Origin of the sequence: Mycobacterium sp. pW045 (assembly GCF_041287085.1) — a bacterium.
Lineage (GTDB): Bacteria > Actinomycetota > Actinomycetes > Mycobacteriales > Mycobacteriaceae > Mycobacterium > Mycobacterium algericum_A.
Window position 1 is genome coordinate 453441 of record NZ_JBGGKU010000002.1, and the last position, 57435, is coordinate 510875.

Below are 57435 nucleotides of genomic sequence, written 5' to 3' on the forward strand. Positions count from 1 at the left end.
CAGCTGTCCAGCAGCAGTCCCGCCCCGTAGCCGTTCGGGGTTCGCGGTTCGGCACCGGGGGTGGCGATCACCAACGCGGGCCCGTCATCGGTGCGCTCAACGATGGTGTCCCCGGCGGAGGTGATGACCGGGGTGCCCGGGAAGGCGCGGCCGAGTTCTTCGGCAGTACGCCGCGCGCCGATCACCACCGCGCGTACCGAATCCGAGCCGCAGCGCCCACACCGCAGCGCCGGATCGACCCGGCCGCACCACCGGCACAGTGCCGCACCGCCGCGCTGCGGCAGCGACAACGGCCCGGTGCAGTGCCGGCACCGCGCGATGGTTCGACAGCGTCCGCACGCCAGCGACGGCACATACCCGCGCCGGGGCACCTGCACCAGCACCGGTGTGCCCGCGGCCAGTGCGGTGCGCGCGCTTTGCAGGGCGACCGCGGGCAGTCGGGCGGTGCGCGCCGCGGCGTCACGCTCGTCCGCATACCCGCTGTCGTCGAGGGCCACCACTCGCGGTGCCGCAGCCCGCACCACCGCCCGCGACGCCACCACATCGTGCGCCCATCCGGCAGTCACCAGGGCGTGCGCCTCGGCGGTGCGCGCATAGCCGCCGATCAGTGCGGCACAGCCCGACAGATGCGCCCGCAGCATCGCCACCTCACGGGCGTGCGGGTAAGGCGCCCGTGGCTCGGCCAGGTTGTCATCGCCGTCGTCCCAGACCATGACCAGCCCCAGCTCGGTGAGCGGGGCGAAGACCGCACTGCGGGTGCCGATCACCAGCCGGGCGCCGCCGCGCAGCACCGACAACCAGCGCCGGTACCGGGTGGCCGGCCCCAGCCCCGCCGACAGGGCGGCGACCGCCGACGCACCGATCCGGGCGGTCGCGGCGTTCGACAGTGCGTCGATGTCACGCTGATCGGGCACGATGGCCACGGCCGTGCGCCCGGCACGGATGGCGGCGACGGCAGCCTCGGCGTACCGATCGGCCCATGAGTCGCCCGGCAGCACCTGCCAGACCGCACGTGCGGCCCGCCCCTCCTCCAGCGCAGCCAGATACGCGCCACCGGCTGAATAGCGCTGCCAGCCAGCGGGATTCACCGGTTCGAGCACCGGAGCCTCCGGTAGCTCCACCGCTTCGCGTTCCACCCGGGCGTGACGCGGCGGTATCGCCAGGCGCAGCACGTCGGCCCGGCTGCCGGCGTAGCGGGCGGCCACCGCTTCCACCAGCCGGCGAACCTCCGCGGTGAGCACCGGTTCAGCCGAGATCACCCGCTCCAGCCGGCCCAGTCTGCCGGTGTGGTCGGTATCGGCGCGGCGTTCCCAGACGAAGGCATCGACCAACCGACCGTGGAAGCGCACCCGCACGCGGGTGCCGGGCAACGCGTGTTCGGCCTGCTCCGGTGTGACGAGATAGTCGAACTCGCGGTCCAGATGCGGCACCGTCAGCATCGGCAGCACCCGGGCGATGGGGTCGCCGGGATCGCCGGGTTCGCTCTCGAGGCGCTCGACGCTCACCACGCAGGTCTAGCAGACGCCGCCGACCCCGGCATCCGCCGGCTCACAGCGCCGCCCGGCCTGTGGATCGGCGGGGGCGGCGTTGCTCGCGCCGAATTACCTTGCTGCGGTATGGCCGAACAGCGCGGCGCCCACGCGGAGACGGCGCAGGCCCGCGAGGGCTCACTCGTCATCCGGCAGCAGACCGCAGCCCGCACCGACGCCGTGCTGTCCACCGCGCTGCGCGGCGCGGTCGATCACGCCCGGGAGGGTCGTCGGCGTCTGGATACCATCGGCGCCGAGATCCGCGATGCGCTGGGCGATCAGCGGGCGCCGGCCTGGGACACCCCGGCCGGTGTCCGCCAGTTCCAGCTCTTCTTGGCCGCCAAGGCCCGAGATATCGGCCGGGTGGTCGCCGACGTCGCCGCCGACAACCGGGCGGGTGCGGCGCTGCTGCGATCGCTGGGGTCGGACTATGGGATCCCGGCCCGAGTGCGCGACCGGTTGAACCGGCAGGCCCTCGCCGATGACATCAGCCGGGTGGAGCACGCCACCGAGGCGATCAGCGCCGCGGACATGATCCGCTACGACAATGCGCTGCGGGTCCGTGACGGGCTGCGGTTCAATGCCGACGCGGGCACCGGGGCGGTGCTGTTGCTCAGTTATGACCCGGCGGCGTTCGCCGGCCGGGGCCGGGCCGCCATCGCCATCGGCAATCCCGACACCGCCGACAACACCACCGTGCTGGTGCCCGGGGCGCACAGCAGCGTCCGTGATGGCTACCTGTCGAATCCCGACGGCGTGAACGTCTACCGCGAGGCCGCCCGCGCCGATCCGGCCCGATCGAATTCGGTCATTCTGTGGATGGGGTATCGCGCCCCGGACAGCCTCTTGGATCCACGAGTGGCGCAACCGGATTCGGCGCGGTCCGGCGGCAGCATGCTGGCCGCCGATGTCAACGCCCTGCGGGCGACGCACCGCGGCACCGGCCATATCACCGTGGTCGGGCATTCGTACGGCTCGACCGCGGTGGCCGACGCCGCGGCCGGCTTCGGGATGCGGGCCGATGATGTGGTGCTCGTCGGCTCCCCGGGGACCGACCTGGCGCGCAGCGCCAAGGACTTTCATCTGCCGCGGGACGGACACGTGTATGTGGGCGCGGCATCGTCGGATCCGATCACCGGATTCGCCGGCGAACCACAACTGCCGGTGCCCGCGACCACGGCAACGGTCGGGCTGGGCCCCGACCCGGCCGACGACGGCTACGGCTCGACCCGGTTCAAAGCCGAGCCCCCGTGGCCGTCCGCACCGATGGCCGGTCACAGCTCCTATTTCAGACCGGGCAGCGAGTCGCTGTTCAGCATCGGCGACATCGCGTCCGGCCACGGCGACGCGCTGGCGCATGACCACATGACCGCCCCGCACCGCCACCGGCTTCCCACTTTCGACCCGGAACTGCTGCGTCCCGGCACCGGTGGCCACCGGCATTGACCGCCGGCGGGCCTCAGTCCGTGACCTGCCGCCCGCCACCGGAGCGGCCGAAGAAGAAGCCGGCCGTGATGAGCAGCTGCGCCGCCGCATAGGCCCACCAGATCGGCACCGCCAGCATCTCGTTGCCCAGCACGAACTTGCCGGCCCCGATCATGGCGTCCGACACCGCGAAGAACACCGCACCCACTGCCGTCCAACGGGTGGGCAGCTTCGCCAGCAGGGCCGCGCACACCATGGCGCCGAGCACCAGCACGTAGACCGTCACCGGGACGGTCATCCCCTCGCGAGACAGGCCGGGCCAGAACCACACCAGCAGGGCCAGGCAACTGACGCCGACCAGACCCGCGCCGATCAGCCCGCCGCGAGAGACCACCGCCAGCTGAAGCAGTGCCCCCAGAAAACACAAGTGCGCCAACAGGAACGCAGTCAGGCCGGCAACGAATGACGGCTCCCACCACGGGATCGCCAGCAGCCAGTCACCGGCGGCCGACAGGATCAGCGCAGGGATCAGCCAGCGCGCCTCGCGCAGGATCGGGTGCGCCGCCGCGGCCACCGCCAGCAAGACCGCCATGGCCGACTTGAACGCCGGCTGGCCGACCCAGTGCCCGGTCAGCGCATCGCCCGGCGGCGATCGCAGCGCCAGCACGGTCAGAAAGATCCCGTACCCGACAGCGACCCAACCGGCCGCGGCCCAAGCGGTGGGGACCAGTCGTGTTGCGTACGGTGTTCCCATGCCGCTCGTCGACGATGACTCCGCTATCGACCCCATAGTGCTGAAGGTACTGGACGCCGTCCCCTACCGGCTGACTCTGGCCGACGGCGTCGAAGCGGCGCGCCGCAGGATGCGCGACCTGCCGCGCCGGCCGGTGTACCCCGAGTTGCCCGCGGAGGACCGGGTCATCGAGGGCCCGGGCGGTGACCTGCCGGTGCGGATTTATCGCCCGCCGAGCGCCGGCCCCGCTCCGGTGGTGGTGTTCTTCCACGGCGGCGGGTTCGTCGCCGGCGACCTCGACACCCACGACGGCACCGCCCGCCAGCATGCGGTCCACGCCGACGCGGTGGTGGTGTCAGTCGATTACCGGTTGGCTCCCGAGCACCCGTTCCCGGCCGCCGTGGAGGATGCGATGGCGGCCACCGAATGGGTGGCGGCACATGCCGAGGAGCTGGGCGCAGATCCGGCCCGGCTGGCGGTGGCCGGCGATTCGGCCGGCGGAAACCTGGCGGCGGTGGTGTCGCAGCTGGCCCGCGACGCCGGCGGGCCCGAGATCGCCTTTCAGCTGCTGTGGTATCCGGCGACCACCTATGACACCACGCTGCCATCGTTCACCGAGAACGCCTCGGCGCCGATCATCGACCGCGAGGCGCTGGCGGAGGTCACCTTCGCCTACGCGGCCGGCGTCGACCTGAGTGACCCGCCGCCGATGCTGGCGCCGGCGCGGGCCCCGGATCTGGCGGGTCTGCCGCCCGCCTATATCGCAGTCGCCGGCCACGATCCGCTGCGCGACGACGGCATCCGCTACGGCGAACTGCTGTCGGCCGCCGGGGTCCCGGTGCAGGTGCACAACGCGACGACCCAGATTCACGGCTACCTGGGCTACGCCGGGATCATCCCGTCGGCCACCGAGGCCACCGACCTGGGGCTGGCGGCCCTGAAAGCGGCCCTGCACACCACGCGTTCTTGATCCGATGCGGCTGAACCAGATCACCCTCGGCTCCACCGATCTGGACCGCTCCGAGCGGTTCTACCGGCTCCTTGGCCTGCGGCTGATCGTCAAGACGGACGACTACCTGCGCTTCGAATGCCCGACCGGGGACAGCACCGTTTCAGTGGAACGCTCCGGGGTGGCCCCGATCCGCGAGCAGGTGACGACCTACTTCGAAACCGACGACCTCGACGGCGAGTACCAGCGCCTGCGCGAGCTGGTGGAGTTCAGCCAGCCGCCGACTGATATGCCCTGGCTATGGCGCGAGGCAAGGCTGCGCGACCCCGATGGCCACCAGCTGTGCCTGTTTCACGCCGGGGAGGCCCGACGGAATCCGCCATGGCGCCTCGAACCGCCGGATGAGCACTGACGGGCGACCGCCCGGCGCGCTACGGTCGAGCAATATCAGCGACGAGGAGCCACCGTGACCGACAAACCCGACCATGAAGTCCTGATCATCGGCGCCGGCTTCTCCGGCATCGGCGCGGCGATCGGTCTCGATCGAGCCGGCGTGCCCGACTATCGGATCATCGAGGCCGGCGACGGGGTCGGCGGCACCTGGCATTGGAGCACCTATCCCGGTATCGCCGTGGATATTCCGTCGTTCTCGTATCAGTTCTCCTTCGAGCAGAGCACCCAGTGGTCGCGTACCTACGCACCCGGCCGGGAGCTGAAGAACTATGCCGAGCACTGCGTCGACAAGTACGGGCTGCGTTCCCGGATCCAGTTCGGGACCAAGGTGGTGTCGGCGGAGTTCGACGAAGAACGCGACGTATGGCGGGTGCAGCTGCAACCGCCGCACGGCCCCGGCGGCCCGGTCACCGCGCGGTTCCTCATCAACGCCAGCGGCGCGCTGACCACACCGAAGCTGCCCGACATCGACGGCGTCGACACGTTCGCCGGGGTGACGATGCACACCGCGCGCTGGGATCACTCGCAGGACCTGACCGGCAAGCGCGTGGCGGTGATCGGCACCGGCGCTTCAGCGGTGCAGGTGATCCCGGAGATCGCGCCGAAAGTCGCCTCGCTCACGGTTTTTCAGCGGACCCCGATCTGGTGCTTCCCGAAGGCGGATCTGCCGCTACCGGCCCCGATCCGCTGGGCGATGCGGGTTCCCGGCGGCATGGCGCTACAGCGGCTGGCCAGCCAGGCCTACGTCGAGGCGACCTTCCCGATCGCAGCGCAGTACTTCACGGTGTTCCCGCTGGCCAAGCAGATGGAGTCCGCCGGGCGGGCGTACCTGCGCCGCCAGGTGCACGATCCGGTGGTGCGTGATCAGCTCACGCCGCGCTACGCCGTCGGCTGCAAGCGGCCCGGTTTCCACAACACCTACCTGTCGACGTTCAACCGTGACAACGTCCGCCTGGTCGTCGACCCGATCGAACGGATCTCCCCCACCGGGGTTGTGACCGCCGACGGGACCTCCCATGAGGTCGACGTGCTGATCCTGGCAACCGGGTTCAAAGTGATGGACAGTGACAGTATCCCGACATTCGCCGTGACCGGGGCCGGCGGCCAGTCGCTGAGCCGGTTCTGGGACGAGTACCGGCTACAGGCCTACGAGGGGGTCAGCATCCCCGGATTCCCCAACCTGTTCAGCGTCTTCGGTCCGTACGGCTACGTCGGGTCATCGTATTTCGCGCTGATCGAGGCGCAGACGCACCACATCGTGCGGTGCCTGACACGCGCCCGGCGGCGCGGCGCCACCCGGGTGGAGATCTCCGAGGCCGCCAACGCCCGCTACTTCGCCGAGATGATGAGCAAACGCCACCGCCAGGTGTTCTGGCAGGACAGCTGCCAACTGGCCAACAGCTACTACTTCGACAAGAACGGCGACGTCCCGCTGCGGCCCACCACCACCGTGGAGGCCTACTGGCGCAGCCGGCGCTTCGACCTCGACGACTACCGGTTCACCGCCTGATTTTTCAGGCGCGACAAGACGCGAAAGCCCCTAAATCCGGCCGGAAATGGGGGCTTTGGCGTCTGCTCGCGCAGCGAGACCGCAATTAAATGGCGCGCTTGAGGTCGTCGACCTTGTCGAGTTGCTCCCACGGCAGTTCGATGTCGGTGCGGCCGAAGTGGCCGTACGCGGCGGTCGGCGCGTAGATCGGGCGCAGCAGGTCCAGGTCGCGCACGATGGCGCCCGGGCGCAGGTCGAAGACCTCGGGCACGATCTTCTCGATCTTGACCGGGTCGACGGTGGCGGTGCCGAAGGTCTCGATGAACAGCCCGACCGGGGCGGCCTTGCCGATGGCGTAGGCCACCTGGACCTCGACGCGCTGCGCCAGGCCGGCGGCGACGATGTTCTTGGCCACCCAGCGCATCGCGTAGGCGGCCGAACGGTCGACCTTGGACGGGTCCTTGCCGGAGAAGGCGCCGCCGCCGTGGCGGGCCCAGCCGCCGTAGGTGTCGACGATGATCTTGCGCCCGGTCAGGCCGGCGTCACCCATCGGCCCGCCGACGACGAACTTGCCGGTCGGGTTGATCAGCACCCGGGTCGACGACGAGTCCAGCGTCTCGTGGGCGAGCTCGGCGAGCACGGTGGTGATCACGTGCTCCCGCAGATCGGGGTCCAGAGTCTTCACCAGGTCGATGCCGTCGGCGTGCTGGGTGGAGATCACCACGGTGTCCAGCCGGGTCGGGACGTCGTCCTCGTATTCGATGGTGACCTGGGTCTTGCCGTCCGGGCGCAGGTAGTCCAGCGTGCCGTTCTTGCGGACCTCGGTCAGCCGCCGCGACAGCCGGTGGGCGAGCGCGATCGGCAGCGGCATCAGCTCGGGGGTGTCGGCGATCGCATAGCCGAACATCAGGCCCTGGTCGCCGGCGCCCTGAGAGTCCAGCGGGTCGGCCGCCCCCTCGACGCGGGCTTCGTGGGCGGTGTCGACACCCTGCGCGATGTCGGGTGACTGCGCGCCGATGCCGATGTTGACCCCGCAGGTCTCCCCGTCGAAGCCCTTGTCCGACGAGTCGTAGCCGATGTCGAGGATCCGCTCGCGCACGGTGTTGGTGATGTTGGCGAACGCCTCCCGGGCGTTGGTCGTGACCTCGCCGACCACGTGCACCTGACCGGTGGTGACCAGGGTCTCCACCGCAACCCGGGAGCGGGGGTCATCGGCGAGCAGTGCGTCGAGCACCGAGTCGCTGATGGCGTCACAGATCTTGTCGGGATGTCCCTCGGTCACCGACTCACTGGTGAACAGCCGACCCTTTTCGCTCACAATGTCACCCTCCGGTATCGATCCAAAAGTTAGCTCGGGCAAATATAGCTATGCGCTCCTGGTGGCGGCCTGACAGTCCGGTGGGGCGCCCCCAGGTCGCGGGCCGGGTAGTGCCTGTGCTCCCCCGCGACCGGGAGATGCTCGACGACACGCCCCACGACGAGGCACTTGTACGACTCGGCCCTGTGGCTGCCTACCTTACCGTCCTGGCGGCGTGCGGCGGCAGGCCGGGTGGCCGCGGTCACGGTGTCGGCGGCGTCGCCGTCTCGAGCCGGACCGCCCAGCCGACCAGCGACCGCAGATAGCGCAGCAGCAACTCATCCGGATACGCGTCGGGGTCGGTGAGGTGCAGCAGCGCCAGTTCCTCCAGTGCGGACAACAGCAGTCGCGCCGTCGCGCCGTCGGCGTCGACCGGGTGGCCGGTGAGCGCGGACAACCTGTCTGCCGCGATACGGCGGGCATAGCGGCGGCCCAGCTCGGTGCGGGCTTGCAGTTGCGGTGGCGCTGCGGCGGGCGGGCTCAAGATGATGCGCCAGCTTGTCGGCGCCGCGTGCAGGTAGGCCAGGATGCCCCGGCCGACCGCGTCCGGGTCGTCGTCGGGCGGGGCGTCCACGCTGCGCATGCCGGCGAAGGCGATCTCCGATTCGCGGTCGAGCAGCGCCGACATCAATCCGGCCAGGTCGCCGAAGTTCTGGTACACCACCGTGCGGGTGACCCCGGCGGCGTGGGCCACCCGTTCGATGGTCACCGCGGCGAAACCCTCGGTGGCGACGATGTCGCGGGCACGGTCGAGCAGCTGGGCCCGGCGGGCCTGTCCCGACATCCGCCGCCGCGGCGACGCCGGTTGCGCGCTCATCTGTGTTCCGGCAATGCGAGCAGCAGCTTGACCGCGCGGGCCGCACTCTGCGCGGCGCTTTCCATCGTCGCCGACCAATCGGTGCGGGTCCAGTCGCCGGCGAGCACCAGGCTCGGCACCGAGGTGCGCTGGTCCGGGCGCAGCCCGTCGGTGCCGACGACCTGCGAGAAGGTCGCCTTCGGCATCTTGACCACCTGGGCGGCCACCACGTTCGCCTCGGCGGCGGCCGGATAGTAGCGGCGCAGCAGCTCCAGCTGCTCGGCCACGATCTGGTCGCTGGACCGGTGGATCTGTTCGTAGGCGCCGCTGGTGGTCAGGCAGTACAGCCATGCGCCGTCCGGGTCGCGGCCCTGCATCCGCTGCCGGTCGAACACCTCGTCGATGATGCCGGTGCCGCCGATCACCGCCTCCATCGCTGCTTCGGTGCCCAGCGGCCGGTCCAGGTAGAGGTTGGTGCTCACGATCGGCGTGTGATGCAACTTGTCTGCCGCGGCGTAGATTTCGGCGTGCTCGGGCAGGTCGTCGAGCAGCCCGCCGATATGGGAGTTGGGCACCGCGCACACCACCGCGTCTGCCGGTAGCTCGGTACCATCGGCCAGTTCCACCGCCCGGACGGCGTTGTCCTGCACCATGATTCGCCTGGCCACCGTGCGATAGCGCACGTCGACGCCGAGTCGGTCGAACAGCGCGAGCGCACCCGTGATGTAGAGCGTGTCGAGGTCGGTGGTCGGGTAGCCGATCGTCACCGCGGTGCGATGCCGCAGGCCCAGCCGGATTCCGGTGGCGAGCACGTCGGCGAAGACCTTGGCCGAGCCACGCTCCACCGGCTCGGCGGCGATACCGAGGGCAAGCCAGTCCCATACCGCCTGGCGCGCCGACGACGGCATGCCCACCCGCCGAAACCACTGGTCGGTGGAGAGATCGCAAAGGTCGGCGGGTTGGCGCAGTGCCTGGTGTGTCAACCGTGCCGTCGCCACGGCCGTGCGCACGCGGTCGAGCAGGCTTGCCTCCGGGTGCACGCCGAACAGCGTCCGCACCGCACCCAGCCCGCGGGTCGCCATGGTGGTCGTGGCGCCTCCCGGCCAGCGCAGCGTGCCGCCGGTCGGGAACTCGACCATCGACCGGGTGCCGACGCTGGTCAGGTAGCGGAACAGGTGTTCATAGCCGCTTGCGATGACGTGCTGGCCGTTATCCGGAAGGTCGGCTATCCCGTCCACTTTCATCGCGTGGGTGCGCCCGCCGAGCCGGCCACGCCGCTCCAGCAGGGTGACCTTCTTGCCCGCCTCGGCCAGCCAGACCGCCGAGGCCAGGCCCGCCAGGCCGCCCCCGATCACCACATACCGCCGGTCGTCCATGTCGGGCCCCTTCCAGTAACTTACTAATCGTAAGTTACTGCGGCGGTGATTGCGCGGCCAACGGCACCCCGGCCGGCGCCGGCGCTAATCGCGGCCGCCCAGGAAGGCCGCCACCGCGTCCACGATCCGGCTGGCCATCAGGGTCTTCGAACCGGGCTCCAGGGCGGACTCGGTTCCGTCGGCGGCCAGCAACCAGCCGTCATTGTGGTCCACCTCGAAGGCCCTGCCTTCCCCGACGGCGTTGACCACCAGCAGGTCGCATCCTTTGCGCTGCAGTTTCGCCCGGGCGTGGAACAGCACGTCGCCGTTCTCATCTCCGGTCTCGGCGGCGAAACCGACGATGGCCCGCATGTTGGGCAACTGTCCGTCGGCGCGTGCCCGAACCGCGCCGGCCAGCACATCGTCGTTGCGGACCAGTTCGATGGTCGGGTCCCCCTGGTTGTCCGGCCCCTTCTTGATCTTCGCCTGCGCCGTCCGGGCGGGGCGGAAGTCGGCCACCGCGGCGGCCATCACCAGAACCTGCGCCTCGGGGGCGTGCTTGGTCACCGCGTCCTGCAGCTGCTGGGCGGAACTGACACGCACCACGTGGACCCCGGCCGGGTCGATCAGCCCGGCGGCGTGCGCCGCGATCAGGGTGACCTCAGCGCCACGCTGGGCGGCCACCCGGGCCACCGCGTAACCCTGCTTGCCCGAACTGCGGTTGCCGATGAACCGCACCGGGTCGATCGGCTCACGGGTACCGCCGGCGGTCACCAGCACTTTGCGCCCCGCCAGGTCGTAGGGCAACGCGTCGGACCGCTCCAGCAGCAGCGAGACGATTGTGTTGATCTCCTCGGCCTCGGGCAGCCGCCCGGGCCCGGTGTCGGCGCCGGTCAGCCGGCCCGACGCGGGTTCGAGAACCACCGCGCCGCGTTCGCGCAGCGTCGCCACATTGGCGACGGTGGCCGGATGCTGCCACATCTCGGTGTGCATCGCCGGGGCGAACAGCACCGGACAGCGGGCGGTGAGCAAGGTGGCGGTCAGCAGGTCGTCGGCGCGGCCGGCGACCGCGCGGGCCAGCAGGTCGGCGGTGGCGGGCGCCACCACCACCAGATCGGCATGTTGGCCGATGGCGACGTGCGGAACCTGTGGGACGTCATCGAAGACGCCGGTGTGCACCGGCAGCCCGGAGAGTGCCTCGAAGGTCGCGGCCCCGACGAACCGCAGCGCGGACTCGGTCGGTACGACCTGGACCGAGTGACCGGCCTCGGTCAGCTGCCGGACCACCGTGCAAGCCTTGTATGCGGCGATCCCACCGGAGACACCGACGACGATCCGCTTGTGCTCCACGGCTACCGACCCGTCCCGTCTCGGCCTCTGTTACTCGCCTTCGGTGTATTCGAGCAGGTCGCCGTGGATCTCGCGCAGCGCGATCGACAGCGGCTTCTCCTGCAGACCGGGCTCGACCAGCGGCCCGACGTACTCGAGGATGCCTTCGCCGAGTTGGTTGTAGTAGTCGTTGATCTGCCGCGCACGTTTGGCCGCGTAGATCACCAGGGCGTACTTGCTCGACGCCCGCTGCAGCAGTTCGTCGATGGGCGGGTTGGTGATGCCCAGCGGCGTGTCGTAGCCACCGATCATCGCCGGGTCGAATTCGGCGTCGGTGGCCGGCGAGATGGTGGCCGCGTCGGCCTGCGAGGTACTCACGTAAGACAATCTCCTGGCGATTTAGGGGCTTGGGGTGAAGCTGTTGGTGCTTCCGGGCCGATCACACCGCGCCCGGTGCGGTATCCACCAGCAAGGATACCAATTCTGAGCAGGCGGTTTCCAATCGAGCGTTGATCACGACCGCGTCGAAGTCGCCTTGTGCGGCCAACTCGGTGCGCGCGGTGGCCAGCCGACGTTCCATGACCTCCGCCGATTCGGTGCCGCGCCCGACCAGTCTGGCCTGCAGCGTGTCCCAATCCGGCGGCGCCAGAAACACCGTCACGGCCTCCGGCAGGGCCTTCTTGATGGCCCGGGCCCCGGCGAGGTCCACTTCGATCAGCACCGGCCGGCCGGCCCGGGTCGCCTCGGCCACCGGGGCCGCCGGGGTTCCGGATCGCTGCAGTCCACCGTGGATGTCGGCCCACTCCAGCAGGGCGTCGGTCTCGATCAGCCGGTCGAATTCCCCCGGCGTCACGAACCGGTAGTCGACGCCGTCGACCTCCCCGGGACGCGGCGCCCGGGTGGTCGCCGACACACTGAAATACAGGTCCGGCACCCGTTCCCGCAGGCACCGGACCAGGCTCGACTTACCGACCGCTGATGGGCCGGACAGCACCACCACGCGTCCCGCGTGTCGGCTGTCCGGCCCTCCACCGGCATTCACCGACAGGTCAGGAGAAGTCGAACTTCTCCAGCAGCGCCTTGCGCTGCCGGTCGCCCAGGCCGCGCAACCGGCGGGTGGGGGCGATCTCCAGCTCGGTCATGATCTCCTGCGCCTTGACCTTGCCGACCTTCGGCAACGCCTCCAGCAGCGCGGAAACCTTCATCTTGCCCAGGACCTCGTCGGTCTCGGCGTCCTTGAGCACCTGCTTGAGGTTGGTGCCGCCACGCTTGAGCCGGTCCTTGAGCTCCGCTCGGGCCCGACGTGCGGCCGCCGCCTTCTCCAACGCGGCGGCGCGCTGCTCGTCGGTCAACTGGGGAAGGGCCACGATTCCTCCGTCTCGTCATCATCGACAACGTCGATGTTTTCCATGTCCCGGCCGGGTACTCCCGCCAGAGACGACGACCGTACCCACGCCGTCTGACGAAATCTAACCCCACCCCCGGTTTCCGGCCACAAATGCCCAGCGTGTGGCGGCTGCGCACGGCCCACCGCCCGAACCGGAACGACGCCCTCCGGGCCGGCCACCGGGGGCCGCCATTGGTATCAGCCGGCCTCGAAAAACAGCTTCTAGCAGGACTTTCCTCGGTTTCGTCGGCCGATTGGACCATCCGGGCCGCTCCCCGCCGGGCAGCTGAGGGACGGGCCGAATCTTGCAGCGCATTGAATTCGCACCTCGCGGCGTGTCGGGCGTGTCGAGACCTCCGTCGACCGGTGAAAACTCAGCGACGCGCCGGCAGGCCTGCCGTTGGGCGCCGCCGGACGAACGGTGCTGGGATGGGGACCGAAGCTGGCCGGCGCCGACGCGGACCTGATCGCCGAGCAGTGGTCGACGCGCAGGGCGAGCAGGTTTTCGCGGTGCTCGGTGACCTCAAGGGCGACGGGATTAACGGACGCGTATTTGCGCCTACCGGCCGCAGCCACCACAGCTCGGCTGCCGGAGTTTCTGTCGGGAATTGACAGCGCCGTCAGTAATTGATCGACCATAATGCCAGTTCAGCTCGGTAGAAAGGCGAATGGTTGCCAACCAATGTATTGACGGTGTGAATGGCAGCAGAATGGATGATTGCCGCTCCGGCTCGGTCCGGATACAGTTTTTCTTCCGGGTGGCCGATTGCGCCCGTTCGATGGCTAAAAGGGGGGCCGGCATGAAGACACAGCGCTTTGGCGGCTGGGTACTGACCGGGGTGGTGGTGCTGGCGGTCGGCACGATCGGTGCCGGTATGGCCGCCGCCGATCCAGGCGACGGGGTGACCGCCGGCAACGGCGGTGGCGCCGAAACCACTGCCGGTCCGTTCGGCGGCAACCCCAACGACGGCAGCTTCAACCTGTGGCCCAGTGATCATGCCGCCGACAACGTGAACCTCGGCCCGTTCAGCGGCGGTTTCGACGCCGGCACCGCCGGCGACCTCGACCTGGGAGCCGCCGGGGGCGAGGGCCCTGCCGGCGATGGCCGCAGCGGCGACAACGCCGGCAGCATGCCTTTCCTCTGGTAGCCGCCGCAATCCCCGGCGCGCGGGTCGTTACCCGGCGCCCAGGTAACCGACGGCGTCGCGCATCCGCTCCGCTGCGGCCCGCAGCGCCGCGACGTCGGGGCCGGCGCGCAGCACCTCACGGGAGACCGCCGGCAGCAGCGTTCCCGGGGCCGCCCCGCCCAGGCCGGCCAGTTCCTCGGGGCGCCCACCCTGTGCCCCGATACCCGGTAGCAGAACCGGGCCGCCGAGGGCACTCAGGTCGGGCACCTCGCGCAGCGTGGCGCCGACGACCACCCCGATCGCGCCGGGCTGCGGGCCCGCGCGGTTGGCTTCGGCCGCGGCATCGACGATCGACTGCGCCACCGTGCGATCGCCGGCCCGGGCGCGCTGTACCGCGGCCCCCTCCGGATTGGAGGTGGCGGCCAGCACGAACACCCCGCGCCGGTGCGCGGCGGCGGTGTCCAGCAGCGGCCGCAGCGATCCGAAACCCAGGTACGGCGACGCCGTGACCGCGTCGGCGGCCAAGGGTGACTCACCGGCCCAGGCCGCGGCGTAGGCGGCCATCGTCGAGCCGATGTCGCCGCGCTTGGCGTCGGCCAGCACCAGCACGCCGGCCTCGCGCAGCGCCGCGATGGTGCGCTCCAGGACGGCATAGCCGGCCGATCCGTAGGCCTCGAAGAACGCCACCTGCGGCTTGACCACGGCGAACCCGGCGAACGCCGCGACACACGTCTCGCTGAAGGCCGCCAGGCCTTCCGGTGTCGACGGCAGTCCCCAGGCGGTCAGCAGTTCCGGGTGCGGGTCGATGCCCAGGCACAGCGGCCCGCGGGCCGCCGTGGCCCGGGCCAGCCGAGTCCCGAACGCCTCGGATCCCGGAGCCACTAGTGCCCGCCGAGCGTGCTGTGCAGCTCCTGCAGCGAGCGCACCCCGATATCGCCCCGGATCCCCGCCTCGATGCCCTGCACCGCCGCGGCGGCGCCCTGCACGGTGGTGACACAGGGGATGTTCATACTCACCGCGGCCGAGCGGATCTCGTAGCCGTCCACACGCGGACCGGAGTTGCCGTAGGGGGTATTGATCACCAGATCGACCTCGCCGGCCCGGATCGCGTCCACCGCGGTCAGCTCCGGACGCTGCGGGCTGGGCTCCTCGAAATTCTTGCGCACCACATCGCACGGAATACCGTTGCGGCGCAGCATCTCCGCGGTTCCCTCGGTGGCCAGCACCCGGAAACCCAAGTCGGCCAGCCGTTTGACCGGAAAGACCAGCGACCGTTTGTCGTGGTTGGCCACCGAGACGAATACCGTGCCGTCGGCGGGCAGCGACCCGTAGGCGGCGGTCTGGCTCTTGGCGAACGCGGTGCCGAAGTCACGGTCGATCCCCATCACCTCACCGGTGGACTTCATCTCAGGGCCCAGCAGTGAGTCGACGCCCGAGCCGTCGGCGCGGCGGAAGCGATGGAAGGGCAGCACCGCCTCCTTCACCGCGATCGGGGCGTGCGGACCGACGCTGGCACCGTCACCGGAGGCCGCCAGCAGCCCCTCGGTCCGCAGTCCGGCGATGGTGGCGCCCAGCATGACCCGCGCGCAGGCCTTGGCCAGCGGCACCGCGGTGGCCTTCGACACGAACGGCACCGTCCGACTGGCCCGCGGGTTGGCCTCCAGCACATAGAGCACGTCGTCCTTGAGGGCGAACTGCACGTTGAGCAGCCCCACCACGCCGACGCCGTGAGCGATCGCCTCGGTGGCGCGGCGGACCTTCTCGATGTCGCTGCGGCCCAGCGTCACCGGCGGCAGCGCGCAGGCCGAGTCCCCGGAGTGGATGCCCGCTTCCTCGATGTGCTCCATGATCCCGCCGATGTAGACCTCGGTGCCGTCGCACAGCGCGTCGACGTCGATCTCGATGGCGTCCTCCAGGAAGCGGTCGACCAGCACCGGATGCTCCGGCGTCAGCAGCGCCGCCCGGGTGATGTAGCCGCGCAACGTCTCCTCGTCGTAGACGATCTCCATGCCGCGGCCGCCCAGCACGTACGACGGCCGCACCAGCACCGGGTAGCCGATGTCGGCGGCGATCCGTTTGGCCTGCTCGAAGGTGGTCGCGGTGCCGTAGCGCGGGGCGGGCAGTCCGGCCGCTGTCAGCACGTCCCCGAACGCGCCGCGGTCCTCGGCCAGATCGATGGCCTCCGGGGTGGTTCCGACGATGGGGACGCCGGCGTCGGCCAGCCGCTGGGCCAGCCGCAGCGGCGTCTGGCCGCCCAGCTGAACGATGACACCCACCACACCGGGACCGCCCGAACCGGACTGCTGCTCGGCGTAGTACACCTCGAGCACGTCCTCGAAAGTGAGCGGTTCGAAGTAGAGCCGGTCGGCGGTGTCGTAGTCGGTGGAGACGGTCTCGGGGTTGCAGTTGACCATCACGGTCTCGAAACCGGCCTGGCTCAGCGTGATCGCGGCGTGCACGCAGCTGTAGTCGAACTCGATGCCCTGACCGATCCGGTTCGGCCCGGAGCCCAGGATGAGCACCTTGGGTTTGACGTCCTGGGGGGCCACCTCCGTCTCGGCGGCCGGATCGAGCTCGAAAGTGCTGTAGTGGTACGGCGTTTTGGATTCGAACTCCGCCGCGCAGGTGTCCACGGTCTTGAATACCGGGTGGATGCCCAACCGTGACCGCAGCAACCGCACCCCGTCCTCGCCGGCCAGCTCCGGGCGCAGCGCGGCGATCTGATGGTCCGACAGGCCGTTGTACTTGCAGCGGCGCAGCAGGTCGGCGTCGAGCACCGGGGTGTCGACCACCTGCGCGCGCAGCGCCACCAGGCCGTTGATCTGGTCGACGAACCAGGGATCCACCCCCGACGCCGCGGCGACCTGCTCCACGGTGGCGCCCAGCCGCAGCGCAAGTTCGATGTCGTAGAGCCGGCCCTCGGTGGGAGTCCGCAGCCGGTCGAGGGCGGCGTCGGCGGAGTCTTCGTCGGGGTCGGGCTGGGTCCAGAACCCGGCACGGTCGCTCTCCAGCGAGCGCATCACCTTGCCGAGTGATTCGATGAAGTTGCGGCCCAATGACATCGCCTCGCCCACCGACTTCATCGTGGTGGTCAGCCGCGGATCGGCGCCGGGAAACTTCTCGAACGCGAACCGCGGCGCCTTGACCACGACGTAGTCCAGCGCCGGCTCGAAACAGGCCGGGGTCTCTCCGGTGATGTCGTTGACGATCTCGTCGAGGGTGTAGCCGATGGCCAGTTTGGCGGCGATCTTGGCGATCGGGAAGCCGGTGGCCTTCGAGGCCAGCGCACTCGACCGTGACACCCGCGGGTTCATCTCGATCACGATCAGCCGGCCGTCTTCCGGGTTGACCGCGAACTGGATGTTGCAGCCACCGGTGTCCACCCCGACCTCACGCAGGATCGCGATGCCCAGGTCACGCATCCGCTGATACTCCCGGTCGGTCAGCGTCATCGCCGGGGCGACGGTCACCGAGTCGCCGGTGTGCACACCCATCGGATCGACGTTCTCGATCGAGCAGACCACGACGACGTTGTCGTTGGCGTCGCGCATCAGCTCGAGCTCGAATTCCTTCCAGCCGTAGATGGATTCCTCGATCAGCACGTTGGCCGTCGGGGAGGCGGCCAGGCCGTCACCGGCCATCCGGGCCACCTCGTCGAGGCTGGCAGCCAGCCCCGAACCCAGGCCGCCCATGGTGAAGGAGGGCCGGACTACGACCGGCAGGCCGAGCTCGGCGACGGTTTCCTCGACCTCGGCCATGGTGTAGCAGACCCGGGAGCGGGCCGACTCGCCGTTGACCCGGGCGACGATGTCCTTGAACTGCTGACGGTCCTCGCCGCGCTGGATGGCCTCGAAGTCGGCGCCGATCAGCTCGACACCGTAGCGTTCCAGCACGCCGTGCTCGTGCAGCGCCACGGCGGTGTTCAGCGCGGTCTGTCCGCCCAGCGTGGCCAGCAGCGCGTCGATCTTGTTGCCGCGCTCGGCCTGCTGGGCGATCACCTTCTCGACGAACTCCCAGGTGATGGGCTCGACATAGGTGTGGTCGGCGTATTCGGGGTCGGTCATGATCGTGGCCGGGTTGGAGTTGACCAGGCTCACCTGCAGGCCCTCGGCCTTGAGCACCCGGCACGCCTGGGTGCCGGAGTAGTCGAACTCGCAGGCCTGGCCGATCACGATCGGCCCGGATCCGATCACCAGCACGTGGCGCAGGTCGGTACGGCGCGGCACTAGCTCTCTCCTCTTCTTGCGCGAGGGTGCGCAGATGTACGCTCGCCCGCGGCGTGTCGTGTGCAAACACGCACGCTCGCGCGGGTGGGGGCCGGGGCTCTCACTGCTTCTCCCCTGCCATCAGGTCGACGAACTGGTCGAAAAGGTGTCCCGCGTCGTGCGGTCCGGCCGCGGCCTCGGGGTGGTATTGCACCGAGAAGGCTCGGCCGTCGGCGAGTTTCACGCCCTCGACGACCCCGTCGTTGGCGCAGGTGTGGCTGACCACCGCCGGGCCGAAGTCGGTGTTGAAGACCTCCCCCGCTTCTCCTTCGAGGGCGAATCCGTGGTTCTGCGCGGTCACCGCGACCCGTCCGGTGGCGTGGTCGATCACCGGGATGTTGATGCCGCGGTGCCCGAACTTCATCTTGTAGGTCTTCAGCCCCAAGGCTCGGCCCAGGATCTGGTTACCGAAACAGATGCCGAACAACGGGATTCCGGCGCCGATCACCTCGCGTGTCAGCGCCACCAACCGGTCTGCGGTGGCCGGGTCCCCGGGCCCGTTGGACAAAAACACCCCGTCGGGCTTGAGGTCGCCGAGCGCGGCGAAGTCCACCGATGAGGGCAGCACGTGGCAGCGGATGCCGCGCCGGGTGAAGTTGCGCGGCGTATTGATCTTGATGCCGAGATCCAGCGCGGCCACCGTGAACCGGTGCGCCCCGTCGGGCTCGACGACATACGCGGTGTCGGTGCTGACCTGCCCGGCGAGGTCGGCGCCGAGCATCGAGGGCTGCTCACGCACCCGGCTCACCAACTCCTCGGGCGCGGCCAGCGCATCGCCGGAGAACACCCCGGCCTTCATCGCGCCGTGGTTGCGCAGATGCCGCACCACGGTGCGGGTGTCGACGCCGGCCACCCCGACGATGCCCTGGCTCACCAGTTCCTCGTCGAGGGTTCCGGTGGCCCGCCAGTTCGAGGCGCGTGGCGACGGGTCGCGGACCACGTAGCCGGCCACCCAGATCTTCTCGTCGCGGCTCTCACTGTCCTCGCGATTCCAGCCGGTGTTGCCGATCTGCGGTGCGGTGGCCACCAGGATCTGCCGGTGGTAGCTGGGGTCGGTCAAGGTCTCCTGGTAGCCCGACATCGCGGTGGAGAACACCGCCTCGCCCAGGCTCTGCCCCACGGCCCCGAACGGCCGTCCGGTGAAGATCCGGCCATCTTCTAAAACCAGCACCGCGCGCGGGTTCATGTGTTGTCGCCTTCCAGCCAGCGGGTGTGTTCGGAACGGTCGTCGGCGCGGAAGCCGGTGTCGATCTCGGTGCCCGACGGCAGTCGCCAGCGAATCACCAGCACCCCGTCGTGGGCTCGGGTCGGGATGGCCCGGCCGGCGATACCGCGTTCGGTGCGGACCGCCAGGATCGCATCCTGCGGAATCCAGATCGGGCGGGCGCCGCTGCGCTGCACCATGATTCCCTCCGGGTAGCGGGTCAGCACCGCCTTGGTGCGGTAACCCAGGTCGCCGACGACCACCCGGTCGTTCCACTTCGGCGCGAGCGTGCAGCCCAGGTACTGGCCGCGGGTGGCCGCCACGATGGGCGGGCCCACCATGTCGGGCACCGCGGGCAGCGTGCCGATCAGGGTCTCCTGCAGCTGCCCCCGCCGGCGCCAGCCGCGCATCATCAACCGGATCAACCACCCGATCACCAGCACCAGCACGACCGCGAAGATCAGCGACGCGACCATCGTGGGCGTGTTCATGCCGGGATCTTCCCGTCCCGCGCGGTCACCCGGCCGCGGAGCAGGGTCGCGGTGACCGCGGCCGGCAGCGTCATCGCCTCATACGGGGTGTTGGTCGACCGGCTGGCCAGCCGGTCGCCGGCCACCACCCAGCTCGCCTCGGGGTCCACCACAGTCAGATTGGCCGGTTCACCGACCTCCAGCGGACGGCCCTGATCGGGCAGGCCGACGATCTGCGCGGGCCGTTCGCTCATCACCCGGGCCACGTCACGCCAGCTGAGCAGCCCGGGCGCCACCATGGTCGCCACCACCACCGACAGCGCGGTCTCCAGCCCGAGCATGCCGGGCCGGGCGACGGCGAACTCGCAGGCCTTCTCGTGTTCGGCGTGCGGCGCATGATCGGTGGCCACACAGTCGATGACGCCGTCGGCCAGTGCCTGGCGCAGCGCGGCCGCATCGGCGGCCTCCCGCAGCGGCGGGTTGACCCGGTTCCTGCCGTCATAGTCGGCCAGCCGGCTGTCATCGAGCATCAGATGATGCGGAGTCACTTCGGCGGTCACCGAGATACCTTGCGCCTTGGCCCATTTGAGAAGTTCCACCGTGCCCGCGGTAGATGCGTGACAGATGTGCAGGCGGGCACCGGCGTCGCGGGCCAGCAGGACGTCGCGGGCGACGATCGACTCCTCGGCGACGCGCGGCCAACCGGCGAGCCCCAGCCGGGCGGCGTTGGGCCCCTCGTGGGCGACCGAGCCGACGGTCAGCCGGGGCTCCTCGGCATGCTGGGCGATCAGCACCCCCAGCCCGGTGGCGTACTCCAGTGCGCGACGCATCACCAGCGGGTCGGCTACGCACACCCCGTCGTCGGAGAACATCCGAACACCCGCGGCGCCCGCGGCCATCATGCCCATCTCGGTCAGTTGCGTCCCGCCCAACCCGACGGTGACCGCACCGACCGGGTGCACATCGACCAGGCCGACCTGCTGGCCGCGCTGCCAGACGTGGTCGGTGACCACCGGGGAGTCGGCGACCGGATCGGTGTTGGCCATCGCGAAGACCGCGGTGTAGCCACCGAGTGCCGCTGCGGCCGAACCGGTTTCGATGTCCTCGGTGTATTCGCGACCCGGTTCGCGCAGATGGGTGTGCAGGTCCACGAAGCCGGGCAGCAGCACCTGCCCCGGCGCCTCGACGACATCGCATCCGGCCGGGGCGCCGACGTCCGCACCGATCTCGGCGATCTGGCCGTCTTGTACCAGCACCTCGACCCGGTCGCCCTCGCCGTAACACCGCACCCCGCGGATCAGCACGCTCACGGCGCTTCGTCCTCTCCGGCCGACCCGGCCGCCCCCGGCCCCGCCGCGGCCTGACTGCCCACCAGCAGGTGGAACAGCACCGCCATCCGCACGTGCACCCCGTTGGAAACCTGTTGCAGCACTGCCGATTGCGACGAGTCCGCGACCGACGAGGCGATCTCCATGCCGCGCAACATCGGCCCGGGGTGCAACACCACCGCGTCATCGGCCAGCATGGTGCGGCGCTTCTCGCTCAATCCGTAGCGCACCGAGTACTCGCGCGCCGAGGGGAAGAAGCCACCGGTCATCCGCTCGGCCTGCACGCGCAGCATCAGCACCGCGTCGGCGGCCGGCAGCTCGGCGTCGAAGTCGTGACTCACCGTCACCGGCCAGTCGGCCACCCCGACCGGCAGCAACGTCGGGGGGGCCACCAGCACTACCTCGGCGCCCAGCGTCGCCAGCAGCCGCACGTTGGAGCGGGCCACCCGGCTGTGCACGATGTCGCCGACGATCACCACTCGGCGGCCATCGATCGCTCCGAGCCGCTGCCGCAGCGTCAGCGCATCCAGCAACGCCTGAGTCGGGTGCTCGTGGGTGCCGTCGCCGGCGTTGATCACCCGCGGACCGCCTCCCTCGGCGCCTGCGGTCCACTCGGCGAGCAGCTGTGCAGCACCGGACGCCGGATGCCGGATGACCAGTGCGTCGGCGCCGGCGGCGCGCAGCGTCAGCGCGGTGTCGCGCAGCGACTCCCCTTTGCCCACCGAGGATCCCGACGCGGACACGTTGACGACGTCGGCGCTCATCCACTTGCCGGCCACCTCGAACGAGACCCGGGTGCGGGTGGAGTTCTCATAGAACATCGTGATCACGGTGCGTCCGCGCAGCGTGGGCAGCTTCTTGACCTCGCGGCCGACCAAGGCCTGCGCGAACCGGTCGGCGTCGTCGAGGATCGCGGTGGCCTCGTCGCGGCTCAGGTCGCCGGCCGCCAGCAGGTGCCGAGCGATCATCGGGTGATCACCACCGCGTCACGGCCGTCGTGTTCGGCCAGCAACACGTGCACGCTCTCACCGCGGGAGGTCGGCACGTTCTTGCCGACGTAGTCGGCGCGCACCGGCAACTCGCGGTGGCCGCGGTCGACCAGCACCGCCAGCTGCACGATCCGCGGCCGACCCACGTCGCGCAGCGCATCGAGGGCGGCCCGCACCGACCGGCCGGCGTAGAGCACGTCGTCGACCAGGATCACGCACGCATCGTCGATACCACCGGCCGGGATCGAGGTGGATTCCAGCGGCCGCGGCGGCTGGCGCATCAGATCATCGCGGTACAGCGTGATGTCGAGGGCACCGTGCCCGACCTCGACCCCGCAGTATTCGCTGATCTTGGCGGCCAGGCGATCGGCCAGGGTGACTCCGCGGGTCGGAATGCCCAGCAGCACCACCCGTGGAGCGGCGGGATCATCGACGCCGCGAGCCTCGTCCAAGGCGGTCTTCTCGATGATCTGATGCGCGATACGAGAGATCGTGCGACCCACATCCGCCGCGGACATCAATTCCCGGTCGGTGCTGGAATTACCGGCAGCGCCCATGCGAAACCGCTGGACCTCCTTCTCCGCCTCGCGGGACGGCTCATTAAAGGATGTCGAACTGCCGGGTAGCTTAGCACCCCGCCCGGCGTGGCCGTGCCGGCTGGGCGGCCCGCCGATCGCCGCTGGTTCCCGTGGCGGCGACCCGCAGCGCCCGGCTCCGCCGCGCTCGCGATCACCGCGGGGCTGATGGCGGCGACCCGCAGCGCCCGGCTCCGCCGCGCTCGCGATCGCCGCGGGGCTGATGGCGGCGACCCGCAGCGCCCGGCTCCGCCGCGCTCGCGATCGCCGCTAGCCTGGGCGGGTGAATCTGGACCTCAACCGGGCGCCACTGGCCGAGGCCTGCGACACCGGCCTGCTGGCCGGCGCGGTGACAGTCGTCTGGCAACGCGGCAAGCTGCTGCAGGTCAACGAGATCGGTTACCGCGACGTCGGGGCGCAACTGCCGATGACCCGCGACACGGTGTTCCGGATCGCCTCGATGACCAAACCCGTCACCGTGGCCGCCGCGATGAGCCTGGTCGATGAGGGCCGGCTGCGGCTGAACGATCCGATCGCGCACTGGCTGCCGGAGTTCGCCGCGCCCAGCGTGTTGGTGGACCCGGCCGGGCCACTGGATCGCACCGCCCCGGCCCGGCGAGCCCTGACGATCGAGGATCTGATGACGCACCGCTGCGGCATCGGCTACGGCTTCTCGACGCTCGGGCCGATCGCGCGGGAGTATCAGCGGCTGCCGTTCGGGCGCGGCCCGGATGCCTGGCTGACCGCACTGGCCGCCTTGCCGTTGGTGGATCAGCCCGGCGAGCGGATGACCTACGGGCACGGCACCGACGTGCTGGGCGTGCTGCTGGCCCGCGTCGAGGGCAAGCCGCTGCCGCAGGTGCTCGACGAACGGATTCTCGGGCCGCTGGGGATGGTCGACACCGGGTTTTGCGTCTCGCCGGCGCTTCGCGGGCGCAGCGCCACCATGTATCGCATCGACGGCGACACGCTGCGCGACGACACGATGGGACCGATGCCGATCACCATGCCGGCCTTCCCCAACGCCGGTGGCGGGCTGATGTCGACTGCCGACGACTATCTGGCTTTCGCACGAATGCTGTTGGCCGACGGCGTGTTCAACGGCACCCGGGTGCTCTCGGCGGAATCGGTGCGGGCGATGCGCACCGACAAGCTGACCGATTCCCAGAAGCGCCACCCGTTCCTGGGCGCCCCATTCTGGGTCGGCCGAGGATTCGGCCTCAACCTGTCGGTGGTGACCGACCCGGCGAAATCCCAGCCGATCTTCGGTCCCGGGGGCGCGGGCACGTTCAGCTGGCCGGGCGCCTACGGAACCTGGTGGCAGGCCGATCCGGCGGCGGATCTCATTCTGCTGTACCTGATCCAGAACTCCCCGACGCTGTCCACCGAGGCGGCCGTCGCCGTGGCCGGCAACACCTCGGTCGGCAAACTGCGAGTCGCGCAACCGAAGTTCGTGCGGCGGACCTATCGCGCCCTCGGGATATGAGCCGCGATCAGATCATCGCGATCGGGGAGATCTGCACTCCGGCCTCCAGCGCGCCGGACAGTTCGCGCGCCACGTCGTAGTCGAAAACGACGTGCCCGCAGATGATGTCGACGTCGCGTTTGATCCGCTGCAGCGGGTTGTCTACGAAATGCACGCTGGCCCCGGATGCCTCGAGCAGATCGGCGATCACACTGCGGGATTCGTGCACGATGTGGGCGGCCGCGGCGCGCGCGTCCGCGCGGGCGGCTCGGCCGATCCGTTCGCCGCTGCTAACCGCGGCTTGGATGCCGGCCACCGTGTCGTCGCGCAGCCCTCGCAGCGCGCGCAGCCGTACCCTCGCGTCGCCGAGTCGGATCTGCGCGGCGGGCTGGTTCTTCTGTGCCGCACCGGAATAGGCCAACACCCGTTCGCCGAGACGCTGGGCGTAGAGGTCGGCCACCCGTTCGGCCGAACCCAGCGCGGGCATCGCCGCCACCATCGCTAGCGCCGGCACCATCGGCCACCGGTATGCCGGGGCGTCGTGCAGCGCGGCACCTGGCGCGGTGCCCGAATAGATGTCGACGACTTTGACCAGCCGGTGCTGCGGCACCCAGACGTCGTCGACGACGACGTCGTTGGAACCGGTGGCTCGCATACCGGCGGTGTGCCAGACGTCTTCGACGCTGATGTCGGCGGCCGGTAGCAGCACCAGCGCCGGATAAGGCGCGTCGTCAGGGCCGCAGATACCCCCCACCAGGATCCAGTCGGCGTCGGCGACCCCGGTCGCCCAGGACCATCGGCCGCGCAGCCGGATGCCATCGCCGTCGGGCACCCCGCGACCGGTCGGGGCCAACGGCGCCGGACACAGCACCGCCCCGGAAGCGAACACCTCGTCCTGGGCCTGCTCGCAAAAGAGCGCCAGCATCCAGTTGTGCAGGGTGTAGAAGCCCAGTGTCCAGGCACTGGAGGCGCAGCCGTGCGCCATCGCTCGGATCGGCTCGAGGATCTCCGGAAACTCTGCCTGCTGACCGCCGTAACGCGCCGGCAGCAGCAGACCGGCCAACCCGGAGCGCCGGTAGTCCTCGATGGTCGCGGCCGGCAGCCGCCGCAGGTCTTCGGCCTCGGCCGCGCGGTCGGCCAACCGATCGATGAAGTCCGCGGTGACCGGCGGTGTCGTCATCCCGGGAACCTACCATACCTTTTGGTATGGACACTCAGTGTCGCAGCATCACGTCCAGGAACTGCTCACGCCGGCCGACGGCGCGCGGACTGGGCCGCGAGCCGGCCAGGTGCAGGAATCCGATGCCCGCGGCGAACGTGGCGTTGGCCCGCATGTCGGCGGCGTCAGCGTCGAAGCCGTCGTCGAGAAAGACCTGGCGGACCGCCGCGAGCACCCGCCGATCCGAGCTGCGCACCGCTTCGGCGACGCTGTCCTCCGAGCGCGCCCACTCGCGCATCGCGCGTTCCAGCATCCAGTGCCGCGGGCCGACCAGCGAGGTCATCATGCGCGAGAGCCGTTCGCGCGGCGGCAACGCCGACAGCGCCTCGAAGTCGCCTCGGTCTTCATCACGCACGGCGGCCCAGGTGTCGACCAGGTCCTGCCGGTAGGTCTTCATGTCGGCGAAGTGCCAGTAGAAGCTGCCCTTGGTGACTCCGAGACGCCGGCAGAGCCGATCGATGGTCAGCGCTTTCAGCCCTTCCTCGGCCAGGATGCGGAACCCGGCCTGCACCCAGTCCTGCACGGACAGGCGCGCATTGGTGGAGGCGTCGGCCATGCCGAGTCAGGGTACTGATCTCGGCGCGCGCCGCATACCGTTTCCACCGTTGTCGACCAGCTAGCCGCCCGAGTGCACGCCCGCTTCCAGCAGTGCCCGACGCGCATAGGCGCGAACGTCGGCGTCGCTGTCCTTGACGGCGATACCCAACGCATCGCGTGCGGCGCCGTCCGAGGCCGTCCAGCGTGCTAATCCCAGCACCGCGGCCTTGCGCACGTCGAGGTGCGGATCCTCGAGGGCGAATGTCAGCCGGGGCACCGCCTCGGCGGCGGACGCGCCGGCCAGCGCCCGCGCCGCGCCGACCCGCACCTGCCACGCCGACTCCGTCAGCGCCGGTGCCACCACGGCGATGTCCTCGTCGCCGCAACCGATCTCACCGAGCGCTGCCAAGGCGGCGGCGCGCACCAGCGGGTCTGGGTCCCCGATCAGGTCGCGGACGGTGTCGGCTCCGGCCCGCAACGTCGCGCACGCGTTGGCGACCGCGATGCGCACCTCCCGGTTGCCGTCACCGGCGGCGGTGGCCACCGTCGATGCGTCGTCGACCGACACCAGCGCACGCACCGCCTCGATGCGCACCCGGTGGTCCGGGTCGGCCAACGCAGCGCGATAGTGCGCCGGGTCGCCGACGCGCCGGCTGGACAGCAGATACACCACGCACGCCCGCACCACCGGGTCCGAGGAGTCCAGCCCGTGACCAGCCGCTGCCGGGTCGGTCACCACTTCGACCAGTTCGCGAGCGCCGTCGGCGGCGGTGCGGCGCACCGCGGCGTCGTCGTCGGCGAGCGCGTCGAACAATGCGCTGGCGTATCCGTCGGGGGTGTGCTCGGTCAGCGCGGCGACCGCGGTGCGCCGCACCGCCGGATCGGGGTCAGCGAGGAACTCGGCAAGATCGGTCAGGGCCGGCTCGTCCAAGGCGACGACAGCCGCGATCCGCGGCGACGGCGGGTGCGAGGCGCCCGGCGGCCCGACCCGGGACTGCGCGGTCGCAGGCGCCTGACCGCCCAGCAGCGGCGGCTGCGACACCGGATACACCGACTGGTCGGCCGGCGGCAGGCCGTCGAGCTCGGGCACCGCAACGAAATACGGCGCGACGGGGCGTTTCAGGAATTCCATCTCCCCGTCGGGGCCCTTGCGCACGTTGAGGTGATACCCCCACCGGCTGTCGTCCCGGCCGGGCAGATCGGCACGCTCGTGGTAGAGACCCCAGCGCGATTCGGTACGGGTCAGTGACGAGCGGGCCGCCAGTTCGGCGCAGTCCCGGATGAACGACACCTCGACCGCCCGCATCAGCTCGTGCGGGCTGCGTGCGCCCATCTCGGCGATCTCACCGCGCATCCGCTCGAAGGTCTGTACCGCCAGCGACAGCTTGGCGGCCGTCTTGGGCGGTGCGACATAGTCGTTGACGAACCGGCGCAGCTTGTATTCCACCTGCGGTTGCGGCGGGCCGTCAGGGTGGCGCAGCGGACGGTAGATCAGCTCGTGGGCCTCGGCCAGCTGGTCGACCGGAAGGTCCTGTGGCGCGGCGTTATCGGCCAGCGTGGACGCCGCGTGTGCGCCGGCCAGATCGCCGAACACGAAGGCACCGATCATGTAGTTGTGCGGCACGCAGGCCAGGTCACCCGCCGCGTACAGGCCTGCCACGGTGGTGCGGGCATGCTCGTCGACCCACACCCCCGACGCCGAATGCCCGGAGCACAAGCCGATCTCGGAGATGTGCATCTCCACGTCGTGAGTGCGGTAGTCGTGGCCGCGGTTGGCGTGAAAGGTGCCCCGGGTGGGCCGTTCGGTGGTGTGCAGGATGTCCTCCAGCGCCGACAACGTCTCGTCGGGCAGGTGCGACACCTTGAGGTAGATCGGCCCCCGGGCGGAGTCGATCTCGGATTTGACCTCGGCCATCATCTGTCCGGACCAGTAGTCGGAGTCGACGAAGCGCTCCCCCAGCGCATTCACCTGATAGCCGCCGAACGGGTTGGCGACATAGGCGCAGGCCGGCCCGTTGTAGTCCTTGATCAACGGGTTGACCTGGAAGCACTCGATGCCGGACAGCTCGGCGCCGGCGTGGTAGGCCATCGAGTAACCATCACCGGCGTTGGTGGGGTTCTCGTAGGTGCCGTACAGGTAGCCCGAGGCGGGCAACCCCAGCCGCCCGCACGGCCCGGTGGCCAGGATCACCGCCTTTGCGCCGACGGCGACGAATTCACCGGTGCGGGTGTGCAATGCGGCCGCGCCGACCGCACGGCCGTCCCGGGTGAGCACGCGTACCGGCATGAGCCGGTTTTCGATGCGGATCTTCTCGCGCATGGCGCGTTGCCGCAGCACGCGGTAGAGCGCCTTCTTGACGTCCTTGCCCTCGGGCATCGGCAACACATAGGAACCGGAGCGGTGTACGCGGCGCACCGCATACTCGCCGTGCTCGTCTTTTTCGAACTTGACCCCGTAGCGCTCCAGCCGCTGCACCATCGCAAATCCGCGGGTGGCGGTCTGGTACACGGTGCGCTGGTTGACGATTCCGTCGTTGGCACGGGTGATCTCGGCGACGTAGTCCTCGGGTTCGGCCTTGCCGGGAATGACGGCGTTGTTGACCCCGTCCATGCCCATCGCCAGGGCGCCGGAGTGCCGCACGTGCGCCTTTTCCAGCAGCAGCACCCGGGCGCCGTGCTCGGCGGCGGTCAGGGCGGCCATGGTGCCCGCGGTGCCGCCGCCGATCACCAGCACGTCGCAGTCCAGCCGCAGCGACTGGGAGGCATCCGGTATCTCGATCATGAATAGTCCAATGCGGAAAGGAGTTCGGCACGCAACGCGGGCTCGGGCCGCGCGCTGCGCGGCTCGGGCACATCGGCCAGCGCCCGCAGTGGCTGCCCGGCACGGCCCAGCACTGCCACCCGGTCGCCGAGCGCCAGCGCCTCGTCGACGTCATGGGTGACGAACACGATCGTGGTCGGGTGGGTACGCCAGGTCTGGATCAGCAGTGCCTGCATCGCGGCGCGGGTCGCGCTGTCCAGGGCACCGAAGGGCTCGTCCATCAATACCGCCCGGGGCGCGCCGGCCAGTCCCCGGGCCAACTGAACGCGTTGCCGCATCCCGCCGGAGAGGCTCTTGGGCAGATAGTCGCCGAACCCGCTCAGGCCCAGCTCGGTGATCCACCGGTCGGCTTGAGCCCGGCGCCCGCTGCGCGGCACACCGCGCAGCCGCAGCGCCAGCTCGATATTGGAACGCACCGACCGCCACGGCAGCAGCGCGTTGTCCTGGAACACCATCGCCCTATCCCCCGAGGTGGTGGCCACTGTGACGCCGTCGGCCAGCACTCGGCCGCGTTCGGGTGTCAACAGTCCGGCCACGGCGCGCAGCACCGTCGACTTGCCACAGCCGGACGGTCCGGTCAGCACCAGGATCTCGCCGGGACGCACCGCCAGGCTCAGCTCGTCGATCACCGGGGAATCGGTGTAGGACAGCCGGATCCGCTCCAAAGTGAGGCTCATGCCGGCGGTCATCGCGCGTTCTCCTCGCTGCGCGGCAACCAGCGGGTCAGCCGGCGCCCGAGCACCTCCACCGCCGCCGACGTCGCGAACCCCAGCGCGCCGATGGTGATGATCCCGACGAACACATCGGGGTAGGCCAGCACCGTGTAGGCCTGCCAGGTGCGGTAGCCGATACCGAGGCGCCCGGAGATCATCTCCGCGGAGATCACGCAGATCCACGACACGCCCATCCCGACCGACAGGCCGCCGAAGACCCCGGGCAGGATCCCGGGAAACACCACCTGGCTCAGCACATCCCACCGGCCGCCGCCCAGCGTGCGGACCGAGTCCTCCCACAGCGTCGGCAGCGCACGCACCGCATGCCGGGTGCTGACCAGGATCGGGAAATAGGCGGCCAGGAAGGTGATGAACACGATGCCCTGTTCGCCGGCCGGGAACAGCAGGATCGCCACCGGCACGACGGCTATCGCGGGGATGGGCCGGATCAGCTCGGTGATCGGCCCCAGCACGTCCGCGGCGACCCGGGAGCGGCCCAGCAGGATGCCGGTGGCCAGCCCGGCGACGGCGGCCAGGCCGAATCCGGTCAGAATCCGGACCAGTGACTGGGCCAGGTCCAGCCAGTACGCCTCGGTGCTCAGCCGCCGCACCAGGGTGGCAAAGACCTCATTGACGGTGGGCAGGGTGTCGAATCGCAGCCACCAGCGCACGTCGGCCGCGGTCAGCAGCTGCCACACCCCGACCGCGGCGGCGACCGACGCCAGGCGCAGCAGCCAGGACCGTCGCACCGAGACGTGCCGGCGCGGCGCTGCATCGACCGCTGCCGACACCGCCGGGCCACCGGTGACGACCGCGGTCATGCCGCGGCCGCCAGCGCCTGCTGGTAGTCCACCACGGTGCTGCCTGGATGCGCGGCCGCATAGCGCCGCGCCCCCGCGACGGTGTCGAAGGCCAAGTGGTGCCCGCCGTCGCGGACCCACGCCGACTTGTCGGCGAACCACCGGGTGCCCAGTTCGGCGTCGTGCACATACGCCGCGCGAATGCGATCGCCGCGGGCGGTTGCGGCCCGCACGGCCTGCAACAGCTGGTCGGGATCGGCCACCCCCACCGTCGTCTCCGAACCCTGCAGCCACAGTTCGCCACCGGTCGTCGCGGGTTTGTCCAGGGCGGCGACCGCCTTGTTGTAGTCCAGCTTGCGCTCGGCGAACGCCGCCCGCAGCGGTCCGTCGTCGATGAAGCGGTCGATGTCGAAACCATCCAGGTTGGCGAAGTCACCGATCGACTTCAGGTAGGGCACATCGTTTTTCAACGCCGCGACCAACGCCGGTTTGACGGTGGTGTCGAACGACGTTCCGCCCGGCCCGTTGTAGAGGTAGACGACTTCCTGCGGCAGCCCGCTGCCCTCGGCGACGATCCGGGCCGCCTCCAGCGGCTTGCGGTTCAGGAAGTCGGTGGCGTCCAGCTGTGCCTGCAAAAACGCGTTGAGCACCTCCGGGTGCGATCGTGCGTAGCCGCGACGCACCACCACCCCGTGCAGGGTCGGGTGGTTGAGCTCGGCGCCGTCGTAGAGCAGTCTCGCCCGGTCCTGGTAGACCAGCAGGCCGGGCCAGGCCACGAACTGCGACAGGCCCTCTACCTGCCCGGACTCCAGGGATGAGGCACCAACCTGTGGCTGCTGGTTGAGCACTTCGACGTGCGCCCCGGTACCGGCCAGCGCGCGCAGCAGGGTGCCGTGGCCCGCCGAGCCCACACTGGCCGACACTCGGGCCCCGGCCAGGTCTGCGAGGGTGTCGGCGCGCGAATCGGGCGCCACCACCACCATGTTCAGCGCACCGGCCGGGTGGTAGCCGGTCACCGAGACGATCGCGGTGCGGGCCTGCTCGCTGTCGCGGGTGCGGATGCCGTTGACCAGCATCGGATAGTCGCCCATCGAGCCGATGTCGATCTTCTCGGCGAGCATCTGCGCGGTGATCGGCGCCCCGGTGTCATAGTCCTGCCAGTCGACCCGGTAGCGGGTGCCGGTCCGGGCGGTGATGTCGGCGAGCCGGCGTTCCAGATAGCCACGGGCGCGCAGCAGCGTGCCGGCGGTAGCGGTGTTGATGGTCTTGGACTGGTAGCCCACGACCACGTCGACGGAATCACCCGCCGTGGTGGATTCCAGCGAGCACCCGGTGAATACCAGGCTGCACGCCAGCAGAATCAGGGTCTTCTTCATGAAACACCTTGGTGGTCACTATGTTCAGCGAAGCAGATAGGGCATGTTGACGGTGACGGCACCGGTCGGGCAGCGCGCCGCACACGGCCCGCAATACCAGCACTCGTCGACGTGCATGAAGGCCTTGCCGTTGTCCGGGTTGATCGCCAGCGAATCCAGCGGGCAGATGTCGACGCACAGCGTGCACCCGGTGATGCACAGCGACTCGTCGATGGTCACCGGGACGTCGGAACGGCTGTTGACCAGCGTCATGGATTGCTCCTTGTCAGGCTTCCGCGCATGGTGACCCGGTCACCGCGCATCCGGATGTATTCGAGGTCGACCGGTCTGCCGTCCTCAAAGCTGGTGAGCCGCTCCAGCATCAGCAGGGCCGCGCCGTCGGCCAGCTGCAGGATGGCCGCCGAGTGCGGGTCCGCCGGAATGGCCTCCAGCGCCAGCGTGGCATCGCCGAGTCGCTGCCCGCTGATCTGCTCGATCAGCGGGAACAGGTCGCTGTCCTCCAGCGGATGGGCCAGCACGGCGTCGCCGATCTCGGCCGGCAGATAGGTCTGATCCAGGCTCAGCGGCACGTCACCGAGGTATCGCAGCCGTTCGATGAACACCAGCGGCGCGCCGGCGTCCAGCAATAGTCGCCGGGCGATCGACGGCGGGGCGAGCACCGTCGCCGCCACCCGCACTTCGTTGCGCACCTCTTGACCATTGAAGGTCTCCTGCAGGCCGAGCAGCACGCCTAGGTGGTGGTCCAATTTGTGCTGCGCCACATGGGTGCCGGTTCGCGGTCCCCGGTGGATCAGCCCCTCGGTCTTCAGGGCGGCCAGTGCCTCACGAATGATGTTGCGGGAGCTGGCGAATTCGGCGGCCAGCTCCGGTTCGCCGGGCAGCCCGTCGTCGTAGGCACCGGCGTGGATCTGGTGGCGCAGCACGTCGGCGACCTGCCGCGCCCGGTCCGCGCGGCGGATCGGCTGTGCTGCGAGTCGGACTTCGGCCATGCAGACACGCTAAGGGTCCACCGGTGCCAGACGACAGCGCCGTGAAACGCGCTGACCAGCGGATTGGCGCATTGCGCCACCCGGTGGTGTCCGGCTGCCAGCGGAAACCGGTCGTCGCGACGCCATTGCGCCGCAGTGGCGCAGGCGGCCCGGGAAACAATCGCGGTGAGGGAAACCGGCCGCTAACCTCATCGGTTGTGGAGTCGCTCATCGCCACCAATCCCGATCCGGACTCCCGACTGCCCTACCTGATCCGGTTACCGCTGGGGACGGGCTGATCTTCGCGACGTCGGATGTGTGGCCGCGCACCAAGGGCTTGTACTGCCACCGGCTCGACATCGCCGACTGGCCCGCCGACCCGGTGATCGCCCTCAGTGCACGTTCGGCAAGCTGGCCTCGCGGACGGTTGCCATGCGCGCCAGGGCGTCCTGGGTGAACACCGCCAGCCCCAGGTCGGGGTTGTAGCCGTGGATCTCCTTGACGTCCAGTTCGGCCAGGAAGTACAGAATCTCCTTGGAGACCACCTGCCCGGGGACCAGCACCGGGAAGCCGGGCGGATACGGCACGACGAACGTCGTCGACACCAGCGTCTTGCCGTCGGCGACCCGGCGGCCGGCCTCGCCGAGCAGGACGTGCTCGCGATCGGACTCTTCGTAGCCGCCGTAGAACGCCGCCCTCATATCACCGAATCCGCTTGCACCGTCGGGCCGGAACGCATCGTCGAATTCGCTGAAGTCCGGAAGCGGCGGCAGGTCCTCGGTGATCTCCACGATCCGGCGCTGCTGTAGCGCACGGTCATCGGTGCTGGCCGCCTTCCAGGCCCGGTCCAGTTCGGTCGAGACGCGACGCAGCGCGTCGAGCAGATAGTGCACCGACGACCAGGTGACGCCGATGGTGAAGATAAGCAGCACGGAATTGATCGAGGTCTTGTTGATCTGAATCCCGAACTGTTTCATCAGGATGTTCTCGCGGAAGTCGTAGCCGTTCATGCCGGTCTTGCCGACGAACAGCGTGACCCGGGTCGGGTCCAACACGAACTCGTCGGACCGCCACGCCTCGTTCCATTCCGCCAGCGCACCCTGGCGGACCTGGCGGTAGGAGCTGACCGTCGACTCCCGGAACCGGTCGGGCACCAGGTCGTCCTCGTCGAGGATGCGGAACCACTTGCTGATCAGCCGGTCTTTGCGGACCCGGTGGCGAAACACCAGCGCCATGTCGTAGACCCGCCGCACCATCTGGAAGCCTTCGATGTCTACCTGCCGGCGAGCCAGGTCCAGCGACGCCAGCAACTGCTGATTGGGCGACGTGGAGGTGTGGGTCAGAAACGCTTCGGTGAACGATTCGCGGGCCAGCGCATTGAAGTCCTGGTCGCGCACGTGGATCATCGAGGCCTGCCGCAGCGCCGACAGTGACTTGTGGGTGGAGTGGGTCGCATAGACCCGCACCCGTGTCGAAGGTGCCGGCAGCAGCCGGTGTTCGGCCCACTGGTCGCGCTCGACTCCCGCCATCGAGTCGCGCCAGGCCTGGTACTCCCGGGCGTAGCCGGGTGAGGACAGCTTCGCCTCCAGGCGTTCGGCGGCGACCATCGCGGTGCGCTGCCGCGCCCAGGGCACCGCGGTCGCGAACGCATACCACGCCTCGTCCCACAGGAAGCAGATGTCCGGCTTGATCGCCAGGATCTCCTCCATCACCCGCTGCGGGTTGTAGACGACGCCGTCGAACGTGCAGTTGGTCAGCAGCAGCATCCGGACCCGGTGCAGCTGCCCGGCAGCCTCCAGGTCGAGTAGCGCTCGCTTGATGGTCTGCAGCGACACCGCACCGTAGATCGCGAACGGCGCCAGTGGATAGGCGTCCAGGTACAACGGGTAGGCGCCCGCCAGCACCAGCCCGTAGTGGTGCGACTTGTGACAGTTGCGGTCGATCAGCACGATGTCGCCCGGCCGGGTCAGGGCCTGCACGACGATCTTGTTGGCCGTCGAGGTCCCGTTGGTGACGAAGTAGGTGTGGTCGGAGTTCCAGGTGTGCGCGGCCTTGTCCATCGCGACCCGGATGGTCCCGTGCGGGTCCAGCAGCGAGTCGAGCCCGCCGGACGTCGAGGAGGTCTCGGCCATGAAGATGTTGCGACCGTAGAACTCCCCCATGTCTTGTAGCGACCGGGAGTTGAAGATGCTGGCGCCGCGCGCCACCGGCAGGGCGTGGAACTGGCCGACCGGCTCGGCGGCATAGGCCCGCAACGCGTCGAAAAACGGTGTGGCGTAGCGCTTCCGGATTCCGGCGAGCACGGTGCTGTGCAGATCGGTGGCATCGTTGAGCCGGTAGAAGGTTCGGTCGTAGACGTCCGGTTCGTCCTCGGTGTCGGCGGCGATCGATTCGTCGGTGAGCAGATACAGGTCGATGTGCGGCCGCAGCAGTCGCATCCATTCCCCGCATTCGATGGCGTCGTGGCCGCCGCCGACCGTCCCGCCGTCGTCGTTGGCGCCCAGCAGGGTGGTCATCAGCGGCACCCGGTCACGTGACCGCAACGGCAGGTCGTGTCGCACGATCGCCGCCTGGATCTCGCCGTTGAGCGCGACCGCGGTAACGGCGTCCTCGACGCTGGACACCACCAGCAGCTCGATCTGCACCTCGTCGTCGGGGTTGCGCAGCGCACGTAGGTTTTCCGCCAGGCTCTCCGGGGCGTCCGGCGGCGAGTCGTCGGCCAGCAGCACGGTGTAGAACTGCTGCTGACGGGCCCGGGCCACCAGTTCCTGTTCCGAGAGCGGCGAGCTCAGATCGAACAGCGCCGCCCGGTCCCCGTAATCCGACAGCAGCCGCACCACCAGCGACACCTGTTCGGTCAGCGACACCGTTGCCATCGCCTCCAGATAGCCGCGGAACGCCGCCAGGTTCGCCGCCCCGGGAAACAGCCAGTACCGCTCGTAGGCGCCGATCCGGTCCAGCAGTCGCTTCACCCGAGCGGCGTGATGCGTGGTGTCCAGGTCGTTCCGGTTGGCCTCGGCGAGCTGACGACAGGCGTCGTCGAGCAGGTTCCAGGTGTCGACCCGCGAATACGACGGGTTCGCCACCGCCGCCAGCGCCGAGACCCGTAACCGTCGATTTCCCCTGTCGCCGCTTGAGTTCATAGGGCCAGTGTGCCGGTTCGGGGCGGGTACGGGGCGCTTTCGCCGCCTCCGGTGCGCGGCCCGCAAGGGCCTAAGGCCCTACGATCCGGCAGCCAAAGGCCATATCAGAACGGCGCGGTGGTGAGTAGCGTCGGAACAGTGGGTGATATAGCCAACATCGACGCCTACACCGCCGCGCTGGCCGGTGCGCAGACCGCCGAGCAAGCCTGCGAACGACTTTCGGCCGCCGGCTGTGTCGCCGCGGCGCAGGACGAGTCGGTCGTCATCGGTGACGGCGAGGCGACGGCCCGCCCGTTCGAGGGCGTCAACAAGATCGGCGATGCCTTCTTCCTGTGGTGCCTGCACGACCGCGACGGCGAGATCGTCCGGTGCGTCGCGCGGGGGCCGCAGGGCAGCTGCCCGCCCCGGCACTGAGACGGCTCACTCCTCGGAGCCGGCCTCGGGCTCGGTGGCGACAGGCGCGGGCGGCGCAGCCGCTTCCCGGACCGCCTGCGATGCCGCCCGCAGCTGCGGTGTCACCAGCATCACCTGCCCCAGCACGCCGTTGACGAAGCCGGGCGAGTCATCGGTGGACAGCTCCTTGGCCAGTTTCACCGCCTCGTCGACGGCGACCGGCTCCGGGACGTCCTCGGCGTGCAGCAATTCCCAGATCGCCACCCGCAGGATCGCTCGGTCGACGGCCGGCAACCGCTCCAACTTCCAGCCCTGCAGGTGCGAGGTGATCAGGTCGTCGATATGAGCGCTGTGCGCGGACACGCCCTGCGCCACGGTGACCGTGTACGGGTGCAGTGCTGCCACGTCGGGCTGCTGGCTGGCCAGCGCCGTCCGCAGCTCGGCGCCCTGCGCCGGCGTCAGCCCGCGGGCTTCGGACTCGAACAGTAGATCCACCGCGCGCTTGCGTGCCTGATGCCGTCCTCTGACGGGCCTCGCGGGTCGCGGCGACTTTGCCTCCCCACCATCCGGCATGGTCAGGAGTTGACCCGGCCCAGGTAGCTGCCGTCGCGGGTGTCGACCTTCAGCTTGTCTCCGGTGTTGATGAACAGCGGAACATTGATCTGGGCACCGGTCTCCACGGTGGCCGGCTTGGTGCCCGCACTGGAGCGGTCGCCCTGCAGGCCCGGCTCAGTGTGGGTGACCTCCAACTCGACGCTGACCGGCATCTCCAGGTACAGCGGCACCCCGTTGTGGAAGGCGATCTGCACCGGCATGCTCTCCAGCAGGTAGTTCGCCGAGTCGCCGACCATCGCCTCGGGCAGCGGGTGCTGCTCGTAGTCGGCGCTGTCCATGAAAACGAAGTCGGCGCCGTCGCGGTACAGGAAGGTGGCGTCACGGCGGTCGACGGTGGCGGTCTCAACCTTCACCCCGGCGTTGTAGGTCTTGTCGACGACCTTGCCCGACACCACGTTCTTGAGCTTGGTGCGCACGAAGGCCGGCCCCTTGCCCGGCTTGACGTGCTGGAATTCGACGATCTGCCAGAGCTGGCCGTCGATCACCAGCACCAGTCCGTTCTTGAAGTCGGCAGTTGAGGCCACTTTTCCTACGTCTCCTAGAGAATGGTCAGTTCCTTGGGGAACCGAGTCAGCAATTCCGGGTGCGTCCCCGCGGCTGCGGGTGAGTCACCGCCGACCACGAGCGTGTCCTCGATGCGGACGCCGCCACGATCGGCCAGATAGACGCCGGGCTCCACGGTCACCACAGCACCGGCAAGCAGTGTACCGTCGGCCGTCGCGTTGATTCCCGGCGCTTCGTGAATCCGCAGCCCGACGCCGTGGCCCAGGCCGTGCCCGAAGGTCTTGCCGTACCCCGCGTCGGCGATCACCGCTCGCGCGGCCGCGTCGACGTCGCGCAGCGCCGCACCCGGTCGCAGCGCCTCCCGGCCGGCACGCTGGGCGGCCGCGACCACCTGATAGATCTCCTGCTGCCAGTCGGCCGGTGGGCCCAGCACAAAGGTGCGGGTCATGTCGGAGTGGTAGCCGGCCACCAGCGCGCCGAAGTCGATCTTGACGAAATCACCGGTGGCCAGCACCGCCTCGGTCGGCCGGTGGTGCGGTATCGCCGAATTCGGGCCGGCGGCCACGATGGTCTCGAAGGAGGCGGCATCGGCACCGTGGTCGAGCAGCAACGCCTCCAGGTCCCGGGCGACCTCGCGTTCGGTGCGGCCCGGCCGCAGTCCTCCGCGTTCCACCAGGGCGCCCAGCGCAGCGTCGGCGGCCTCGCAGGCCAACCGCAACAGCGCCACCTCGCCGGCGTCCTTGACCTCCCGCAGCGCCTCCACCGCGCCCGAGGCCCGAACCAGTTCGGCACCGGCGACGGCGCCGTCAGCGGCGCCCAGCGCCGCCGCCAGCGTGTCGAAGCCGTCCACCGTGACCACGTGCGCCTCAAACCCCAGCTTGCCCACCCCGGCCGCAGCGGCCTGCCCGACCAGGTGACTCGCCCCGGCGCGCTCGATCGCAGCCGGCAGGTCGGGGGCCTGCCGGGCGGCCTGGGTGCGGTAGCGGCCATCGGTCGCCAGCAGTGCGGGCCGCTGATCGGCGTAGACCAGCAGGGCACCGGCCGAACCGGTGAACCCGGACAGGTACCGCACGTTGATCAAGTCTGTGACCAGCATCGCGTCCAAACCGGCCGCATCGATCGCGGCACTCAGACGTAGCCGACGGGAGGAATGTGTCACGCGGTGTGACGGTACTCGCTACGCTGTGCCCCCATGAGCAAGTGGTTTCTTCGCGGGTTGGTCTTCGCAGCGCTGATGGTCGTCATCCGCATGATCCAGGGGGTGTTGATCAACGCCTTCGAGGCGCAGGCCGGCCTGATCAGCCTGATCCTGATGATCTTGTTCGCGATCGCCGTGATGGTGTGGGGCTATTCCGATGGCCGCGCCGACGCCCGCGCCAACCCCGACCCGGACCGGCGCGCCGACCTCGCCATGACGTGGCTGGGGGCCGGGCTGGTCGCCGGGCTGGTGAGCGGCCTGGTGTCATGGATCATCGGGCTGGTGGACAAGGCGCTCTACGTCAGCTCGCTGTTCAACGAGCTGACCAGCTTCGCGGCCTTCACCGCGCTGCTGGTGTTCGTCGCGGCGGTGGCCGCCGTCACCCTGGGACGCCGTCGCGTCGACAAGGAGTACGAGAAGGCGCCGCAACGCCACCACGGCCTGGCATCCCAGGGCGAGGCTGCCCCGACGGACGTGTTCGCCACCGTCGGTGCCCCCGCGGTGGCCGCCGAAGAGACCGGCGCAGTGCAGACCGAGGCCGCACCCCACGCCGACACCGCCGCACCGCAAGCCGACGCTGCCGCCACCCAGGCCGACGCGGGCGCGACATTGGCCGGCCCCGCCGCGGGTTTCACCACCGAGGAGTTCCCGGCCGTTGAAGACCAGGCCGACGCGACCACCGAGATCCCGGCGGTCGACGAGGGCGGCCTGTCAGCTCAGTCCGACGACTCGGCCAAGTAGCGCAGCGCCAGCAGATAGCCGCGCACACCGAATCCGACGATCACGCCGCTGGCGACCGGACTCAAGTAGGAATGGCGCCGAAAGTCTTCGCGCGCATGCACATTGGAGATGTGCAGTTCGATCAGCGGGGCGGGCAGTTCGGCGCAGGCGTCCCGTAGCGCCACCGAGGTATGCGTCAGACCACCGGCGTTGAGGATCACCGGTTCGGCGGCGTCGGCGGCGGCGTGAATCCATCCCAGCAGTTCGGCTTCGCTGTCGCTTTGGCGCACCACGGCCTGCACACCCAGCGCGGCGGCCTCCCGCTCGATCAGCGCCTGCAGGTCCTCATAGCTGGTGTCGCCGTAGACATCCGGCTCCCGCCGGCCCAGCCGCCCCAGGTTGGGGCCGTTGATGACATTGATCCGGTTCACCGTCGCTCCAATCGGAATCGCCGGCCCACCTCGTCGTAGGCGGCGGCCAGCAACATCGGGTCAGGCCCCTCCAGCCGGCCCGGCTTGGCCAGGCCGTCGAGTACCACGAACCGCAACACGCCGGCCCGGTTCTTCTTGTCCCCCATCATGTATTCCAGCAGTGCGGGCAGGGCGCTCTCGTAGTAGCTGACCGGCAGACCCAGCGACTGCAGGATCGAGCGGTGGCGGTCGGCGGTCTCGTCGTCGAGGCGTCCGGTGACGCGGGCCAGCTCCGCGGCGAAGACCAGGCCGACCGACACCGCGTCGCCGTGGCGCCACTGGTAGTGCTCCAGCGCCTCGATCGCGTGCGCGAGGGTGTGGCCGTAGTTGAGGATCTCGCGCAGGCCCGACTCCCGCTCGTCGGCGGCGACGACTTCGGCCTTGACGGTGATCGCGCGCCGGATCAGCTCACCCAGCACTTCCCCGGCCGGGTCCATCGCGGCCTTCGGGTCGGCTTCGATGAGGTCCAGGATCACCGGATCGGCGATGAAACCGGCTTTGACGATCTCGGGCATACCGGCGACGATCTCGCGCTGCGGCAGCGTCTCCAGGGTGGCCAGGTCGACCACGACGGCCGCCGGCTGGTGGAACGCGCCGACGAGGTTCTTGCCGGCCTCGGTGTTGATGCCGGTCTTGCCGCCGACCGCGGCGTCCACCATGGCCAGCAGCGTGGTGGGCACATGCACGATCGACACGCCGCGCAGCCAGCTGGCCGCCGCGAAGCCCGCCACGTCGGTGGCGGCGCCGCCGCCCAGACTCACCAGGGCGTCTCTGCGGTCGAGCCCGATGCGTCCCAGCACGTCCCAGATGAAGCCCAGCACCTGCAGCGACTTGCCGTCCTCGGCATCCGGGATCTCGATGCGGTGCGCCTCGATCCCCCTGTCGGCCAGGTACGTTCGGATTCCCTCGGCGGTCTGCTCCAGCGTCGGCTGATGCAGGATCGCGACCTTGTTGCGGCCGGCGAGCAGATCGGCGAGATCACCGAGCAGGCCTTTGCCGATCACCACCGGGTACGGCGGGTCGGTGGCCACCGTCACGGTGATCGGCTCGGGAATCTGGGTCACTTGCGTCCTCCGGTCTGTCGTGCGGCCAGCGTGGCCGGGGTGGGCGGTGAACCGGCGGGCGCCGCCGGCGGCTGCACCCGGCCAGGCCGGGTGGCCTTGCCGTCCGGCGCGGTCGCCTCCAGCCGGGACACGATATAGCGCACCACCGCGCCTGGATTTCGCCGGTTGGTGTTGACCCGGATCGTCGCGAGACGCCGGTAGAGCGGCACTCGCTGCGCCATCAGCTCGCGGAACTTCTCGGCCCGGCCCGGCCCGGCCAGCAGTGGCCGCACCGTGCTGCCGCCGGTGCGCCGGATTCCCTCGGCGGCGCTGATCTCGAGGAACACCACGGTGTGCCCGGCCAGTGCTTCGCGCACTCCGGGGCTGGTGACGGCTCCCCCGCCCAGGGACAGCACCCCGTCGTGCTCGGCCAGCGCCGCGCGCACGACTTCCTCCTCGATACGGCGGAACTCCTGTTCGCCGTCGGCGGCGAAGATGTCGGCGATGCTGCGTCCGGTGCGGGCCTCGATGGCGGCGTCGGTGTCGAGCATCTCGACGCCGAGCGCCTTGGCCAGGCGCCGCCCGATGGTGGACTTGCCCGCGCCGGGCAATCCCACCAGAACCGCTCTGGGGGCCACGTCTACCCCGAGGCCCGGGCCTGGTCGCCCACCGCCCCGCGTTCGGCCACCGAACGCCGGTATGCCTCGATGTTGCGCCGGGTTTCGGTCAGCGAGTCGCCGCCGAATTTGGCCAGCGCCGCGCGGGCCAACACCAGCGCCACCATGGCCTCGGCCACCACTCCGGCCGCCGGGACGGCGCAGACGTCGGAGCGCTGATGGATCGCGACCGCTTCGTCGCCGGTGGCCATGTCGACGGTGGCCAGTGCCCGCGGAACGGTGGAGATCGGCTTCATCGCCGCACGCACCCGCAGCGGCTGGCCGTTGGTCATGCCGCCCTCCAGCCCGCCGGCACGGTTGGTGGAGCGAACCACACCGTCAGGGCCCGGGTGCATCTCGTCGTGGGCGGCGCTGCCGCGCCGGCGGGCGGTGGTGAAACCGTCGCCGATCTCGACACCCTTGATCGCCTGGATGCCCATGATCGCCGCGGCCAGTTGGCCGTCCAGGCGATCGTCGCCACTGATGAAGGACCCCAGGCCGATCGGCAGTCCGGAGACCACCACTTCCACCACGCCCCCCAGCGTGTCGCCGTCGGCCTTGGCCGCCTCGATCTCGGCGATCATGGCTTCCTGCGCCTGCTGGTCGTAGGCACGGACCGGGCTGGCGTCGATGGCGGCCAGATCCTCGGGCCGCGGCACCGGACCGTCGTAGGGGTCGGACGCGCCGATCGAGATCACATGGGAGACCACCTGCACGCCCAGGGCCTGGTCCAGGAACGCCCGCGCGATCGTTCCGGCGGTCACCCGGGCGGCCGTCTCGCGCGCGCTGGCCCGCTCCAGCACCGGCCGGGCGTCGTCGAAACCGTACTTGAGCATGCCGGCGTAGTCGGCGTGGCCGGGTCGCGGGCGGGTCAGCGGTGCGTTGCGGGCTCCACCCTCACTTTCCAGCACGGCGGGGTCGACCGGATCGGTGGACATCACCGTCTCCCACTTGGGCCACTCGGTGTTGCCGATCTCGACCGCGATCGGGCCGCCGAGGGTGACACCGTGCCGTACCCCGGACAGCACCGTGACGGCGTCGGCCTCGAATTTCATCCGGGCGCCACGGCCGTAGCCGAGGCGGCGGCGGGCCAACTGGGTCGAGATGTCAGCCGAGGTGACGGTCACTCCGGCGACCATGCCCTCGACCACGGCGACCAGCGCGCGGCCGTGCGATTCCCCGGCGGTTATCCAACGCAACACGTGTCCCATCTTCCCATGCCGGTGCTGGGCGCCCGGGCTTGGCGGATTCTACGGTTCGGCACACGGCCGGCTCAACGAAGCAACGGCCGGGGCATCGCCCCGGCTCGTCACCCGGAAGGGATCAGGAACCGTTCTTGAGGATCAGGTAGGTGACCGCGTCGGGCCCGTTGCTGGGCGAGGTCACCGCATTGAGTTGGCTGCCCACGTTGCCGACCACTCCGTCGAGGATCCGGTCGAAGTCCTCGGCGGAGGTCTCCGGGTCGATCAGCACCAGCGGAGATTCGCCGGGCGGGACCGCCGAGCTCGGGTCCAGCAGATATCCGCCGAACGCGTCGGCATTGGCAGCGGAGGTCTGCGCGAACAGGTCCAGCCACTGTACGGTGGCGTCGGTCCCTTCGGCGCTGGACAGCGCCACGGCCGGAACCTGTACGTCGGGCAGGGACGGGGACGCCATATTGGTGGCCAGCACGGTGCCACCGACGATGACAGCGGCAGCCGCCACGCCCCCGATTACTGCTCGCTTCACGGTCACCACCCCCTCATGGTCAGGCCAGATCAGCGTCACACCCCGGTCAGCAGAGTTCAGAACTCCGATATTACCTAATAATGGACTGAGGGGCAAACCTTTCCTGTCAAGGCTAACCACGGTGTTAATTTGTGTTCGCGGGCTCCCGCAACGTCGGCCACCTCGTCATTTCGCCCCGCTACGGCATCCTCAGAACATTCCCAGGCCCGCCGCCACCGCGCTGGCCAGGCACATCGAGGGCCCGTGCGGAACGGTCGGTCCCCGGCGCGCGCACGCGGCGATCAGTCCGCACAACCCGGTCAACAGCGGCGCGGACAACGCGGCCAGCAACCATACGTCCGCGCCGAAGGAGCCGGTCAGTGCGCCGAGCCCGACGGCGAGTTTGACGTCACCGGCGCCCAGCCCGGCCGGGGAGATCAGATGCACGGCCAGATAGACCAGCGCCAGCGCCGCCGCGCCGGCCAGCGCCGCGGGTCCCCGCCCGGCCCCGGCCGCGACCGCCGGCACCAGGACTGCCGCGGGCAGCGTCAGCCAGTTCGGCAACCGGCGCTGTGCGATGTCATAGCCGCTCAGCAGCGCCAGCCACATCAGCACCACAACCGCCGCCGCCTGCGCCACGGCGCCATGCTCAGGCCGGGTCGGCGATCACGCAAGTCATCGCCGCCCGGGGTGCGGGCCGGCCGGTGAAGAGCTCGACTTGGGTGAACGCCTGGTGCAGCAGCATCTGCAGGCCGCTGATCACGGTTCCACCCGCCGCGGCGACCGCCGCCGCCAGCGGTGTCGGCCACGGGTCATAGATCGCGTCCAGCAGCACCGGCACCCCGGCCAGCACCGGCGCGTACCGGGCTGCGACCTCGGCCGGCAGGGTGCTGACCGTCACCGATGCCGACCCGGCGGCCTCGGCCAGCCCGGCCTCGTCGAGTGCGCAATAGCGCGCCGGCACACCGACTTGGGTCGCCAGCGCCACCAGCCGTGCGGCGTTGTCGGGGTTGCGGGCGGCCACCGTGATACCGCTGACCCCGAGGTCGGTCAACGCCACCACGGCGGCCGGGGCGGTACCGCCCGACCCCAGCACGATCGCCTCCCCGGAAATCGGTCCGGCCGATCCCAGCGCCCCGCTGACCCCGTCGACGTCGGTGTTGTCGGCCAGCCAGCCGGTCGGGATGCGAACCAGGGTGTTGGCCGAGCCGATCCGCTCGGCGCGCGGTGTGCGCTCGTCGGCGAAGGCCAGCGCGGCGAATTTGCCCGGCATGGTCACCGACAGGCCGACCCATTCCGGCCCGAGTCCCGACACCAGCGCCGGCAACCGCTCGGCGTCGCACTCGATGCGGTCATAAGTCCATCCGCGCAGCCCCAACGCACGGTAGGCCGCCAGGTGCAGTTGCGGCGAGCGAGAGTGCGCGATCGGCGACCCCAGCACGGCCGCCTTGCGTGGCCGCGGATCAGCGGGAGCTGTCGAGGACACCGTTGCCCAGAGCCATCTCGATGTTGTTCAAATGCTGCTGATAGTTGTGGGTGAACAAGGTGGTGCCGTCCTTGTCGATCGTGACGAAGTACAGCCAGTCGCCCGGTTCCGGGTGCTCGGCGGCTCGCAGGGCCTCGACTCCCGGCGAACAGATCGGGGTGGCCGGCAGTCCCTCGGCGGCGTAGGTGTTCCACGGCGTCAGCTTGGCCCGGTCGGCGTCGGTGGTGGCCACCTCCTGGCGGTCCAGCGGATAGTTGACCGTCGAGTCGAACTCCAGGCGCTGGGGCTCGTTGAGGCGGTTGTCGATGACCCGGGCCACCTTGGCGAAGTCGTGCGGCAGGGCTTCGCGCTGCACCAGCGAGGCCACGATCAACAGCTCGTAGGGAGTCATACCCAACTGCTCGGCGATGCCGGGCAGTCCGGTCTTGGCCAACTCCGCGGCGCTCTGGCCGATCACCTTCGACAGCACGACCGGTGCCGGCGCGGTCGGGTCGACGTTCCAGGTCCCCGCCGTGATCAGCCCCTCGATACGGCGGTGGTCGCGGCCCATCCTGGTCACCGGCCCGAACGCCCAGTCCGGCACCGACAGCGCCTCCGGCGTCTCCGTCGCCGCGGCCCGCCGCAACTCCTGCGGTGTGAGGCAGTGACGATCGCCGTTGAGATCCAGACAGCTGGCCTGAGCGATGAGCGTGAACACTCCCGGTGTCACGACGTTGGTCTTCATGTCGGTGGTGTCGTCGAGTTGGCGGCCCTCCGGGATCACCAGCTTGCCCACCCGGTTGGCCGGGTCGGTGAGCTGCTGTACCGCGGTGGCGGCCGGGATCTCGGCCCGCAACCGGTAGAAGCCGGGCTGGATCGCCGCGATGGCGGCGTTGCCCTGCGCGACGTCGAGGAACGTTTTGACATTGGCGATCACACCGGCGCCCAGCATGGTTTCGGCGATAGCGGTGGTGAAGTCGCCTTCGTGCACCTCGATCAGCACCTGCTGGCCGCCCTCGCCGGTGTAGTCGACCACGGGGCCGCGTGAGTGCCATAGCTTCGAGCCGAGGAACACCCCGGCGATGAGCATCATGGTGACCAGCGCGACGCCCGCGGCGCCGATCACCCGCCGGCGCCGGTTACGCCGCCGTCGCCGCCGCTGGTCGCGGGCGCGCTCGGTCCGGCTCATCCGGCGGCGCGGCGGTCCGACCGCCACCGGTTTGGCCTTGGCGGCGGAATAGTCGTCAGACACCGTTGTCCTCCGTCGCCGGGGTCACCATGCCCGATGCCCGGCGCTGGTCGAGCCAGCTCTGCAGGATGGTCACCGCTGCGGCCTGATCGATCACCGAGCGCTGACGCTTGGACCGTACACCGGCCGCCTGCAGGGCCCGAGCCGCGCTGACGGTGCTCAGGCGTTCGTCGGCCAGCCGCACCGGGACCCGCCGATCCCGCTTGGCCAGCACCCGGGCCAGGTCATCGGCCACTGCGATGGCGTCCGCGGCGGCCGTTCCCGTCCGGTCGGCCAGGGTGCGGGGCAATCCGACGACGACTTCGACCACGTCGAATTCGTCGACCAGGGCGGCCAGCCGACGCAGGTGCGACCCGGAGCCATGCCGGCGGACGGTCTCCACCGGGGTCGCCAGCAGGCCGTCGGGGTCGCTGCACGACACCCCGATGCGCACGCTGCCCACATCCACCCCGAGCCGTCGTCCGCGGCCGGGATCATCCGGCCCGCCGGGCCGGTCCGGGGTGCGATGGGGAGGGAAGGTCACGCCGGCGCGCTCCGGGCGACCGCCGAGCGGACCGCCGCCAGGGCGGCGTCGATGCCGGCAGGGTCCTTGCCGGAGCCCTGCGCCAGGTCGGCTTTGCCGCCGCCCCGGCCGGCCACCGCGGCCGCCAGGTCTTTGGCCAGATCATCGGCACGCAGCCCGAGTTCCTGTGCGGCGCTGTTGGTGGCGACCACATAGGGCACGCTGCCCGGCGAATCCGGGGCCGGGTCGGCGATCAACACCACCACCGCGGGCTCCTCGCCGAGTTTGCCGCGGATGTCGCCGGCCATCGAACGCAGATCGCCACCTCCGATACCACCGGACATTCGCTGCGCCACCAGGCGCACGTTACCGATTCGCTCGGCACCGCTAGCGGCATTCGAGGCAGCGGCGCGGGCACCGGCCAGCCGGGCGCGCTCGAGTTCCTTCTCGGCGGCCCGCAGTCGCTCCACCAGATTTGCTACCCGGGCGGGCACCTCTTCGGACGGCACCTTGAGCGAAGACGCCAGGCCGGCCATCAGCGCCCGCTCCTTGGCCAGGTGGCGGAACGAATCCAGCCCGACGTAGGCCTCGACCCGACGCACCCCGGATCCGACCGACGATTCGCCGAGCAGGGTCACCGGGCCGATCTGCGCCGAGTTGTGGACGTGGGTGCCGCCGCACAACTCCAGCGAGAACGGCCCGCCGATCTCGACGACCCGCACCCGATCGGGGTATTTCTCGCCGAACATCGCCATGGCGCCCATCGCCTTGGCCTTCTCGAGGTCTTCGTTGAAGGTGTGCACCTCGAAGTCGGCCTGCACCGCCTCGTTGGTCACCTCTTCCACTTCCCGGCGCTGCTCCTCGCTCAGTGGGCCCTGCCAGTTGAAGTCGAATCGCAGATATCCCGGCCGGTTCAGCGAACCGGCCTGAACGGCGTTGGGGCCCAACACTTGCCGCAACGCGGCGTGCACCATGTGGGTGCCGGAGTGGCCCTGGGTGGCGCCCTTGCGCCAGGCCGGATCCACGGCGGCGGTGACGGTGTCACCCTCCACGAATTCGCCGGACTCCACGTTGACCCGGTGCACGAACAGTGTTTGGGCGATCTTCTGCACATCGGTGACGGCGGCTTTGGCCGCCCCGCCGCTGATCGTGCCGACGTCGGCGATCTGCCCGCCGGACTCGGCGTACAGCGGCGTGCGGTCCAGCACCAACTCGACCCGGTCCGGCACTTCGCCGCGGCCCGCTCGCGCCACCACGGGCACCCGCTTGCCGTCTACGAAGATCCCGAGAATCCTTGCCTCCGAGCTCAACTCCTCGAAGCCGGTGAACTCGGTCGGTCCGGCGTCGACCAGTTCGCGGTAGGCACTCAGGTCGGCGTGGGCGTGCTTGCGGGCCGCAGCGTCGGCCTTGGCGCGGGCCCGCTGCTGGGCCATCAGCTCCCGGAAACCGATCTCATCAACGGTCAGGCCGGCCTCGGCCGCCATCTCCAGGGTCAGCTCGATCGGGAAACCGTAGGTGTCGTGCAGAGTGAAGGCGTCGGTGCCCGACAACACGGCGCTTCCGGAGGACTTGGTGGCCCGGGCGGCGTCGTCGAACAACCGTGACCCTGATGCGAGGGTGCGGTTGAAGGCGGTCTCCTCGGCGACGGCGATGCGGCTGATCCGGTCGAAGTCGGTGACCAGTTCGGGATAGGACGGTCCCATCGCGTCGCGAACGGTCGCCATCAACTCGCCCACGATGGGGCCTTCGATGCCCAGCAGCTTGGCCGAGCGGATCACCCGGCGCAACAGCCGGCGCAGCACATAGCCGCGGCCGTCGTTGCCCGGGCTCACCCCGTCGCCGATCAGGATCGCCGCGGTGCGGGAGTGGTCGGCGATGACCCGGTAGCGCACGTCATCTTCGGGTGCGTCGGGGTTTCCGTATGGGCGCGGGGCGCGCTCGGCGACCACATCGATGACCGGCCGCAACAGGTCGGTCTCATAGACGTTGTGCACACCCTGCAGCAGAAATGCGACCCGCTCGATGCCCATCCCGGTGTCGATGTTCTTGCGCGGCAACGGCCCCAGGATTTCGAAGTCCTCCTTGCCGGTGCCCTCGCCGCGCTCGTTCTGCATGAACACCAGGTTCCAGATCTCGATGTAGCGGTCCTCGTTGGCGATGGGCCCGCCGCCGACACCGAACTCGGGGCCGCGATCGAAGTAGATCTCCGATGACGGACCGCAGGGACCGGGGATGCCCATCGACCAGTAGTTGTCGGCCATCCCGCGACGTTGAATCCGTTCGGCCGGCAGCCCGGCGATCTCCTGCCACAGTTCCATGGCCTCGTCGTCGTCGAAGTAGACCGTGGCCCAGATCCGTTCCGGGTCCAGGCCGTAGCCGCCCTGCTCGACACTGTTGGTCAGCAGCGTCCAGGCCAGCTCGATCGCGCCGCGCTTGAAGTAGTCACCGAACGAGAAGTTGCCGGCCATCTGAAAGAAGGTGTTGTGCCGGGTGGTGATGCCGACCTCGTCGATGTCCGGGGTGCGGATGCATTTCTGGATGCTGGTGGCGGTGGCATAGGGCGGGGTCTGCTGCCCCAGGAAGTAGGGCACGAACTGCACCATGCCGGCGTTGATGAACAGCAGGTTGGGGTCATCGAGGATGACCGACGCGCTGGGCACCTCGGTGTGGCCCGCCTTCACGAAGTGATCGAGGAAGCGTTTCCTGATCTCGTGTGTCTGCACTCTAAAGTCGCTTTCCCGCCGTTGTCGCACCTATTGGACGGCCCTACAGTACCGGTCTGCCGGTCACCGTCTCGACGCCAAGAGGGTGCGGGTTCAGGCGCTGTTGAGGAAACTCAGCCGCACCGACCGTCGCGGGTTGTCCCGGTTGAGGTCGACCAGCACCACCGACTGCCAGATCCCGAGTAGTGGCTCGCCGCCGGCCACCGGCACCGTGATCGAGGGCGCGACGATGGCCGGCATGACGTGGTCGGCGCCGTGCCCCGGCGACCCGTGGGCGTGCCGGTAGCGGTCATCGCGCGGCAGCAGCCGCTCCAGGGTGTCGACGAGGTCGGCGTCGGAGCCGGCCCCGGTCTCGATGATCGCCACCCCGGCCGTCGCGTGCGGCACGAACACGTTGCACAACCCGTCACCGTGCCCGGCGCAGAACGACCGCACCTGGTCGGTGAGGTCCACGGTGCGGCGCCGGGAGGTGTCGACATCGAGCACTTCGGTGTTCATGGCCTCCAGGTTACGGGGCGCGTTCCCCCCCGCGAGCAGACGCGAAAGCACCTTATTTGGGCGTCAAAAGGGGGCTTTCGCTGGGGGCACCTCCCGCTTGCGGGGGACTGCTCGCGAGGAGCTCAGCCGCCGTTGATCAACGCCACCCGGGCCAGGGTGTTGCGCGCCATCTTCACGTGCGCGGCGTCGACCAGCACTCCCTCGACCCCGACCGCGCCCAGTCCCCTGGCCTCGGCCTCGCGGTAGGCGGCCATGTTGCGTTCGGCCAGCGCGATCTCGTCGGCGGTCGGCGCGAAGACGGCGTTGGCCACCGGAATCTGATCGGGGTGGATCGCCCACTTGCCGGTGTAGCCGTAGAGCGAGGACCGGCGGGCCTCGGTTTCGTAACCGGCCAGGTCGGCGTAGTCAGGATAGGGCGAGTCGATCGCCTCGATGCCGGCGATGCGGGCGGCGACCAGCACCTTGTTGCGGGCGTAGTGCCAGAAATCGCCGGGGTAGTCGCCCAGCGGGACGAAGTTGGTGTCCACCCGGGCGCCCTGCGACAGCGCGAAGTCGCCGACGCCGAAGATCAGCGCGTCGATCCGCGGGCTGGCCGTGGCGATCTCCTCGGCGTTGGCCAGCCCCTCGACCTCTTCGATGAGCACTTCGAGGCGGATCGTGCGCTCGAGGCCGAGCTTGGTCTCCAACTGGGTGAGCAGCAGATCCACCCACCACACGTCGCGGGCGGTGCAGGCCTTGGGCACGACGATGGTGTCGAGGTTGCGTCCGGCGGCGGTGACGACCTCGATGATGTCGTCGTGACACCACTGCGTGTCCAGCCCGTTGATCCGGATGGCGCGCGCGGTGCGCCCCCAGTCCAGTTCGTTGAGGGCGGTGATCACCTTGGCCCGGGCGGCTACCTTGTGGGCCGGCGCGGTGGCATCCTCCAGGTCCAGGAAAACCAGGTCGGCGTCCGAGGCCGCAGCCTTGGCGAACATGTTGTCGTTGGCGGCCGGGACGGCCAGTTCGGAACGACGCAACAGCATGAGTATGTCTCCTTGCGATTGGGAACTACAGCACGCCGCGGGCGTGCAGATCGTCGATATCGGACGGGGTCAGCTTCAGCAGGTCGCGGTACACCTCGGCGTTGTGCTCGCCCAGTCGCGGCCCGAGGTGCTCGACGCGACCTTCGGCGTCGGAGAACCGCGGCACCGGGGCCTGGACGGTCATGGCGCCGAGTTCGTCGTCGCCCACCTTGACGAACACCGCGCGGTGGGCCAGCTGCTCGTCGGCGACCAGGTCGGTGATGTCGTAGACCGCGGCGGCCGCAACCTGTTCGGCATCGAAGACGGCCATGGCCTCGGCCAGGGTCTTGGTCGCCACCCAGCCGGCGACCACCCGGTCGACCTCGCCGGCCCGGGCCAGCCGGCGCTGCGGATCGGCGAAGTCGGCGTCATCGACCAGGTCGGCGCGCCCGATCGCCCGGAACACCCGCAGCGCCAACGCCGGTGAACTGCCCGACATCGCCAGCCAGCGACCGTCCTTGGTGCGGTAGGTGTTGCGGGGTGCGGAGATGTCCCAGCGGTTGCCGGCCCTCGTGGGCACCAGCCCCAGCTGGTCGTAGCCGAGCAGAGTCTGCTCCAGCAGCCGGGCCAGCGGGTCGATGAGGTTGACGTCGATCAGCTGGCCCGGTCCGCCGTGCACGTCACGGTGATACAGCGCCATCATCACCGCGTAGGCGGCATTGAGCGACGCCACCCCGTCGGCGAGCATGAACGGCGGCAGCGTGGGCGGCCCGCCGGCCTCGCCGGTGATGTTGGCGAAGCCGCTCATCGCCTCCCCGAGCGTGCCGAAGCCGGGCCGTTCGCTCTTCGGGCCGGACAGGCCGTAGCCGGTGATGTGCAGCATCACGATGCGGTCGTTGACCGCACGCAGCGCGTCGTAGTCCAGCCCCCACCCGCGCAGCGTGGCCGGCCGGGTGTTGACGATCACCACGTCGGCATGCGCCACCAGCTTGCGGACCAACTCCTGGCCCTCGGGCACCCGCAGGTTGGCGGTGACCGATCGCTTGTTGCGCGACACCGACTTCCACATCAGCCCGACGCCGTCGCGCTGGTGGCCCCAGCCGCGGATCGGGTCGCCGGACCCGGGTTGTTCGACCTTGATCACGTCGGCGCCGAATTCGCCGAGATAGGTCGCCACCAGCGGCGCCGCGGCCAGTGTGGCCAGGTCGAGCACCCGGATCCCGTGCAGCATCATGCCGCGGTCAGACCCGGGCGGGCCAGACCCAGGTGCTCGCGCAGCGTGGCGCCCCGGTACTCGGTGCGAAACAGCCCGCGCCGCTGCAACTCCGGGACCACCATGCGGACCACGTCCTCATAGGCTCCCGGCGAATGTGTTGCCGCCAGCACGAATCCGTCACAGGCGCCGCCGTGGAACCACTCCGCCATCTGGTCGGCGACCTGGGTTCCGGTGCCGACGAAGCGCGGGCCCTGCAGCAGGGTGGCGCGGTGCCCGGCCAGATCACGCAGCGTGATGTCGTCGCCGATGTGGGCGCGCAGGTTCTGCACCAGCCCTCGGATGCCCGAGACCGAGGCGATCAGGTCGTCGGTGATCGGATCGTCCAGGTGGTGCTGGGCGAAGTCGTAGTTCATCAGCTCGGAGAGCAGTGTCAGCGAGGCCATCGGGTCGACCAAGTCGTTGAGGAAGACCTGCTCGCGGTGCTTGGCATGGTCCTCGGACTCGCCCACCACGGCGTAGGCCATCGGGCACAGCTTCACCGAGGCGGGGTCACGCCCGGCGTCGGCGATGCGCTGCTTCTGATCGGCGTAATGACTGCGGGCCACCTCGAGTCCCGGATCCCCGGTGAAGATCAGATCCGCCCACCGGGAGGCGAATTCGCGGCCCCTTCCGGACGAGCCGGCCTGGATGATGACGGGCCGGCCCTGCGGGGTGCGCGGCACCGTCAGCGGACCGCGTACCGAGAAATACTCGCCCTCGTGCCGCAACTCGTGCACCTTGTCCGGGTCGGCGTAGAAGCCGCGGGCACGGTCGGCCACGATCGCGTCGTCCTCCCAGGTGTCCCACAATCCCGCCACCACGTCGAGGAACTCGTCGGCGCGGTCGTAGCGCTCGTCATGGCTGAGATGGCTTGTCAGCCCGTAGTTCTGGGCTTCACCGTCGTTGACCGAGGTGACCACGTTCCACGCCGCGCGCCCACGGGATAGGTGATCGAGGGTGGCGAAAGTGCGCGCCACGTGAAACGGCGCGTAGTAGGTGGTGGAATACGTCGCACCCAACCCGATCCGCGTGGTGGCCTGAGCCAGCACCCCGAGCACCGTCGAGAGGTCCAGCTTCACCGGCCGCGCCCCGTAGCGCACCGCCTCGGCGACCGCTCCGCCGTAGATGGCCGGCATGGCCAGTCGGTCGTCGAAGAACATCAGATCGAAGCAGCCCTCTTCGAGCTGCCGGCCGATCTTGGCGTAGTAGGAGGCGTCGAGGTAGCCGTGTTCGGTGGCGGGGTGGCGCCACGACCCGGCGTAGACCGAGGCGTTGCCGGCTTGCATGAAGGCGACGAGCGCCATCTGGTCCGTTCGAGAGGTCATGGTTGATATCTACCATCTGATATATCAGATATCAACGTTTAGATTTTGTGATGTGTACCATTCCTGCCGTGACGGCCAACAACGTCGACATCGGCGGCACCGTGCGCGAGCGCGCCGCCCGTGAGCTGCGCAACCGGATCCTCACCGGCGAGCTGGCCCCCGGCACCCGGCTTGACCTCGACGCCATCACCGCGGAGTTCGCCACCAGCCGCACCCCGGTTCGCGAGGCGCTGCTGGAGCTGTCCTACGAGGGGCTGGTGCAGGTCGCTCCCCGCAGCGGCGTCACGGTGATCGGGATCCGCCCCGAGGACGTGCTGGACAGCTTCACCATCCTGGGCGTGCTGACCGGCCAGGCAGCGGCATGGGCCGCCGAGCGCCTCACCCCCGACGACGTCGCGCACCTGCGGACGCTGGCCGCCGACGTCGAAGCGCTGCGCGGCTCGGATCGCATCGGTGACGCGAACTGGCAGTTCCACCAGGAAATTCATCGGGCCGCCCACTCGCCGCAACTGCTGATCCAGATCCGCCATGCCGCGCGGGTGGTGCCGACGAACTTCCTCACGGTGTTTCCCGAGCACGAACACCATTCACTCGAGGATCACCAAAAGCTGGTCGCCGCACTGGCCGAGCGCGACGCCGAGGCGGCTCGTGCCATCGCTGAGCGGCACGTCCTTGACGCCGGGCGCTCGCTGGCCGACTGGCTCGGCCAGACCGCCGCCGGCTGACACCGCGCGTTTTCGGGCCACCATCGTGGCGGGCAGGCACCCGTCCGGAGCCGCACCGACTCGGACTTTCCCGACGCTTGGTGTGTCGCGTCGGGAAATTCCGGCTCGGCGCTGCGGGCTCAGCCCCGGCGGCGAATGATCGCCCGCAACTTCTGCAGCCGCCCGCCGATCTCGCGTTCGGCGCCCCGCGCAGTGGGCTGGTAGTAGTCGGCGCCGACCAGTTCGTCGGGCGGATACTGTTGTGGCACAACACCGTCAGGGTGATCGTGGGCGTAGCGGTAGCCGACCGCGTTGCCCAGCGCCTGCGCCCCCGAATAGTGTCCGTCGCGCAGGTGCGCCGGCACCGCCCCGGCCTTACCGGCTTTGATGTCGGCCATCGCCGCACCCAGCGCGGTGGTCACCGCGTTGGATTTCGGCGCCGTCGCCAGGTGCACGGTGGCATGCGCGAGCGTGAGCTGAGCTTCGGGCATGCCGATCAGCGCCACGGTCTGCGCGGCGGCGACCGCGGTGGGCAGTGCGGTCGGGTCGGCCATCCCGATGTCCTCGCTGGCCAGGATCACCAGCCGCCGCGCGATGAACCGCGGATCCTCCCCCGCGGTCAGCATCCGGGCCAGGTAGTGCAGCGCGGCATCGACATCGGAGCCGCGCACGCTCTTGATGAACGCGCTGATCACGTCGTAGTGCTGGTCGCCGTCGCGGTCATAGCGCACCGCGGCCTGGTCCAGGGAGGCCTCCACGGTTTCGACGGTCACCACCTCGCCCGCCGCCACCCCCTCAGCGGCGACCTCCAGCGCGGTCAGGGCACGGCGGGCGTCCCCGGCGGCCAGCCGCACCAGCAGCTCGACGGCCTCGGGCGCCACCTCGACGCGCCCGCCCAGCCCGCGCTCATCGGCGATGGCGCGGCCCACCACGGCGGCGATGTCCTCGGGGCCCAAGGGGCGCAGCTGCAGGATCAGCGACCTGCTCAGCAGCGGGGCGACCACCGAGAACGACGGGTTCTCGGTGGTGGCGGCCACCAGCAGCACCACCCGGTTCTCCACGGCGGCCAGCAGCGCGTCCTGCTGGGTCTTGGAGAACCGGTGCACCTCATCGATGAACAGCACGGTCTGCTCGCCGTAGGCCGCCGCGCGCCGGGCGGTGTCGATGACGGCGCGCACCTCTTTGACCCCGGCGCTCAGCGCCGACAGCGCCTCGAAGCGGCGGCCGGTCGCGCCGGAGATCAGCGAGGCCAGCGTGGTCTTCCCGGTGCCGGGCGGGCCGTAGAGGATGACCGAGGCCGCCCCGGAGCCGTCGACCAGCCGGCGCAGCGGTGAGCCGGGCCCCAGCAGGTGGTCCTGGCCGACCACCTCATCCAGCGATGCCGGGCGCATCCGCACCGCCAGCGGCACCGGCGTGGTGGCGCCAGGTTCTGCTGACGCCGCGCCGGGTACGTCGAAGAGGCCGTCGGACACGCCTTCAGGCATACCATTTCCGGCCGGCCGCCGTTGCGTCAGCGGTGCACGATCACCCCGCGGATGTTCTTGCCGTCGCGCAGATCCTGGTAGCCCTCGTTGACCTGCTCCAGGGTGTAGCGGCGGGTGACCAGCTCGTCGAGCTTGAGCTGGCCGGCGTCGTAGAGGCGCAGCAGTCGCACGATGTCGTACTGCGGGTTCGCGCCGCCGAACAGGGTTCCCTTGATGGTCTTGCCGAACAGCGCGAGCTGCGACCCCGAGAGGTGCACGTCGAGGCTCTCCAGCTTGGCCAGCGCGGCGACCACCACGGTGCCGCCCTTCCCGATGGTGTTGAACGCCGCGGTGGTGACGGCCTCGTCCAGATCGCCGACGGTGATCAGCGCCTGGTCGGCCATCTGCCCCCAGGTCAGCTCGGCGATCTTGGCCATCGCCTCGTCCGCGGTGGCGAAGGCGTGGGTGGCGCCCAGCTTCAAGGCGGTCTCGCGTTTGAACTCCACCGGGTCGACGGCCACCACGTACTTGGCGCCGGCATGCGCGGCGCCCTGCACCGCGTTGATGCCGACCCCGCCGATGCCGTAGATCACCACGGTGTCCCCGGCGCGCACCCCGCCGTCGTAGTTGGCGCTCGCCCAGCCGGTGGGGACCCCGCAGCCGACCAGCACCGCGGTCTGAAGCGGCAACCAGTCGTCGACCTTGACCACCGAGTGCTGCGAGACGGTCGCCCGCTCGGCGAACGTGCCCAGCATGCAGAACCCGCCGTAATCGGTACCACCCGAGTGGAACCGGAATGTGCCGTCGGGCATGCAGCCCTCCAGGATGGTGGCCCCCATGTCGCACAGGTTCTGCCGGCCGGTCGAGCAGTACCGGCACGTTCCGCAGCTGGGGATGAAGCAGCACACCACGTGATCGCCGGGGGCGACCTTGGTGACCCCGGGCCCGACGTCCTCGATGATCCCGGCGCCCTCGTGTCCGCCGACGATCGGGAACCGGTTCGGCCAGTCGCCGTCGGCCAGATGCAGATCCGAGTGGCACAGCCCGGCGGCGGCGAACTTGATCAGCACCTCGCCCGGCCCTGGCCCATCCAGATCCAGCTCCATGATCTCGAACGGCTGGTTGGGCGCATGAGCCACGGCAGCAATTGTTTTCATACTCGCCATCCAACCGGCTGGGTGGTCGCACCGGACCGATTCAGCCGGATTTCGTTCAGGCCGGCGCGGTCACGAAGTCGATCAGCTCTTCGACCCGGCCGATCAGCTCCGGCTCCAGGTCGGTCCAGTCGCGCACCCGGCCGCGGATGCGCTGCCACGCCGCGGCGATGTCGGCCTGTCCGTTGTGCGGCCAGCCCAGGGCGGCGCAGATGCCGTGTTTCCACTCGATGCTGCGCGGGATCGTCGGCCAGTTCTGCAAGCCGAGCCGCCCGGGCTTCACCGCCTGCCAGATGTCGACGTAGGGGTGGCCGACGATCAGGGTGTGCGCACCGCCCGGGCCGCGGCGTACCGCCTCGGCGATGCGGGTCTCCTTCGAACCCGCGACCAGGTGGTCGACCAGCACGCCGAGCCGCCTCCCGGGGCCCGGCTGGAAGTCGGCCACGATGCCGGCCAGGTCGTCGATGCCACCGAGGTATTCGACGACGACGCCCTCGATGCGCAGATCGTCGCCCCAGACCTGTTCGACGAGTTCCGCGTCGTGGCGGCCCTCGACGTAGATCCGGCTGGCCAGCGCCACTTTGGCGCGCGCGCCCGGTACCGCCACCGAGCCCGACGCGGTGCGAGCGGGCGCTTGGGGTGCGGCCGGTCGCGGCTCGGTGAGGATCACCGGCTTGCCGTCGATCAGGTAGCCGGGGCCCAGCGGGAAGCCGCGGCTGCGGCCGTGCCGATCCTCCAGCTCGATGCGGCCGTATTCGATGCGCGTCACGGCGCCGACGTAACCGGTCTGGGCGTCCTCGACCACCATGCCGCGCTGCACCGGCAGCTCGGTGGAACGGATCTTGCGGGCGCTGTGCGGGTTGTCGGCGAGGATGTCGGTTCCATAGCGGTCGGCCACGCGAGGCAGCCTAGAGCCGCCGACCCGCCGCCGGGCGAACCGGCCGCGCGATTCCGACGACTTTTTTTCGGCGGGATTGCGCCCCGA

General features: G+C 69.9%; 53 protein-coding genes and 1 pseudogene (1 of these 54 cut by a window edge). 9 read left to right on the plus strand and 45 right to left on the minus strand.

Translation table 11 applies throughout. The features are described 5' to 3' along the window. On the minus strand, positions 1-1439 hold the 5' portion of the coding sequence (locus tag ACAG20_RS04545) for a primosomal protein N' (RefSeq protein ID WP_370491747.1). Its footprint begins 505 nt before the window's first position; the window shows 1439 of its 1944 coding nt (coding positions 1-1439); the start codon lies at positions 1437-1439; its stop codon lies beyond the left edge, outside the window. Between the two features lie 177 nt (positions 1440-1616). On the opposite strand from ACAG20_RS04545, the gene ACAG20_RS04550 reads away from it, so the two are divergent. Further along, complete coding sequence (locus tag ACAG20_RS04550; protein WP_370491680.1) at positions 1617-2975, plus strand: DUF4226 domain-containing protein; 1359 nt, start codon at positions 1617-1619, stop codon at positions 2973-2975. Positions 2976-2988: 13 nt separating this feature from the next. On the opposite strand, the gene ACAG20_RS04555 is transcribed toward ACAG20_RS04550, so the two are convergent. Next, on the minus strand, positions 2989-3708 hold the full coding sequence (locus ACAG20_RS04555) for a lysoplasmalogenase (protein ID WP_370491681.1): 720 nt from the start codon (positions 3706-3708) through the stop codon (positions 2989-2991). Here ACAG20_RS04555 and ACAG20_RS04560 point away from each other — a divergent pair. The 3 genes from ACAG20_RS04560 to ACAG20_RS04570 are packed head-to-tail and all read left to right on the plus strand — an operon-like array spanning position 3707 to position 6599. After that, positions 3707-4657: an alpha/beta hydrolase gene (locus tag ACAG20_RS04560; RefSeq protein ID WP_370491682.1), complete on the plus strand. Its 951-nt coding sequence runs from the start codon at positions 3707-3709 to the stop codon at positions 4655-4657. The two genes, ACAG20_RS04555 and ACAG20_RS04560, sit on opposite strands and share 2 nt — an antisense overlap. 4 nt (positions 4658-4661) lie before the next feature. Continuing rightward, entirely contained in the window at positions 4662-5048 is a 387-nt protein-coding gene (locus ACAG20_RS04565) for a VOC family protein (RefSeq protein WP_370491683.1), read from the plus strand. Between the two features lie 54 nt (positions 5049-5102). Then, on the plus strand, positions 5103-6599 hold the full coding sequence (locus ACAG20_RS04570; protein WP_370491684.1) for a flavin-containing monooxygenase: 1497 nt from the start codon (positions 5103-5105) through the stop codon (positions 6597-6599). An 85-nt stretch (positions 6600-6684) separates the two neighbouring features. Here ACAG20_RS04570 and metK read toward each other — a convergent pair whose 3' ends face one another. The 7 genes from metK to mihF all read right to left on the minus strand — a co-directional run bounded on the left by metK (position 6685) and on the right by mihF (position 12782). Then, complete coding sequence (gene metK / locus ACAG20_RS04575; RefSeq protein ID WP_112687740.1) at positions 6685-7896, minus strand: methionine adenosyltransferase; 1212 nt, start codon at positions 7894-7896, stop codon at positions 6685-6687. Between the two features lie 241 nt (positions 7897-8137). Next, positions 8138-8752 (minus strand): TetR/AcrR family transcriptional regulator, encoded by a 615-nt coding sequence (locus ACAG20_RS04580; protein ID WP_370491685.1) that lies wholly within the window; start codon positions 8750-8752, stop codon positions 8138-8140. Beyond that, complete coding sequence (gene hpnE / locus ACAG20_RS04585) at positions 8749-10107, minus strand: hydroxysqualene dehydroxylase HpnE (protein ID WP_370491686.1); 1359 nt, start codon at positions 10105-10107, stop codon at positions 8749-8751. The genes ACAG20_RS04580 and hpnE overlap by 4 nt, the downstream gene beginning before the upstream one ends. 84 nt (positions 10108-10191) lie before the next feature. After that, positions 10192-11436, minus strand: coding sequence for a bifunctional phosphopantothenoylcysteine decarboxylase/phosphopantothenate--cysteine ligase CoaBC (gene coaBC / locus ACAG20_RS04590; RefSeq protein WP_370491687.1), 1245 nt, complete (start codon positions 11434-11436; stop codon positions 10192-10194). 30 nt (positions 11437-11466) lie between these two features. Then, positions 11467-11793 (minus strand): DNA-directed RNA polymerase subunit omega, encoded by a 327-nt coding sequence (rpoZ, locus tag ACAG20_RS04595; protein ID WP_013829238.1) that lies wholly within the window; start codon positions 11791-11793, stop codon positions 11467-11469. A gap of 61 nt (positions 11794-11854) precedes the next feature. After that, positions 11855-12457, minus strand: coding sequence for a guanylate kinase (gmk, locus tag ACAG20_RS04600; protein WP_112687750.1), 603 nt, complete (start codon positions 12455-12457; stop codon positions 11855-11857). 7 nt (positions 12458-12464) lie between these two features. After that, positions 12465-12782, minus strand: a complete 318-nt coding sequence (gene mihF, locus ACAG20_RS04605; RefSeq protein WP_003932123.1) for an integration host factor, actinobacterial type — start codon at positions 12780-12782, stop codon at positions 12465-12467. An 820-nt stretch (positions 12783-13602) separates the two neighbouring features. On the opposite strand from mihF, the gene ACAG20_RS04610 reads away from it, so the two are divergent. Further along, on the plus strand, positions 13603-13950 hold the full coding sequence (locus ACAG20_RS04610) for a hypothetical protein (RefSeq protein ID WP_370491688.1): 348 nt from the start codon (positions 13603-13605) through the stop codon (positions 13948-13950). 27 nt (positions 13951-13977) lie between these two features. Here ACAG20_RS04610 and pyrF read toward each other — a convergent pair whose 3' ends face one another. The 7 genes from pyrF to pyrR all read right to left on the minus strand — a co-directional run bounded on the left by pyrF (position 13978) and on the right by pyrR (position 22742). Continuing rightward, entirely contained in the window at positions 13978-14811 is an 834-nt protein-coding gene (gene pyrF / locus ACAG20_RS04615) for an orotidine-5'-phosphate decarboxylase (RefSeq protein ID WP_370491689.1), read from the minus strand. Continuing rightward, positions 14811-18155 (minus strand): carbamoyl-phosphate synthase large subunit, encoded by a 3345-nt coding sequence (gene carB / locus ACAG20_RS04620; protein WP_370491690.1) that lies wholly within the window; start codon positions 18153-18155, stop codon positions 14811-14813. Before carB ends, pyrF begins: the two co-directional genes overlap by 1 nt. A 100-nt stretch (positions 18156-18255) precedes the next feature. Further along, positions 18256-19380, minus strand: coding sequence for a glutamine-hydrolyzing carbamoyl-phosphate synthase small subunit (gene carA / locus ACAG20_RS04625; protein ID WP_112687929.1), 1125 nt, complete (start codon positions 19378-19380; stop codon positions 18256-18258). Then, positions 19377-19889 carry a transporter gene (locus ACAG20_RS04630; protein WP_370491691.1) on the minus strand — a complete coding sequence of 171 codons (513 nt, stop codon included), beginning with the start codon at positions 19887-19889 and terminating at the stop codon, positions 19377-19379. Before ACAG20_RS04630 ends, carA begins: the two co-directional genes overlap by 4 nt. Beyond that, on the minus strand, positions 19886-21178 hold the full coding sequence (locus ACAG20_RS04635) for a dihydroorotase (protein ID WP_370491692.1): 1293 nt from the start codon (positions 21176-21178) through the stop codon (positions 19886-19888). The genes ACAG20_RS04630 and ACAG20_RS04635 overlap by 4 nt, the downstream gene beginning before the upstream one ends. Further along, positions 21175-22164: an aspartate carbamoyltransferase catalytic subunit gene (locus ACAG20_RS04640; protein ID WP_370491693.1), complete on the minus strand. Its 990-nt coding sequence runs from the start codon at positions 22162-22164 to the stop codon at positions 21175-21177. The genes ACAG20_RS04635 and ACAG20_RS04640 overlap by 4 nt, the downstream gene beginning before the upstream one ends. After that, positions 22161-22742 (minus strand): bifunctional pyr operon transcriptional regulator/uracil phosphoribosyltransferase PyrR, encoded by a 582-nt coding sequence (pyrR, locus tag ACAG20_RS04645; protein WP_370491694.1) that lies wholly within the window; start codon positions 22740-22742, stop codon positions 22161-22163. The genes ACAG20_RS04640 and pyrR overlap by 4 nt, the downstream gene beginning before the upstream one ends. A 301-nt stretch (positions 22743-23043) precedes the next feature. On the opposite strand from pyrR, the gene ACAG20_RS04650 reads away from it, so the two are divergent. Continuing rightward, positions 23044-24246 carry a serine hydrolase domain-containing protein gene (locus ACAG20_RS04650; RefSeq protein WP_370491695.1) on the plus strand — a complete coding sequence of 401 codons (1203 nt, stop codon included), beginning with the start codon at positions 23044-23046 and terminating at the stop codon, positions 24244-24246. 7 nt (positions 24247-24253) lie between these two features. Here the strand turns inward: ACAG20_RS04650 and ACAG20_RS04655 are convergent, their stop codons facing one another. The 9 genes from ACAG20_RS04655 to ACAG20_RS04695 all read right to left on the minus strand — a co-directional run bounded on the left by ACAG20_RS04655 (position 24254) and on the right by ACAG20_RS04695 (position 35802). After that, positions 24254-25405, minus strand: a complete 1152-nt coding sequence (locus tag ACAG20_RS04655) for an acyl-CoA dehydrogenase family protein (RefSeq protein WP_370491696.1) — start codon at positions 25403-25405, stop codon at positions 24254-24256. A 34-nt stretch (positions 25406-25439) separates the two neighbouring features. Further along, positions 25440-26000: a TetR/AcrR family transcriptional regulator gene (locus tag ACAG20_RS04660; protein WP_370491697.1), complete on the minus strand. Its 561-nt coding sequence runs from the start codon at positions 25998-26000 to the stop codon at positions 25440-25442. Between the two features lie 60 nt (positions 26001-26060). After that, complete coding sequence (locus tag ACAG20_RS04665; RefSeq protein ID WP_370491698.1) at positions 26061-28763, minus strand: fumarate reductase/succinate dehydrogenase flavoprotein subunit; 2703 nt, start codon at positions 28761-28763, stop codon at positions 26061-26063. Next, positions 28760-29491, minus strand: coding sequence for an ABC transporter ATP-binding protein (locus ACAG20_RS04670; RefSeq protein ID WP_370491699.1), 732 nt, complete (start codon positions 29489-29491; stop codon positions 28760-28762). Before ACAG20_RS04670 ends, ACAG20_RS04665 begins: the two co-directional genes overlap by 4 nt. Next, positions 29488-30336, minus strand: coding sequence for an ABC transporter permease (locus ACAG20_RS04675; RefSeq protein ID WP_370491700.1), 849 nt, complete (start codon positions 30334-30336; stop codon positions 29488-29490). Before ACAG20_RS04675 ends, ACAG20_RS04670 begins: the two co-directional genes overlap by 4 nt. Further along, entirely contained in the window at positions 30333-31691 is a 1359-nt protein-coding gene (locus tag ACAG20_RS04680) for an ABC transporter substrate-binding protein (protein ID WP_370491701.1), read from the minus strand. The genes ACAG20_RS04675 and ACAG20_RS04680 overlap by 4 nt, the downstream gene beginning before the upstream one ends. A gap of 24 nt (positions 31692-31715) precedes the next feature. Further along, entirely contained in the window at positions 31716-31943 is a 228-nt protein-coding gene (locus ACAG20_RS04685; protein WP_013829255.1) for a ferredoxin family protein, read from the minus strand. Continuing rightward, the gene (locus tag ACAG20_RS04690; protein WP_370491702.1) at positions 31940-32680 is read right to left on the minus strand and encodes a GntR family transcriptional regulator; all 741 of its coding nucleotides are present in this window, start codon (positions 32678-32680) and stop codon (positions 31940-31942) included. The genes ACAG20_RS04685 and ACAG20_RS04690 overlap by 4 nt, the downstream gene beginning before the upstream one ends. 371 nt (positions 32681-33051) lie before the next feature. Continuing rightward, positions 33052-35802 (minus strand): aminotransferase class I/II-fold pyridoxal phosphate-dependent enzyme, encoded by a 2751-nt coding sequence (locus ACAG20_RS04695; protein ID WP_370491703.1) that lies wholly within the window; start codon positions 35800-35802, stop codon positions 33052-33054. 138 nt (positions 35803-35940) lie between these two features. Here ACAG20_RS04695 and ACAG20_RS04700 point away from each other — a divergent pair, with 138 nt between their 5' ends. After that, entirely contained in the window at positions 35941-36216 is a 276-nt protein-coding gene (locus ACAG20_RS04700) for a hypothetical protein (RefSeq protein ID WP_370491704.1), read from the plus strand. A gap of 6 nt (positions 36217-36222) precedes the next feature. On the opposite strand, the gene nusB is transcribed toward ACAG20_RS04700, so the two are convergent. The 3 genes from nusB to ACAG20_RS04715 are packed head-to-tail and all read right to left on the minus strand — an operon-like array spanning position 36223 to position 38473. Beyond that, positions 36223-36768 (minus strand): transcription antitermination factor NusB, encoded by a 546-nt coding sequence (gene nusB, locus ACAG20_RS04705; RefSeq protein ID WP_370491705.1) that lies wholly within the window; start codon positions 36766-36768, stop codon positions 36223-36225. Positions 36769-36770: 2 nt separating this feature from the next. Then, positions 36771-37334, minus strand: a complete 564-nt coding sequence (gene efp, locus ACAG20_RS04710) for an elongation factor P (RefSeq protein ID WP_370491706.1) — start codon at positions 37332-37334, stop codon at positions 36771-36773. A 14-nt stretch (positions 37335-37348) separates the two neighbouring features. Further along, on the minus strand, positions 37349-38473 hold the full coding sequence (locus tag ACAG20_RS04715) for a M24 family metallopeptidase (RefSeq protein WP_370491707.1): 1125 nt from the start codon (positions 38471-38473) through the stop codon (positions 37349-37351). A gap of 33 nt (positions 38474-38506) precedes the next feature. Between ACAG20_RS04715 and ACAG20_RS04720 the strand changes: the two genes are divergently transcribed. Continuing rightward, on the plus strand, positions 38507-39253 hold the full coding sequence (locus ACAG20_RS04720; RefSeq protein WP_370491708.1) for a B-4DMT family transporter: 747 nt from the start codon (positions 38507-38509) through the stop codon (positions 39251-39253). Here the strand turns inward: ACAG20_RS04720 and aroQ are convergent. The 14 genes and pseudogenes from aroQ to ACAG20_RS04790 form a co-directional block, all read right to left on the minus strand. Next, positions 39229-39663, minus strand: coding sequence for a type II 3-dehydroquinate dehydratase (gene aroQ, locus ACAG20_RS04725; RefSeq protein WP_370491709.1), 435 nt, complete (start codon positions 39661-39663; stop codon positions 39229-39231). The genes ACAG20_RS04720 and aroQ overlap by 25 nt on opposite strands. Further along, the gene (gene aroB, locus ACAG20_RS04730) at positions 39660-40766 is read right to left on the minus strand and encodes a 3-dehydroquinate synthase (RefSeq protein WP_370491710.1); all 1107 of its coding nucleotides are present in this window, start codon (positions 40764-40766) and stop codon (positions 39660-39662) included. Before aroB ends, aroQ begins: the two co-directional genes overlap by 4 nt. A gap of 89 nt (positions 40767-40855) precedes the next feature. Then, positions 40856-41383, minus strand: a pseudogene (locus ACAG20_RS04735) (shikimate kinase); the annotation flags it as partial. A 2-nt stretch (positions 41384-41385) separates the two neighbouring features. Next, entirely contained in the window at positions 41386-42603 is a 1218-nt protein-coding gene (aroC, locus tag ACAG20_RS04740) for a chorismate synthase (RefSeq protein ID WP_112689156.1), read from the minus strand. A gap of 121 nt (positions 42604-42724) precedes the next feature. Continuing rightward, a complete protein-coding gene (locus tag ACAG20_RS04745) occupies positions 42725-43129 on the minus strand; it encodes a hypothetical protein (protein WP_370491711.1) in 405 nt (134 codons plus the stop codon). 189 nt (positions 43130-43318) lie between these two features. Then, the gene (locus tag ACAG20_RS04750) at positions 43319-43747 is read right to left on the minus strand and encodes a prepilin peptidase (protein ID WP_370491712.1); all 429 of its coding nucleotides are present in this window, start codon (positions 43745-43747) and stop codon (positions 43319-43321) included. Positions 43748-43757: 10 nt separating this feature from the next. Beyond that, positions 43758-44594, minus strand: a complete 837-nt coding sequence (locus ACAG20_RS04755; protein ID WP_370491713.1) for a shikimate dehydrogenase — start codon at positions 44592-44594, stop codon at positions 43758-43760. Then, positions 44572-45825 (minus strand): endolytic transglycosylase MltG, encoded by a 1254-nt coding sequence (mltG, locus tag ACAG20_RS04760; protein WP_370491714.1) that lies wholly within the window; start codon positions 45823-45825, stop codon positions 44572-44574. The genes ACAG20_RS04755 and mltG overlap by 23 nt, the downstream gene beginning before the upstream one ends. Further along, positions 45818-46345: a Holliday junction resolvase RuvX gene (ruvX, locus tag ACAG20_RS04765; RefSeq protein ID WP_370491715.1), complete on the minus strand. Its 528-nt coding sequence runs from the start codon at positions 46343-46345 to the stop codon at positions 45818-45820. The genes mltG and ruvX overlap by 8 nt, the downstream gene beginning before the upstream one ends. Beyond that, on the minus strand, positions 46342-49047 hold the full coding sequence (gene alaS / locus ACAG20_RS04770; RefSeq protein ID WP_370491716.1) for an alanine--tRNA ligase: 2706 nt from the start codon (positions 49045-49047) through the stop codon (positions 46342-46344). Before alaS ends, ruvX begins: the two co-directional genes overlap by 4 nt. Positions 49048-49140: 93 nt before the next feature. Further along, positions 49141-49533: a secondary thiamine-phosphate synthase enzyme YjbQ gene (locus ACAG20_RS04775; RefSeq protein ID WP_370491748.1), complete on the minus strand. Its 393-nt coding sequence runs from the start codon at positions 49531-49533 to the stop codon at positions 49141-49143. 134 nt (positions 49534-49667) lie between these two features. Further along, positions 49668-50576 (minus strand): CoA ester lyase, encoded by a 909-nt coding sequence (locus ACAG20_RS04780; RefSeq protein ID WP_370491749.1) that lies wholly within the window; start codon positions 50574-50576, stop codon positions 49668-49670. Positions 50577-50595: 19 nt separating this feature from the next. Next, positions 50596-51780 carry a CaiB/BaiF CoA transferase family protein gene (locus ACAG20_RS04785; protein WP_370491750.1) on the minus strand — a complete coding sequence of 395 codons (1185 nt, stop codon included), beginning with the start codon at positions 51778-51780 and terminating at the stop codon, positions 50596-50598. Further along, positions 51780-53129: an LLM class flavin-dependent oxidoreductase gene (locus ACAG20_RS04790; RefSeq protein ID WP_370491717.1), complete on the minus strand. Its 1350-nt coding sequence runs from the start codon at positions 53127-53129 to the stop codon at positions 51780-51782. The genes ACAG20_RS04785 and ACAG20_RS04790 overlap by 1 nt, the downstream gene beginning before the upstream one ends. Positions 53130-53179: 50 nt before the next feature. Here ACAG20_RS04790 and ACAG20_RS04795 point away from each other — a divergent pair, with 50 nt between their 5' ends. Further along, positions 53180-53854, plus strand: coding sequence for a GntR family transcriptional regulator (locus tag ACAG20_RS04795; RefSeq protein WP_370491718.1), 675 nt, complete (start codon positions 53180-53182; stop codon positions 53852-53854). Between the two features lie 119 nt (positions 53855-53973). On the opposite strand, the gene ACAG20_RS04800 is transcribed toward ACAG20_RS04795, so the two are convergent. Genes ACAG20_RS04800 through ACAG20_RS04810 form a run of 3 tightly spaced genes read right to left on the minus strand, consistent with a single transcriptional unit; the run spans position 53974 to position 57348 of the window. Continuing rightward, positions 53974-55317 (minus strand): replication-associated recombination protein A, encoded by a 1344-nt coding sequence (locus tag ACAG20_RS04800; RefSeq protein WP_370491719.1) that lies wholly within the window; start codon positions 55315-55317, stop codon positions 53974-53976. A 26-nt stretch (positions 55318-55343) separates the two neighbouring features. Beyond that, a complete protein-coding gene (locus ACAG20_RS04805) occupies positions 55344-56453 on the minus strand; it encodes an NDMA-dependent alcohol dehydrogenase (protein ID WP_370491720.1) in 1110 nt (369 codons plus the stop codon). A gap of 55 nt (positions 56454-56508) precedes the next feature. Further along, positions 56509-57348: a DUF3097 domain-containing protein gene (locus ACAG20_RS04810; RefSeq protein ID WP_370491721.1), complete on the minus strand. Its 840-nt coding sequence runs from the start codon at positions 57346-57348 to the stop codon at positions 56509-56511. Positions 57349-57435 lie beyond the last annotated feature (87 nt).

Bases quoted from the DNA above. Each gene is read 5' to 3' on its own strand.
- ACAG20_RS04555 (WP_370491681.1), bottom strand. From the start codon at position 3,708: ATGGGAACACCGTACGCAACACGACTGGTCCCCACCGCTTGGGCCGCG.
- ACAG20_RS04790 (WP_370491717.1), bottom strand. From the start codon at position 53,129: ATGACCTCTCGAACGGACCAGATGGCGCTCGTCGCCTTCATGCAAGCC.
- ACAG20_RS04630 (WP_370491691.1), bottom strand. From the start codon at position 19,889: ATGAACACGCCCACGATGGTCGCGTCGCTGATCTTCGCGGTCGTGCTG.
- ACAG20_RS04795 (WP_370491718.1), top strand. From the start codon at position 53,180: ATGTGTACCATTCCTGCCGTGACGGCCAACAACGTCGACATCGGCGGC.
- ACAG20_RS04690 (WP_370491702.1), bottom strand. From the start codon at position 32,680: ATGGCCGAAGTCCGACTCGCAGCACAGCCGATCCGCCGCGCGGACCGG.
- ACAG20_RS04675 (WP_370491700.1), bottom strand. From the start codon at position 30,336: ATGACCGCGGTCGTCACCGGTGGCCCGGCGGTGTCGGCAGCGGTCGAT.
- carA (WP_112687929.1), bottom strand. From the start codon at position 19,380: ATGAACCCGCGCGCGGTGCTGGTTTTAGAAGATGGCCGGATCTTCACC.
- ACAG20_RS04785 (WP_370491750.1), bottom strand. From the start codon at position 51,780: ATGCTGCACGGGATCCGGGTGCTCGACCTGGCCACACTGGCCGCGGCG.
- ACAG20_RS04560 (WP_370491682.1), top strand. From the start codon at position 3,707: ATGCCGCTCGTCGACGATGACTCCGCTATCGACCCCATAGTGCTGAAG.
- ACAG20_RS04565 (WP_370491683.1), top strand. From the start codon at position 4,662: ATGCGGCTGAACCAGATCACCCTCGGCTCCACCGATCTGGACCGCTCC.
- ACAG20_RS04695 (WP_370491703.1), bottom strand. From the start codon at position 35,802: ATGAACTCAAGCGGCGACAGGGGAAATCGACGGTTACGGGTCTCGGCG.
- hpnE (WP_370491686.1), bottom strand. From the start codon at position 10,107: ATGGACGACCGGCGGTATGTGGTGATCGGGGGCGGCCTGGCGGGCCTG.
- ACAG20_RS04640 (WP_370491693.1), bottom strand. From the start codon at position 22,164: ATGATCGCTCGGCACCTGCTGGCGGCCGGCGACCTGAGCCGCGACGAG.
- ACAG20_RS04685 (WP_013829255.1), bottom strand. From the start codon at position 31,943: ATGACGCTGGTCAACAGCCGTTCCGACGTCCCGGTGACCATCGACGAG.
- pyrR (WP_370491694.1), bottom strand. From the start codon at position 22,742: ATGGGCGCTGCCGGTAATTCCAGCACCGACCGGGAATTGATGTCCGCG.
- ACAG20_RS04550 (WP_370491680.1), top strand. From the start codon at position 1,617: ATGGCCGAACAGCGCGGCGCCCACGCGGAGACGGCGCAGGCCCGCGAG.
- ACAG20_RS04670 (WP_370491699.1), bottom strand. From the start codon at position 29,491: ATGACCGCCGGCATGAGCCTCACTTTGGAGCGGATCCGGCTGTCCTAC.
- ACAG20_RS04580 (WP_370491685.1), bottom strand. From the start codon at position 8,752: ATGAGCGCGCAACCGGCGTCGCCGCGGCGGCGGATGTCGGGACAGGCC.
- ACAG20_RS04660 (WP_370491697.1), bottom strand. From the start codon at position 26,000: ATGGCCGACGCCTCCACCAATGCGCGCCTGTCCGTGCAGGACTGGGTG.
- nusB (WP_370491705.1), bottom strand. From the start codon at position 36,768: ATGCCGGATGGTGGGGAGGCAAAGTCGCCGCGACCCGCGAGGCCCGTC.
- ACAG20_RS04610 (WP_370491688.1), top strand. From the start codon at position 13,603: ATGAAGACACAGCGCTTTGGCGGCTGGGTACTGACCGGGGTGGTGGTG.
- ACAG20_RS04680 (WP_370491701.1), bottom strand. From the start codon at position 31,691: ATGAAGAAGACCCTGATTCTGCTGGCGTGCAGCCTGGTATTCACCGGG.
- ACAG20_RS04655 (WP_370491696.1), bottom strand. From the start codon at position 25,405: ATGACGACACCGCCGGTCACCGCGGACTTCATCGATCGGTTGGCCGAC.
- ACAG20_RS04720 (WP_370491708.1), top strand. From the start codon at position 38,507: ATGAGCAAGTGGTTTCTTCGCGGGTTGGTCTTCGCAGCGCTGATGGTC.
- ACAG20_RS04665 (WP_370491698.1), bottom strand. From the start codon at position 28,763: ATGATCGAGATACCGGATGCCTCCCAGTCGCTGCGGCTGGACTGCGAC.
- ACAG20_RS04800 (WP_370491719.1), bottom strand. From the start codon at position 55,317: ATGCCTGAAGGCGTGTCCGACGGCCTCTTCGACGTACCCGGCGCGGCG.
- ACAG20_RS04805 (WP_370491720.1), bottom strand. From the start codon at position 56,453: ATGAAAACAATTGCTGCCGTGGCTCATGCGCCCAACCAGCCGTTCGAG.